The organism is Oscillatoria sp. CS-180, from assembly GCF_028330965.1.
Taxonomy (GTDB): Bacteria; Cyanobacteriota; Cyanobacteriia; order Phormidesmidales; family Phormidesmidaceae; genus Halomicronema.
Window position 1 is genome coordinate 1 of the sequence record NZ_JAQMUB010000070.1, and the last position, 55,165, is coordinate 55,165.

The window sequence follows — 55,165 nt, forward strand, 5'->3', positions numbered from 1 at the left end:
GATACGGAAAGCTTTCGTAAATCGCTTGGCGAAATTGGCGCAGCGGTTCAAGATAGGTTGACATCAGTGGTAGGGCTTAGAGTTTCCAATCCTCTACCACTTTCCTGCTCTTCAGTCACCCTGATTGTCCAAAGTCCAGTTAGTCGTGATTAGAGTAGGCGATCGCTCCAAATCACCCCGATAATTCTCAACATTTGGGAGGGTGATTATACTGAACAAGTCTACCTAACCATAAATAAGTGTGGAATCACAACTCTCATTTTCATAACTATCTGCTTTGCCAGTTACCTGACAAGATCAATCACGCTTTGGATGTAGGTTGTGGACTAGGCGCTTTCACATTGAAACTTTCTGGGAGGTCGGAGTTCGTTGATGCTCTTGATGTTGATGCTGAGACTTTAAAGGAAGCATCAAGGCAGCATGATGCTTCTAATATTTCTTACCAATACACTGATTTCTTGAAGGCTAACTTACCTCAAAATTTTTACGATGCGATCGTGTCAATTGCTGCGTTACATCATATGGATTTAGAAGCGGCACTATGCAAAATGAAGGCTCTTCTGCAGCCATCTGGAAAGTTACTTATTCTTGGGCTTTATCGGGAGGTGACTGTTATGGATTACATGTATAGTTTTATCTCTGTTCCCCTCAATTTCGTCTATTTAATCTGGCATTGTGGATCAACTGCAACACCACAGAAAATTGCTCCAACACGTTCTGCTCAATTGTCACTTGAACAAATCAAGGCAGTAAGCAATCGTGTAATACCTGGTTTTCGCCTTCAAAGACACCCATTTTGGCGTTATTCTCTAGTCTGGCAAAAACGTTAAGTCAGTTTTGAATTAAGTGCTGAGATCGTGAGTCTACCAGGGCTTTTGAAACAGACAGCCATAGAATGGAAAGATTCCCAAATCTATTCCCTATGAGTGAAACTGTCTACATCGAAACGAGTCTTTTGGGCTATCTCACAGCTAGATCAACTAAAAATCTGATATTAGCTGCAAATATGGAAATCACCAAGGATTGGTGGGAATTACGTCGAAACACTTTCACTCTCTACACATCAGAGGCTGTTTTGGACGAGGTGACGCGGGGAGATCCTGAAATTGCAGCTCAACGTTTAGAAATACTGCGTAATCTTCCCCTGCTGGCTTTGAACCAGGCTGTGCAAGGTTTGGCAGCGCAGTTTCTAGCCCGAAGCAATTTGCCTCCCAAAGCTGAGGTAGATGCCATCCACATTGCTGCTGCAACGGTTCACGGCATGGATTATTTGCTAACGTGGAATTGTAGGCATATTGCAAATGCTCAAATTCAAGGAAAATTAGCAGAAATCAGCCTCGATTGTGGTTATGTGCTTCCAGTCCTCTGCACACCAAATGAATTGATGGGAGATTAGGCTATGTGGAAAGATGAAATTGTTGAAGAAATTCATCGTATTCGCGAAGAATATGCCAAATCTTTTAACTACGACTTGAATGCAATATTTGCAGACCTACGTAAAAAGCAAGAAGAAAGCGGAAGAGAGATTGTAACCTTATCGCGTGAGCCGGGTCTAGCAACACGTTGGAGCGGGCGGGCGAGAGAAGTAAGTCGGTGATGAAGCAAAAGAATCTAGCCGCCGCTCAACTTAGCCGTTGGAGAATGGAATTTATTACTGGGTACGATAGGCTTTCGGTGTGATGCCTGTCAGTTGCCGAAATTTTTGCCCTAATTGACTGGGTCTATTGAACTCGCACTTAAGGGCGATCGCGATCGTGCCCTTTGGCAACGCCGCTGAAGGCATGAATTTGCTAAATCCGTACATCTTAACAACGACGCAGTTGAGTCCAATTCAACTCTCCGTCGCAGTTTTCGATTGGGGTGTCCATCCCCGCTTTAATCGACTCGCGCATACCAGGAACTGATAGTAGATAAAGCGTCTCTTGAATGCTGGACCAATCTTCTTCAGACAAAAGCACGGCGTTGCCACTAGCGCCTGTGATGATCACTGGTTGATGTGACTGACTCACAGCATCAATTAGCCGCTGCAGTTGGGTCTGTGCCTCATCAATTGGGAATGAAGCCATCGCACTTTCTACCAGCTCAAGTGCTCCCATTGTAATGTTTACCGCCAAGAATCCAGTAGCGATCGCAGCCTGCGGTTAATTGACCTGCGTTGGCTTTAGCCACTCCTCACAGCAATCCCCATAAAACTCACCGGTCAATCCCCACATCTAATCCTCACATCTGGGGACTACGACTCCCCGCATCCGCTTGTAATTTTGGGTTGTTGATGTAACGAAGGTGAACAACCATGAATTTGCAGAAGCGCATGTTGGCAATGGAAACCAGGGCCAAGCTATCCACCCTGTGGATATTTTTTCTACTCAACATGATATTTCGTGATCTGCATGAATTGGCTAAGCCGGAATATCTGGAAGCGTTAATGAACGGACAGGTATCAGAACTCATGCTGCTGTTGGCCGGCTTCGTGATCGAGGTACCGATCGCGATGGTGCTCCTGTCTCGACTATTGCCCTACGGTGCTAATCGCTGGGCCAACATCATTGCCGCCGCGATCATCCTCTCCCTTGCGATCGCCTATGGCACAACCGATCTAGACGATATCTTTTTCTTGATTGTTGAAAGTGCGGCGCTGTCCGTCATCATGTGGTCGGCTTGGCGATGGCGAAATCCGGTTCTCAGGCAACCCGCGATCGCTCAGGAAGTGTCGTCATAAAATTTGTTGGCCAAACACTTAACCCATCTGATAGGAGAACATCACCATGACTGATGAACAACATTCTCTGCTGAAAGCATCAGATATCCATTCAATGGAGGCGTTTGAGTTTCATCATCCGCTCAATCCCAATTCGGAAATTTATTTACGGTTTCTTGGCCGTGCCGTTGGTCTCAAACGCATTGGTGTGACGATCGCTCGTGTACCGCCGGGTAAGGAATCTTTCATTTACCACGCCCACCAAAATGAAGAAGAATGGGTTTACATCTTGTCAGGTCGAGGGATTGTAGAAATCGGCGATCAGGAATACGAAGTTGAGCCAGGAGACTTTATGGGATTTGGCCTGCCTCAACAACCCCATCATCTTCGTAATCCGTTCAGCGAAGACCTTGTATATCTGATTGGTGGAGAAGCAGGACGCTTAGATATTGGCGTTTTTCCTCGGCTTGGTAAACGAGTGATTCAGGATGGTGAGTCAGCTTACATATTTGATGAGTCAGCGCTTCAGCTTTTTTGGAGCAGTGAGCAATCTACTGAGGATTGATAGCTGCTACTGAGTAAGTTTCTGGCTGCTGTCGATTTGAGCCTTTAAAGAGAGGAAAACTGATGAATAAAGTCGCTGTATTTGGGAATGCAGGCGGTGGCAAATCCACCCTTAGTAAACGTCTGGCAGAGATAACGGGACTCCCTTGGGTTCCCCTCGATTCCATCCAGTACCAACCGGGTGGCGATAAAGTCCCTCACACTGAGTTCAAAGCCACTCACGATGCGCTGCTGCAACAGGATCAATGGATCGTCGATGGTTTTGGCTCTATAGATACCGTGTGGGAACGACTGAAAGTGGCCGATACCCTGGTTTATCTCGATATGCCCGTATGGTGGCACTACTGGTGGGTGACGAAGCGATTTCTACAAGGGGCTTGGGTGCCGCCCGCTGGTTGGCCGGAGGGCAGTCCACTGCTCAAAGGGACGCTAAATTCCTACACCACTGTCTGGTTGTGCCATACCAAATTGACGCCAAAGTATCGGGACTATGTGGCGCAAGCTGAGGCAACCCAGCAGGTTTATCACTTGAGATCGCGCCAAGACATCACCCAGTTCTACCAGACCGTCGCAGCGCAAACTGATGCTACCTTACCCAGGATTTAAATCATGGCTCAATCAAACCAATTTTGGGACAAAATCGCTGAAAAATACTCAAAACAGCCGATCGCCGATGAAGCCGCCTACCAGAAAAAGCTGACGATCACCCGCGACTACTTTCACCCCGACATGGACGTGCTGGAGTTTGGCTGTGGAACCGGATCGACGGCCATCCTCCATGCGCCCTATGTAAAGCACATCCGCGCCATTGACTTCTCAAAGAACATGATTGCGATCGCTCAGGGCAAAGCCGAGGCTGAGCACATCAATAACGTAACCTTTGAACAGGCCACCATTGAAGATCTCGACATTCCTAATCAGAGCTTAGATGCGGTGCTGGGACTCAGCATTTTGCATTTGTTGAAAGACAAGGAGAGGGCGATCGCTCAGGTCTATCAAATGCTCAAACCGGGAGGCGTCTTCGTGACCAGTACTGCCTGCATAGGCGACATGATGATCTGGTTTAAGCTGATCGCGCCCATTGGCCGATTCCTCGGATTTTTTCCTTTCGTCGCTGTCTTCACCACCCAAGAACTGGAAACTAGCCTGACCAGTGCTGGATTTGAGTTGGACTACCAATGGCAACCGAGCAAGGGCAAAGCCATGTTCATCGTGGCCCAAAAGCCTGCATAAACGACCATGAATCTGAAGCTAGATCACGTCTTTATTCTGGTTGAGCCGACAGCGCAGGTGGCCGATCGCCTGCTAGAACACGGCTTTCGAGAAGGACCGAGCAATACCCATCCCGGACAAGGTACTGCCAACCGTCGGTTTTACTTTGCCAACGGCATGCTGGAGCTGATCTGGGTGCAGGATGCCGATGAAGCGAGAAATGGGCCGGGTCGAAATCTACACTTTTCTGAGCGGGCTGACAATTTCACCGCTTCGCCGTTTGGCGCCATTTTTGTGCCCCATAAAGACAATGCCAGTTCCGATATGCCCTTCCCTGGCTGGCATTATCAACCTGACTACTTCCCACCGCCAAAAGGGTTCCATGTGGGTGCCAATTCTCAGAACTTGAGGGAACCGCTCTGTTTCTACTTCCCGTTCCATGATCCAGGCGTACCTCGACCACAACCTGAACGCAATTCCCAGAGGATTACGGAGGTGGTTATTTCTACACCCTCGACTGATACTCACGGGGTGTTGGCATTGGTATCAAAATGTGATCGCCTATCCATCCAATCAGCTCGTGAACATCTGATGGAAATCACGTTGGATCATCATGCCCTGAAGCACACTCAAGATTTTCGACCGGCAATGCCACTCATTTTGCACTGGTAACCGTAGTAGAGTATCCAACTCATTCACGATTTTTTCTCGAACGCCACGAGGCAGGTAAGCTCTCAATCAGGAAGCGACATGGTTGTTTTAGTTGTACTACTCAGCGTATTTACTGTGACTTGGGGACTATTAGCGATCGCCCAACGCCCTCAACGAATTCGTACCGCTGGCTGTATTGCCTTTGCGGCTTTGTTCATCTTCACAGGTATCAGTCATTGTGCTTTGGCCAAGGGCATGGTGCAGATGCTGCCCGCATGGGTGCCGGGGCGCTATCCAATCCTTTACATCACCGGGATTATAGAAATTGTTCTGGGACTGGGCTTTTTACGGCCTTCTGTCCGCCGTCTGAGTGGTTTGCTGACCTTAGCTTTTTTGATTGCCGTATTCCCATCTAATATCTATGCGGCTTTAAACTCCGTTGATTTTGGTGGCAACGTTAACGGCCCTGATTATCTGTTTTTTCGTGTTCCCCTACAACTTTTCTTGCTGTGGTGGGTCTGGTTTATGGCGGTACGTCGTGCTTGACCAGTCAACCAACTCAGAAACATTGGGGTTAGCTCCGGTTCGACCACATCGTCTCACCTAACGGGCTGATTCCACTCCTGGCTCCTGGCGAGTCATAGCTTTCTCACAGCCAAATCTACAAAGCGTATAGCCCTCTATAACCAGAGGGTCGATTTGACCATGCTATTAAACACCATCCCCACATTAGACCATTGGGAAACTGCTCCCAGCATTGATACCCTACGATCGCGCTACGATGCATCGGCCCCCCAATGGCATGACAACTTGGCCCGTCTGGGTCAGCTCCACGATTACCAGCTGCTATTTGAAAGTCAGGCCGTGCGCGATCGCTTGCAGCATCTCAATCAGACCTCTCACATGCTCGACTGTGGGATAGGCACAGGAGCCTTCAGCCTCGCACTTTTAGATAGTATCGATCAGCCAGTACAGGTCTCCGGCGTCGATATTTCCTACCCCATGTTGACTCATGCTCACCAAAGGCTGAAAAATTACTGCAAGTCTCTCGATTTACGATGGGGAGATATCAGCCATCTGCCCTTTGCCGATGAAACCTTCGACGCAGTCATCTTTGCCCATGTTTTGGAGCACATGGCCAACCCCGTGGAAACGTTACGGGAGATGGTCCGCGTTCTAAAACCGGGTGCCCCGCTGATTGGCTCAGTCACACGCAAAGGGTTAGGTCAGCTCCTGCTGTCTCTGCGCTGGCATAATCGGGGCTATGCTTCCGACCAGCTAAACGTTTGCCTGCAAGCCGCTGGACTAGAAGCTGTGAAATCGTTTGACTATGGTACTGGCTGGTCAAAGTGGATGTGCATCGCCGCGATCGCAATAAAGCCAGGGTAAGAAGCTTGATGTCTATGGACTTGTAACGATGGCGCTATGGTCGTCGCCAATTCCGCTGAGACAAGACAGCGAGCCATCGGCTATGCCTTCAACTGAGAGAGCAAAACAATCAGCAACGCCGATACCAGGCTGGCAAAAGGGGTTCTCACTAGGTTCCATAGATTCCAACGGGGTTCGAAGTCCATCCGAGCCACCTTCAGTGCCGTTTCATCCATGACATCGACGTCCAGCGCTTGGAGTTGATTGTTGAGTGGTACGTTGATTGTGAAGGTCGACAATTGCACTCCCAGGATGTAGACGAGAGGAGCGGAGACCAACAGCAGACGTTGAGCGCCATCCAGTTGTCCGAAGCCTAGCCCAACCGCAGCCACCAATGCCACCACGGAACCCATCCACACAGCCACGAATAGCGGCTGATTATTCTGAATGACACCATCAATCACCTGAAATGCTCGAATAAAGTCGCGGTCATTCAACGTTTTGATACCAGGCATCACAACTGTGGCAAAAGCAAACAAGAAGCCGGCCACAAGGGAACACAGCAAGGTCGCTACAACTAGAACAAATTGAAAGATGGCTTCAGTAGACATAGGTCAAGTTCCTTAATTTGAAAAGTCAGCAGTTGAAGAAGATGACGAAGTATTGGGTTGACTAGCAAAGAGCGTTGGGAGGGAACCAGGCGATCGCGCAGACTACTCGGCTAATTCCCCCTGAGATGTTGCTTTTCAAAAATGAGCAATTCAGTATGACAAACTGGGCGTCTGGTGCAGGGATGACCGATCAGAGAGTTGCTTCAGGATGAAATCCGCGACGTCCGCCCGAGAAATCTGGAGGGTAATGTTTCTATCAGTGCTGGAGAAATTATGGCGATAATGACCAGTGTGTGGCCCATTGGTAAAAGCTCCTGGACGCACAATGGTCCAATCCAAGCGACTGTTCTTTACTAGGGCTTCCTGCCGTTCGTGATCGGCAAACACCTGGCGTAAAATAAAGCCAAACATGACATACTTCCAGTAAAAATCCAGATTGCTCCAGCTATCGCCAGTGCCCAGAGTCGACTGACAAATTAATCGGCGCACCCCCACCTTTTCCATCGCTTGGATAATTTGTTGGGTGCCTTCTGAGCGAATGGTGCTCTTTAACTTTTTTCCAGAACCCAGTACGCAAACCACAGCATCTTTTCCTAAAATGGCCTGCTCCACCGCCGAGGAATCCATGACATCCCCTTGAGCGAAGTTGAGTTGAGGATGTTGAACATCAAGTTTGCTGAGATTGCGAGCAAAGGCAGTGACTATGTGGCCTTGTTCTAAGGCTTGTTGGACTACCTGACGGCCAACGGTTCCGGTTGCACCAAAGATTACGAGTTGCATGGATAATTCCTCAATAAAGACATTCTTAGCCTATGGAGGATGCCGGAGTGGTGCTTGTCATTTTTTGCCGGGCTGTCACTTTCTTGCGGTGACTTGTGAGACCAGGGAGTAACCCTTAAGATTGACTCACATTTCAATGTGTAGCAACAAATCCGAGATGGGCCTGTAATGTGCAGCCAGTATCTCGCTATCAGCAACATGACTGTGGCCTTGAACCGATGGCTCCTGCTCAATCCCAAGCATCCGATTCCTTTCCTGACGACTCGCTTGAATACGAGTCAGCTCTAGTCCTGAAAACAGAGACCATTCAGATCGAGCATCTGCAATTTCCTCCAGGCGAAGGAGATTTTCAGGCCGAAGCCCACACGCTGTTTGTAAATCTGACGCCGCGCCCTCTGCATTACCTACAGAAACAGGATGGGAAAACCCACACCGGGCTGTATTGCCATGGCGATATGCTGCTCACCCCTGCCAATACACCGCTATTTGTGCGATGGGAGAGGGACGAAAATTGCTTACAAATTCAGCTACCAGAACTGTTCCTGAAGCGGGTTTCGGAGGAAACCTTGGGAAAAGACGGCGATCGCCTCACGCTAGTGCCAACCTTTCAAAGTCGAAATCAGCCACTGGAAGCGATCGCCACCCTCCTGATTTCGGAGATGCAGCAACGTCAACCCAATGGTGTGCTGTATCTAGACTCACTCGCCAATGTGCTGGCGGTGCAGATGCTGCGTTACTACGGGACAACCACGGCCCAGTTATCAAGTTATGAAGGCGGGTTACTGACCTATCAGCTCAATCAAGTCCTAGACTACATTGATGCTGAATTAGCCCAAGACATGAAGCTAGCTGACCTAGCTGGATTACTTGATATGAGCCCGTTCCATTTCGGACGCCTGTTCAAGCAATCCATGGGAATTTCGCCTCATCAATATGTCATTCAACAGCGGATAGAACGCGCTAAACACCTACTGAAAAAAAGCGATCGCGCCATCATCGATATTGCTCTGGAATGCGGATTCACTAGTCACAGTCACCTCAGCAAGCAATTTCGTAAAGTCGTGGGGACAACGCCTAGAAACTTTAGAGTTCAGAAGCTGTAAGCATGAGGGGCTAGAGCGACCTACAGTAAGTTTGCGCTTGCTGGTTTGTGGTGAAACTCAATAGCGATCGCGTGGATACAGCGGGCCTGTCGAACATGACTAACCCTCCGCAGAATGCCTAGTCGAAGCCACCCTTTCAGCTCTCTGGCAAGCGTGAGTCTAAGCGAAAAGTTTGTTTCGCTACGGTTATGACATTCTGCGGCGCACCTTCTCCTGCTTCTCCCTGCGGCGCTTTGAATTTAATCGTGCTCTAAAACTTTTGTCCTTGTACTGAGAGTATCCGGATACTATTGGGTGCACAAGCCTAGATGGTTAAAGCTGCATATTTGTGCGATCGCCAGTACCACGATCTGAACAGTGTAAAAACCCTGAGAGGGTTGCTCTCAGGATTTTCTAGACGAAGTTTAGCCGTCATGGGAAGGCTCTCATATAAGGTCAATAACCCTGTATGATTTTGTCTTTACCCAGTAGGGGCTTGATAAAGAGTAGCTTCGTCCGTCTCACCAGAGTTGCTGCCGCGAGCATTGTTGGGTTCGTAATTGGCAGCGGTGTTGTTGCGGGCATGACTGGGTTCATAAACCACTGCATCTAGGGGTTGGGAAGAATCAAGTTCATCAGTTAGTGGCTGAGGCTGTTCATAAAACCGCTCTGCTGATCGCATGCCACCCCCTTTAAACCGCATCTTGGCATCTTTGAGAGCAGAAGATTGGTAAAAGGTGTCCCCAGTAGAATTCATAGGAGATTGGCTGCGACCGTAGCCTGGTTCATCAACTGTATTCAGGGGTTCAGGGAAAACGAGTTCCTCTCCTACTCGAATTGATTGTTCATAAAGCCACTCTGGCGATCGCGTATTGTGATCAAACCTCGCTTTGACATCTTCGAGCGCAGAGGGTTGGTAAAACGTGTCTTTTTCAAGGTGGTAATCGATTTGATAAAGCGTTTTGTGCACCCCATTGATAGTTGTTAAATCGGGTAGCTTGATGCCTTGAGAGCGACAGTAGACGTAATCTTCAAATGGCTGCTCTCTTTTTAGCAATGGCTGGGGTTCGGCGTCAGGGGCTCCATATTGCACTTCAGACAGTAGCTTAGGCTGGTTCTGAAAAGCATCTTGATAAACCAAGCTAGGGTTATCGCTGGTTTCCTCAATTCTCTGCTGCCAGTTTTTCAGGACTTCGTCGAAGTCCAACCCAAGGGACCGTTGAAAATGCCAGAGAGAACCCTGTAAAACGAAAAAGGCTAGATAAAAGTGGGTATTAGCTAACCAGGTGCGCGATGTATACCCCTGTTCCAATGTTGCATTAGGGTCAAAGTAGTAGGGCAGCAGGGAAGACTTCAGTTCCAGTGTCGGTCCATAAAACTCTACCGGATAGGCCAGTGTATTGAATCCACAGTAATACGATGCAGCGAATCCAGCTAAGGCAAGCCCTAGCAGCGAATACGACAAAATGCCGTCTGCAGAAAACTGAAATAGCTCCCTGACCCATTTGAAGGGAGGCACTAAGATGTGCCAAGTTCCCCCTAAGATCAGCAGCAACGCCACAAGAATGTGCCCACCCACTAGATCTTCTAAAGTACTCACGTCAAACAGATGAGTGCGGTAGTCCCAGAGGATGCCAATGTTTAAGGTGGGTGCTGTTACCAGCCGCACATCCTCAATATTGGCATCATAGAGTCCCCCAAAAAATAGAGCTTTAGCGACCAGCAGCAGTGCTCCTATTCCCAGAATGACGAGGTGATGCCCTAAAATTAAGCCAAGTTTTTGAGCATCATCCCATTCGAAATGAAATTTAGTTGGGTTTCCAGACTCAGACTTCAGGCTTGGAGATAGACGACTGCGATGGAAATAAGCCCCACCGGCCAAAACCCCAGCTGCCACGATGTGAATCACCCCGATCGCAAAGATAGGAGAGGTATTAACAATGGCTCCGCCAGAACCGACACCCCAGCCTTCGGTTGCTAGGTGGGGCAGCAGAATCAACCCTTGAGCGTATAAAGGGTCTTTGGGCGAATAGACAGCGAGTTCAAACAGTGTAAAGGCACCAGCCCACAGCATGATAAGTGCCGCCTGGGCCGCATGAGCCACGATAAACGTGTTGGATAGGTTAATAAATCGGGCATTGCCAGCCCACCAGGGATATTGCTCCTGGATTTTGCTTGAAGCGTGCATGGTGATAGGTTGACTGCAATAGCGGTTTTCAGCAAGGGCCTGCCTTAGGCAGACAGGCCCTTTAGTCCACGTGCCGGAGGCTAGCTGAGGCCGGCAACGATGTGGTCAAGATAGATACCCATTTCTTGACCCGCTTCTGCCCCAACCCGTTCGGTGACGACTTCTTTCATAGCTTGAACTGCCTGAATAGTGGGTTCAATTGGAACTCCCAATGAGAGATAGGTTTCTCGCAAACCGTTGAGTACCCGCTCATCCAGAATGGAGACATCGGCAGCCAGCATGGCATAGGTGGCATAGCGCAGGAAATAAGTTAAATCTCGCAAACAAGCCGCATAACGCCGACAGGGATACATATTGCCGCCTGGACAGGTGATGCTTCCATAGAGCAAGCTTTTCCTGACTGCATCGCCAATAATGCTGGCGGTGTTAGCCCCGATTTGAGTCGCTGCTTTGACCCGTAATGCGCCACTCTGGTAGTAGTTCTTGAGCGTATCCAGTCTAGAACCCTCCAGGTATGCACATTCCTCATCAGCAGGGTTAATAACAGCCGTAATAGTGTCTTGCATGATCAAAACTCGAATACAACAGTAAACAATCAAAAGCCGTAGTGAAGAGCGTCGGTGTTTTAGAGTTTCAGACCCTAAAATGCACGAATCAGTTGATCAAAGTAAGGAGCTGCTAAAGCGCCTTCCTCAGCAGTCAAAAGACCCATGGCAACCTCTTTGATGCAGCGGTAAGCCGTTCTGTGATACGAAAGCGGAAGAACCCCTAGCGATACATACATTTCACGCGCCCCTTCGATGCCGATATCTTCCATAGGCTTAGAATTACCTGCCAGAATGCAGTAGCTCACCACCCGGATGTACCATCCCTGATCGCGCTGGCAATTAGCTGTTTTTTTCGGATCGCCGCTGTTACTGGGGCAGTTTGGACATTGAGCCCAGTAACGCTTGCTACCTTCGTCAACAATTTTTTGCTGATTTTCGGCTAGCTTCTGCGCTGCGCTAATACGCGCCGTTCCATCATTGAAAAAATCTTGAAGTTGGTTGAGTTCAGCACTGCTCAAAAAACGATTGGCGCGATCGGATTGGGCAATGACCTTAGCTACAATGCTCATGATTTGAAACTTTCCTCCACTGAAAAATTTCCGAATTTTAAAGTCCATTAGTTCAAAACAGCAAAATCTACAGCATCGCCGACGTGATGCTTAAACAAAGACTTGGTGTATCAAGTCTCAATATTTCTGTTTCCAGGCAAATTCAGATTTGGAAGCAATTCTCAAGTAAAGTCTTTCCAACTTCTAGCGCATTGCTATAAAAGCAGGAAAAGACTTCACTAAATCTACTCGACTCAAAATTTACTTGACAGTCAACTAACCCTGGTGGCTAGCGATCGCATCAAGAAAACCTTTGAATTTGCGCAAATTCAGATCAACGTCATGAATTTTTAGTTAAGATGCATTTTTTCCTAGGGCTAAAAGCTTTTCGCCCTGACTTTTTTGACATCTCACGTAAACCGGAAAAGCTCCCTCTCATTGGCCGACAGAAGACAAGCACTAGCTCTCCTACAAGTTAGCTAAAAGCCCTACCACATTAAAACTTTGAACTTACTCGGCTTTACGGTGCTGAGAAACTTGATCAATTCAGGATTCTCAGGGGTATATCACCTGCTAACTATCTAGTACTTAGAGAAACAAAATTTCGATTTTGCTACTTCCACATATAGATTCAAGCGCTACCCGTTAACGACTTCACTAAAGAAATCACATATAAGTTAAAGGAAATTTACCTGCGAGAAAAGGATTTTGCTCTATTCAATTCTTTGGATAGGAAATATCTAATCATCCTGAGAAATATAGGCTGATTTTGAAGTACCAAGAGGCTGTTTTTTTGTTGAGTATTGTATAGCTGGCCATCTTTCAGTGGCTGAGTTCTGAGAGGTTTCTGCGAAAGACTATTGCTTAATGTTGAAAGTGTGTCCTGTTTGCAAGTTCTAAGCAATACAGACTATGTACAGACACTGCTTATAGTGCCTGTACATAGTCTAGGTAAAATATATTCGATTTACTAAAGCGGGTAACGCGATTCGAACGCGCGACATTCACCTTGGCAAGGTGACGCTCTACCACTGAGCTATACCCGCAAGCGCCATTTCAGGCGTTTATTCAATATCTCAAACGATGATGCGATTGTCAACGTTTGCCGATTAAATTTCCAGGGAAGCTTGCTCTCCATTTTCTCTAGCTAGAGGTCTGCGCTGGAGAGGTTTCTACCACCGCTGAGGGCAATGATGGCGATGAACTGCCCATCAGTCCGTTGGGATTTTCCAAAGGTAAGCTGTGGATTTGTCCCATTAGGCTGGACATCTCAAGCGCGCTCATAGCGTAGTTCCAGCCAAGGTTGCTTTTAATGCCCGCTCGCTCTAGAGCCTGCTGCATGGTGTCGGTCGTCAACACACCAAAGACAACGGGAACTCCTGTTTGGAAACTTGTCGCGGCAATCCCCTTAGAGACTTCGGCTGCTACATAGTCAAAGTGGGGAGTATGCCCTTTGATGACTGCTCCCAAACAAATAATGGCGCTGTATCGGCCTGTCAAAGCAAGTTGACGAGCCACCATTGGGATTTCAAAGCTTCCTGGCACCCAGGCGTAATCCACTTGATCGCCGTGGGGATCAATGTCCACACCATGACGTTTCAAACAGTCTTGACAGCCTGCGAGTAGCTTTTCTGTAACCAGGTCGTTAAAGCGACCAATCACAAGAGCAAACCGACGAGGTTCACTCTCGTGAAAATTTCCTTCAAAAACAGCCATAAACCCTGCTGAATATCGAACGGTTAAACCACAAGATAGTTGAGGCCACCGACAACTACAACTAGGATACCCCAGGCAACCGAACCCAGCAGGATTAGACGCTTAGACTGCTCCCAGTTTTGGGGGGATGCGTAGGCTACGGGGACACCAACAACCATTGCGAAAGACAATAGAACCAGTGCAAAAAGTGCTAGCTGGAAAATAATTACCATTTTGGTTAAATCTCTTCTCTTAACACAGCGATGAAGAACGGTGCAGCAGACAATCTGCCTATCACCACCATTACTTTAGTAAGCTATCAGAAATATGAGTGCGACGGAAGTCTTAATGCGAAGCATGTTAGAGAATTTCCACTGAAGTATTAGGTCCCAAATCGATAGCGTGCTCTCAGTAATTGAGGTGATTTTGATGAACCATAACTTCAGCCATTTAAGCTTATGCACCCAATCGTGTCCGAATGCTGAGTGGATGGCCAGATGGCTTGCCGTTTTGTTCTAACGGAATCAACGACGGCTATAGCTTAGCGATCGCCTAGATCGCCCCATCATATAGGGCTACTCACGCATGACCCTCACAAATCAGCCTCTCATAACCTGTCCTCTCGCAAACCATCCCCTCGACTCAATCGCCTATGGATTTGGTGCTATGCCATACCACTGCTGACTTTGACACTCTAGGCGCAGCCGTCGCAGTAACCCTGCTAAATCCTGCTGCCCAAATTGTGTTAGCCGGAGGAGCGCATCCAACAGTACAGCGATTTCTCGCCTTACATCGGGACGAATACTCGCTAGTGGAGCGCCGGGCTGTCGATGTAAACGGTGTCGAATCCATCACCATTGTTGATACTCAGTTTGTGGAGCGGTTGGGTCCGCTCGCGCCTTGGATTGCCACGGTGACAGATCGAGGCGGCAGAATTGCGGTTTATGACCATCACCCAGCTGCGAACGGCACAATTCCGGCAACAGAGACGGTGATTGAATCCGTAGGGGCAGCGACGACTCTGTTGGTGGAACGCTTGCAGGCTGAGGTGGTGTCTATCACAGTGGCCCAGGCGACCGTGATGGCATTAGGTATTCACGTGGATACTGGATCGCTAACCTTTACGTCAGCAACAGCGAGAGATGCGCTAGCGCTGGCCTGGCTGATGGAGCAAGGGGCGAGCCAGAGCGCGATCGCGGAGTTTGTCGAACCGAATCTGTCCTCCACGCTGCAAGATCTGTTGGAAACGGCACTTGCTACGTATCAGCAGATTCGACATCAAGGCAGTTCTCTCGGTTGGGTTTTGTTAGAAACAAAATGGTACGTCCCTGGATTATCGAGTTTGGCTGAGCGGCTAATTTCTCTGATCAATGTGGACAGCTTCCTGCTGGGAGCTTGGTTTTTAACGAAGGGCGGTGTCAAGAAGCTGACGTTGATTGGCCGAGCGCAGAGTCGTGTGATGAGACGAGGCGATCGCGCTGGGGTCGATTTTAACGAGCTGTTTTCGCCCTGGGGGGGCGGTGGACATCCAGCAGCAGCGGCAGTGACGCGGACAACAGACGATCCTGAAGCGGATTTTCAGGTCGTCTTGTCTGATTTACGAAGCCAAATTCCAGCGGCTCCCACGGCTCAAGATTTGATGTCGTCTCCTGTTAGAACCATTCTGCCCAAGACGACTGTTGCAGAGGCCCAGCGAATTCTCCTGCGATACGGCCACTCTGGTCTATCTGTGGTTGACAATGCGGGCCAGCTAGTGGGGGTCATTTCCCGCCGAGATGTTGACTTGGCGCTGCATCACGGTTTTGGACATGCGCCTGTGAAAGGCTACATGAGCACCGAGGTCAAGACGATTTCGCCTAAAACGACACTGCCCGAAATTGAGTCAATGATGGTGACCTATGACGTTGGACGACTCCCGGTTTTGGACTCAGAAAAACTCGTCGGCATTGTCACCCGGACAGATTTGCTGCGACAACTCCATGATGACCAGCAGCAGGAAGCAGATTTCGAGATGACCGAAGCAGCGACTTCGTCCACCCGCCGTCCACCCGCAGCCTCGCAGCTGTGGCATAGCCTCAAGCAGCGGTTGGATAGCGAACTTTGGGAAATGTTAGAAATTATGGCTGCTGCCGCTGTGGATCGGGGATGGCAGCTGTATTTGGTGGGAGGGGGGGTACGAGACCTGTTCCTAACGCCGACCTCAGAACCCCTGAAATTGCAGGACGTTGACCTTGTGGTTGATAGCGCCTATCAGACTTTGGAGATGGGCGCAGGTGTGGTGCTGGCGGAGACAATCAAAGCCCAGCATCCAGAGGCTGAGCTACAGGTGTATGGACGATTTCAAACCGCAGCACTGGTTTGGCATGGAGACGCCGCGCAAAACCGAGATCCGTTGATGGTGGATATTGCCACGGCCCGAACGGAGTTTTATCCCTATCCTGCGGCTAATCCAGAAGTCGAGGCGAGTTCTATTCGCCAGGACCTATATCGTCGGGACTTTACCATCAATGCGTTGGCCGTTCGCCTAACACCACCCCATCGTGGCAAGCTGCTAGATTTCTTCGGTGGGCTGGATGATCTGCAACGTCAGCAAATCCGAGTTCTGCATGCCAATAGCTTTATTGAAGATCCCACCCGCATTTATCGGGCGGTGCGGTTTGCGGTACGTTTGGGATTCACTCTGGAACCGCAAACGGAGGGCTTCATTCGCTATGCCATCAAGAGTGAGGTTTATCAGCGGCTGCAGAAAGAGATGACCAAGCTGCCAGCCTTACAAACTCGGCTGAAAGCGGAACTGAACTACATCTTAGAAGCTGCCTACTGGGAACCCGCGCTCTCTCTGCTGGACTCTCTGGAAGCTTTGGTGTGTCTGCATCCTAGTTTGGCGATGACGAACGACCTCTGGCGGCAAATGCGGCTTCTGAGTCGCTGGCTATCACAGGTGGAATTGCTGTCGTCTTTGGTTCCCTGGCAGATGCGGTTGGAACTTTTAATTGCAGCGGTGCCCTCGGACGATCGCCAGCGAGTTGCCCGTCATTTACAGTTGCCTCAGGCCAGTATTGATCGATTAGCCTATCTGATGGAGTCGGAAGCAACGTTGCTGGCGGCGCTGCCCCAGTGCGATCGCCCCAGTCAGTTCGCACAGTGCCTAAAGCCTTATGACACAGAGACTTTGCTGTTAGTCAGCGCCCGGCATTTTCGGCCACTGGGCTCGACTATTTGGCGATACTTAACCCAATGGTCTCAGGTGAAACCACTATTGAACGGTAATGATCTGAAGCAGCTGGGCTATCAGCCTGGTCCTCAATATCGAGAGATGCTGGATACCCTATTGTCAGCTACTTTGGATGGCACTATTGCGAATCGAGAAGCGGCGATCGTGCTTTTAAGACAGCACTATCCGGAGATGCCTAAGCGGAGCTAGAAGATGCAAGGGACAGGGTTCCTACTTGCCCACTACCTCTACAGGTACTTGTCAACTCTCATGCGCCAGGAGAAACACGACAGGGTAAATTTAAGAAAGTCTAAAATTACCGTTGTTCCCGCTATCGCTTCTAAACCTATGCCGCTTGCCCCAGGGACTGCCCTTCAGAACGGTCACTACGTTATCGATGCCCTCTTAGATGCAGCCCCCAATGGCGATCTGTATTGGGGAACTCACGTCGTTTCTGGAATGCGGGTCTTTATCCAAATTTTTCCGCTCCCGCCTGAGGATAGCTGTGGCGACTTGTCAGCCCTTATTGCTCGTTTAGAGGGCATTGCATTTTCTCCCCAGTCACCCCTGCCAAATCCGTTTCAGCTATTTCGCGAGGGCGATCGCACGCTGTGTTTAACGATGGGAACCACCATTGGTCTGCCCTGGTCTTCGCTTCGTAAGTCCTCTGCACCCCTATCACCCAAGCAAGCACTAGAAACCATTCGTCACGTTGCCAATCACATTACCTGGTTGGCTGGACAGGGCATCTCTAGCATCGACCTTTCCCCCAACCGAATTTGGTTGACCCAAGACTACGCCGTAACACTGACGGGGTTGCCATTAGCCTATCTCAATCAGTTTGCCGGTCGTCCGATGTCTGTTGGCAGTCCTGATGGGATGGTGCCGTTCTTGTCTCGGCTGCTCTATAGCTTTTTGACAGGCGAAATCCTAGAGTCTGCTCAGATGATGGACAGTGTCGGTACACACCTGAGTCAAAAGCAGCCGTCCCTAAGCCCACTTATTGTCCAGGCGATTAGTCAGGGCATTCAGCCAGAGGACGGTGGCAGCGAGTCGCGATCGCTGCGTCAATGGCTAGATCAGTTACCTGATGCCGATGCCCCTCATCAGATTAGTTCTCCTAGAAATCAGTTAATGACTCGACCGGCTCAGCCTGCAGACACTCGACCGGCTCAGCCTACATCTCCTCAAAAGGTGAAAAAACGGCTTTATCCTGCTCTGCTGGGAACGGCTTTTTTGGCCGCGATTGGAGGCGTTACTTTGGGCACTGTCTGGCGGCTGAGTGCCAAGAACCTGCCCGGCGCTATCCAGTTTGACCCCAATCAATCGTTTCCTGAGCAAACTGAATGGTCTGGTGATGACCCGGAGGCAGCCTTTGACTCACCCTATATTCCTGCTCGTGAACAAGAGGACTGGTTTGATTCTGACATGGATGCTCCGCCTCAGGAGCCGATTTGGGAAGCCCCTGCAAATGCGGCTGACTGGCCTGATGAAGTTCCGCCTGCCTATGTTGAGCCCGAGGTGAATGAGGATACCTTTGCCGACGAAGAACCGGTAGAACCCGACACGTTTATCGAAGAGACGCCTATCGAAGCTCCCCGCGAAGCTGAGCGTATGCCTCCGGTCGAGAGAGTCCCACAGGATTTTTCTGTGCCGCCTATTCGAACTCCGGTGGAAGAGGGTCCGGCTAATTTTTCCGATGCAGCTGAAACTTTTCCACAGAATTTTTCTGAAACAGAACCTAAAGCTGCCCCAGCTTCCGAAGCAACTTCTGAGGGCTAAGCTTAGGCAGGAGGCGCTTTTCAAGAGGTGTACCCACTTTCATGGCCCTCACCCTCAAATCCCTCTACCGAGCTTAGGACTTTGCATCTCGCTTCCCTTGCCCTGATTTTGGAGAAGGGGCTAGGGGATGAGGGGCATTTGCAAAACAGGGATGAACTCCGTTTCAATTCACTAATTTTCCCTAGATAAAGACAGAGGACTTTTTGGCAAGAACGTTATAATCTGAACGTGAGGTGTAACAAAGTGTGACATTATGAGCAGTCCTGTTGTCCATGCCTTCTTTATGGGACGGGCGTTAGCGTCCGCGATCGGTGAACAGGTTGAGCAATCTATGACTGAAGCTCTCAGCAACCTGGGTCGTTTTGACGCTGAACAGCGAGAAAATTTGCGGCAGTTTACTGAAGAAGTCATGGCTCGTGTCCAGCAGCAAGAGTCACAAGTCTCTCAAGAAATGCCAGTTGACGGCGTTGTAGGCGTCTCCACTGCTGCTGGCTCTCAAGATTTGCAAGCCACTATCGATAATTTACGTGCTGAGATTGCTCAGGTCCGCGCAACTCTGCAACAGTATCGGGCATCTTTGAACTAGTGCGCGATCGCATCAATTATTGGTCATTGTTGTTGTTCTCTAGCTACTTTTCGGGAGTTTGAGTGTCTGCTGCCTACGATTCCGTTTCCTCTTCTAAGACGTTGCCTGATGAAGATTCTGGCAATGGTTTCGTGTCATCTGAGCACCAGGCTGTGAAAGACACCTCGATTACAGAGGAACACCTACAGCCGGATGCTCAGGCTAGCGTTTTGCCACCGGCTGTCAATATTCAGCCCGAAATTACCTCTACTCCAAACGTCGTCCCAAATGTGGTGTCGGCTGAACGCGGCAAATCCTATCGCTGGAACCGCAAGCGGTATTCTCGGACGAAGCGCACAGTCGATATTTGGTCGTTTGTGTTCCGATTTCTGGGTGCTCGATGGCTTTACAAAAAGCCCTGGAGCTATACCGGGAAAATGACGCCCGAGAAGCTGGCGATTCGGCGACGCAGGCAGGCTGTCTGGATTCGAGAAACATTTCTTGAGCTAGGTCCTACGTTCATCAAGCTGGGTCAGCTCTTCTCAACCCGAGCAGACCTATTTCCCTCTGAGTACGTTGAGGAACTTTCGAAACTACAGGACCGGGTTCCTGCTTTTAGTTACGAACTTGTCGAAGAAATCATTACCTCAGATTTCGGTAAAACCATACCTCAGCTGTTCAAAAGCTTTGATCCCATTCCTTTGGCGGCAGCTAGTTTAGGCCAGGTTCACCGGGCGCAGCTTCATACCGGAGAAGAAGTCGTCGTCAAAGTTCAACGTCCGGGCCTCGTTCGCCTGTTCAAAATTGATTTGTCGATCCTCAAGGGAATTGCTCTCTATTTTCAGGGTCATCCTTATTGGGGTAAGGGCCGCGATTGGGTTGGCATTTATGAGGAATGCTGTCGGATTCTCTGGGAAGAAATTGACTACCTGAATGAAGGCCGCAATGCTGATACCTTCCGCCGAAACTTTCGCCAGCATGACTGGGCACAGGTTCCCCGGGTGTTCTGGCGGTATGCCTCTCCCCGAGTGCTGACACTGGAATATATGCCAGGCATTAAGATCAGCCATTATGATGCGCTCGAAGCGGCGGGCCTAGATCGCAAGAATCTGGCTCATCTGGGTGCTAGAGCTTACCTTCATCAGCTGCTGGATGATGGTTTCTTTCATGCTGATCCTCATCCGGGCAATATTGCTGTAAGCCCTGATGGGGCACTGATCTTTTATGACTTTGGCATGATGGGTCAGGTTCAGCCTGTGACTCGTGAACGACTTATGGTAACGTTCATAGGCATTGCCCAGCGAGATGCCGACCTCGTTGTTTCTTCTTTGGTCGATTTGGGTGCTTTAGAAGAAGCTGAAGATATGGGGCCTGTTCGTCGATCAGTCCAATATATCTTGGATAATCTGATGGATAAGCCCTTCGAAGAGCAGTCCATTACTGAGATCAGTGATGACTTGTATGAGATTGCTTACGATCAGCCTTTCCGTTTTCCAGCCACGTTCACGTTTGTCATGCGAGCGTTTTCCACGTTGGAAGGGGTTGGAAAGGGTCTCGATCCAGAATTCAACTTTATGGAAGCGGCCAAGCCGTTTGCCGCCAAGCTTATGAGCAATAACGATTTGTCTAACTCAACAGAATCTTTGTTTGGCGAACTAGGGCGTCAGGCTGCTCAAGTAGGTTCTACGGCGTTTGGTTTGCCTCGCCGATTAGAAGACACCCTTGACAAGTTAGAGCGAGGGGATATTCGAGTGCGGGTTCGGTCCATTGAGACAGACCGTATCTTAAGGCGGGTGAGTAGCGTTAATATGGCAACCAACTACACGCTATTGGTGGGGGCCTTTGTTCTATCGGCCACCATCTTGCTGGTTTACGGGTTCTTGTGGTTAGCGATCGCCGCCTTCATTGTCGCCGGAGTTGCCGGAACTGCCCTTCTAAGGCTGATGATACAAATGGGACGCGCCGATCGGCTACCTTAACGAGGAAAGGACAGGCCGATGCTCAAGTTAATCTTCTCTGGAATGACCGATCCGGGTCTTTTGCGTTCTAGCAATCAAGATGCTTACTTTATAGACCCCCAGGGACGGTTCTTCATTGTGGCTGATGGTATGGGGGGGCATGCAGGTGGACAAGAAGCAAGTAGCATTGCTACTCGCACTATCCGCTCATTTATTGAGCAAAATTGGGAGTCTTCTTTAGAGACCTCAGACCTGCTGTGTCAAGCATTAAGACTTGCAAACAAAGCCATTTTGAGCGACCAAAAGAGTCATCCTGAGCGGGGTGACATGGGAACCACGGTCGTTGTGCTGGTTTTTAGGGAACAGAACGATAGTGAACCTTGGTGTGCTCACGTCGGAGATTCTCGACTCTATCGGCTAAGGGAATCTGATATTTCACAAATCACGGAAGACCATACCTGGATTGCCCGTGCTGTGCGGGAAGGGGAACTGACGATTGAGCAGTCCCGTAGTCATCCCTGGCGGCATGTCCTTTCTCAATGCCTGGGCCGAGAAGATCTCAGTCGGATTGATGTTCGGCCTATTGAAGCCAAACCGGGCGATCGCTTCCTACTGTGCACGGACGGTTTAACTGAAGAATTACCCGATGGCATCATCGCAACTCATCTGAAATCTATTCGAGCGGTCGAGAGTGCAGCTCAAGCGCTGGTTGACTCTGCTAAAAAACAGGGAGGACGCGACAACATTACGGTTGTCTTGGTGACTTTGCTCATGGACGAAGAATCCCAGAAAGAGGGTGAGTCTGAAACGGGTTTTATCAAGCCTTAGCAGACTGGTGCGCAATTACTTTGGGTATTCTGGGCTGTGGGAAGTCAAGGTATTATCGCTAAAGCACTGAGAGCTGTTCACCTTCGCGCTCTTGCATGACCCGTTCGACATCTCCTCTTCGATATAAGGGTCGATTTCGGCGCTTAGAGAAGCGGCTGTCAATACCTGCCTCATTCAACAGTTCCTGGGCGAGTTTAGCAGGGCACTTCAAGATAGCAGCGGCATCCTGCAAACGAATCCACTGACGGCCAAATCGTTTAAGCAGCTCTGCTTCAGGTTCTGTCTGAATCTGTTTCAGTAGCATTTCCGCCAGGAGCCAGCAGGCTCGGGTATCTGCCCCAGCGCGATGAGAGGGACCCACGTCAAACTTAAACCGCTTAACCAGATCAGGCAGGCTGCGAGAGGGCAGGTCTGCTAGCAATAAGCGCGACAGCAAGACGGTACAGAGCTGTTCTTCAACAGGACGAACAAAGGTGTGATCGAGGTGCTGATACTCTGATTTCAAAAACCGATAGTCAAATTCCAGATTGTGAGCCGTCAGGACTCCCTTTTCTAAAAGCTCTAAACAGTCGGGCCACACCTCTTCAGGAAACACCCCCTGCGACACCATCGACTGAGTAATTCCGGTGACGCGGGTAATCATGGCTGGCACGCGCACTCCTGGATTGATCAGGTGAGTCTCTTGGTGCAAAACGCCTTCCGACAAGCTGGCTTGCAGGACAGAGACCTCAATGACGCGAGCGCCTTGATAGGGCAGCGATCCAGTTGTTTCGACATCTACCACAGTTAAGCGTGACTGACTGACCTTGCGGTAATAGGCTAATAAATCCTGGGAAAGAGGAGCTGATTGCCCCTTCATTTTTTTGAGTTTTGCCATGTCAGCCTACGATCGCTTAATGAATACCGTTTCGCTTTTTGGCTACGGATATTGGGGCTAAAAATCTGGAATGCTGATAGCCTCCAGGCCAAAGACGAAAAACCAAAACCACGAAGGGGTATTACCCACAATACAGGTATACTCCCAGCTCTGGTCAAGGAAGTTGTAAGGGTATGTTGACGGCATACTTTGGTACCCTCGCCTAAGACAAACGGCTGACGCAAATAAACGATGGAAAAGGGATAAAAAGCTGGACAGTGTGACGGTGGTCACAGAGAATACTTTTCAAGGTTTGGTCCCTCGCTTAGAATGCGCCCTAGGCGTCAACGCTATCAAGCCGTTTCAAGATGTCTAACTGAACTTTTTGGAGACCGGATGGCTGCGATCGCTGCTCGGCTGCTTCAACGGTTCCGTCAGATCAACAACATCTGCCAAACGCATCACCCTCTATCTCTCGTTATGTCACTCACAACAGATTCCCCATCCAGTCTTGGCAACAAAACAGAAGATTTTCCTCTCAGTCCTGTGCCGACCACGGCCCGCAAATCAATCATTTCCCTCGCGCCCATCCTGGCCGGATTCACCCTTTATTCCGGGACCTTATTTGCCGGAGGGCTTGTAGGACCATCCTTCCAGTTTTGGCCAGACCTGATTGGCATCATCTTGCTAGGCAACCTGATTCTAGGGATTTATGCCGCTCTGCTAGGGTTCATTGCGGGCGAAACGGGATTGACAACCGTACTCATGGCGCGGTTTAGCTTTGGCGATGTGGGATCGCGTTGGGTTGATTTCATTTTAGGCTTTACTCAAATCGGCTGGTATGCCTGGGGGTCTGCCCTCATGGCTCAATTGCTGAATAGTTTGGCGGGTATTCCAGAGTCTTGGAACTGGCTGATTATTCTGTTCTTTACCTATGCGTTTTGCTCCACCGCTTACTTTGGCTACAAAGCAATGGACTGGTTAAGTCGGATTGCTGTTCCAGCTATGGTGCTACTGATGGGCCTGAGCTTGTCTGTCGCTGCAGGGGACGTCGGCGGTTTCTCAGGGCTCCAGGCACAATCCGTTGCTGAGTCGTTGCCTCTGGGGGCAGCCATTACTATTATCGTTGGCACGTTTGTTTCCGGTGGCACTCAGGCGACCAATTGGAGCCGATTTGCTCAATCTGGGAAGGTGGGCTTTATCGCAACGTTGATTGCTTTCTTCTTGGGCAATGGCTTTCTGATTTTCAGCGGTGCATTTTGCGCCAAAGTCTATGGCGAACCCGACATTGTCAAAGTCATGGCTACTCAAGGGCTAGTGGTTTGGGGGCTGATCCTGTTTTTCCTAAATATGTGGACTACGCAGGACAACACCATTTACGCCTTTTCGATCGCGGGTTCCAATATGTTCAGAACCAGCAAACGGACTCTTTTGGTTTTGGGTGGAGCCACCTTTGCGCTGATCTTGGCCTGGGGCGGCATCTACGAAATGCTCGTGCAATACCTAATTCTGCTGGGCACGTTTATTCCACCCATTGGCGGCATTATCATGGCAGATTACTGGATTCATCGTCGCGGTCAGTTTCCTGCGTTGGATACCCCCCAGCCTGCTTTCAATTGGGCTGGCGTCATTGCCTATGTTGCAGCATCTGCGATCGCCTATTTCACCAGCCAAGCGGGCTGGGGCATTGTGCCGATTAACGGCATTGTGTCGGCCCTAGTCATCTATGTTGTGTTGTCCAAACTCTTCTCAACCCGATAATTCAACCCAGCGTTCTTATAGCCCTGTGCAGCTTGGTCAAGTCCATCTCAGTGTCTTAAGGGAACAGCGAATAGGAAATGGGGTGTGCTTGACTCAATGCATGCCGCCATAGTTCTGTCCTTATGTCGGCCCTGGGTGGTCCACATGAGCAAGGCTGTACCTACATTCTGCTCAGCGATCAAGATTGATTGGTAATCAGATGCCAATTCTCGGCTTTGCCCAACTCGGTCAGCGGCACTGAGTTGGCTTGAAAAGGGGCAGGATCTTCCACCAGAAGATAGATGGGCTGAGATTGCTGCCATTCGGCCAGCAACGTTTCAAGCGGTTGAGCGACGACCCGACGATCGCTATAAAAATCCAATGACGGGCGATCGTAACCATAGGCGATATACACGGGCTGCTTGGGGGCTATCTGTTCGTGAACTAGATCTGCTACAGGCAAGACAGGAAAGGATTCTCCCAACTCCCAAACCCAGTGATCCGACATCACTAATCCAACCAGTGCAATATACAGCCCTACCAGCAGAGTTGGCACAAATCGAGTTTGTTGGCGCAGAATAAATAGGGCTGCAAGTCCTGTTGCAATCGCCACCGTCAAAAATGTGAACTGTAGGGCGATGGAGGGTTCTCCTCCCCAAGGACTGGCATAGATCAGTCCCGCTACTCCTGCAAAACTAAAGAGGGCTAACAAAAAGCTCCAAACTCTGGGCAATCGCTTGAGTGAAAGACCGCGACCATTCCAGTGCCTATACATATTCCAAGCGGCACTGAGGGCAATGCCGGCGGTCAAGGCGATCGCTGGATAGATGGGAAAGAGATACCATGGCAGCTTTGTGCCCATTATGGAAATCGCTGTGAGGTAGACCACCGTCCATACCAGCAGCAGCTTAGCCCAGGATTGATGACGAGACTTCCAAGTCAGCCGTAGACCAACAGGCCAAAAGATGAGCCACGGCCAGCTATATTTCAGTAATTCCAGCAAGTAGTACCAGGGTGGACCTTGATGGTTGTCAACAGAATTCCAGATACGCTCTAGATTTTGGTTGAACAGTGTTACATCCAGGAACTGCTGTCCGTAGTACTGCCACTGCAACAAATACCATCCGATGACAGGCAGGGTGCCAATCAAAAGACTCCCCCATAGCCAGGGCGATCGCAGCTCTTTGGGGGCATCCCACGCTAAAAACAGCAGCGCGATTGCCAACAGCAGCACCCCTAACATCCCTTTGGTTAGGCACATAAGTGCAAAGCAAACGCCGACTCCTACATACCAGCGGGGATGACGGCGCGATCGCATCAGCATCCACAGCAGCGCGATGAAAAAACACACAACCGCACCGTCCAGCATTGCTAAACGACCATGGCGCACCACAGGCAAAAAGGTTAGATAAACGCCTGTCCCCATCAGGGCACAAAGCCGAGTCGGTAGAAGCTCACGTCCTAATCCCAATAGCAAGGGAACTGAGGTTGCGGTAAGGACGGCCCCTGGCAAGCGAGCAGCCCAAGTATGAACCCCAAACAGGTCAAAGGCGACTGCAACGAGACCGTGTAGCAGTGGAGGTTTGTTGAGATAAGGCTGTCCCCACAGCTGAGGATGTAGCCAAGCAGTCCACGTCTCTCCCAAACTGATTTCACGAGCGACCTGGGCAACTGTTCCTTCATCCCAGTCCCTGAGGGGAACGCCCCCCAAATCAATGCAAAACAGCAATAGGGCTGCCAACCCTAGGAGGAGGAACCAAATGCGATCGCGCGGTTGCTGTTTTGTCTCCTGTGAAGTCATTCGCTCAGTCCACTCCTACACTTAGAATAGGCCCAGAGTGTTGTGCCAACACGATTGCTCTCATTACCTCGACGCCCATTGCCTTGCTTTACGGCCCTTTCACGCTGTCTTGTTCCTCAACGACTGCGCTGTTAGCTCAGTCGTTCACGAGAGGCTTCGACTGAGCCAATTCCTGGATGAAGCTGTTCCAGCGTGTGCAAAATGGATTCAAGCTTTTCTTTTTGCTGACTCACAGATAATCCAACGCTGTCTACAATTTGCTGAATAAAGGTATAGGTTTGATCCAGAGAACTGAGGAGTTGTTCGCGATCGCTACTGTCTGTCCGCTCGCCTGAGCGCTGTGCTGACAATGGCAATGGACTGGAATGACCTTGGTGTTGATGCAATGAATGCTTAGACAGTGGCTTTTGGCTCGAAACCGGGGACGGTGTCTGTTGGCCCTGCATTTGTTGAAGAGTTTGCTGTAAATTCTCAATGACTCCGTACATCTCAACGGGGTCAAATACTTTCAGTAGGCTTGTTTGCGTGACAAGGCCTAAACCCTGTCCCCAATTCCAGGAGACGACTAGTCGTCCAACTCTGCGCTTTTGCATCTCTTGATGAGCTACCCAAAGAGAGTCTTCAGGACTCAGCAAGAAAAGCGGAGCACTCATCACTGTTCGAGCTAGAGTTTTATGTAGGTCAATTTGAAGTGCTTGAAACTGAACAATATCGCGCTCAGTGACAATTCCCACTGGATTCTCAATGCCCTCTCGGTTGGGATGGGTAATCACAACACAACTCACTCGATGCATTGCCATCAGCTGCGCGAGTTGGATAATAGGTGTCTTTAGGTGAGCACAGATCACGGTGCGCGTCATGACGTCGGCAGTACGGCGAGACCGAAGCAAGTTAGCTGGGCGCAAAACTCGCCGAATGCTTTCATGGGAAACGACGCCAACTAGCTGGTTTTCGTCATCCACAACGGGAACATGTCGAATGCCATAGCGACGAAACAGAAATAGGGCTGCAAAGACGTCTTGGATAGAGCTTTCTGGTAGTGTAATGACCGGTGACACCATTACATCTGCCACTTTGACTAACTTGAGGTCTAATGCCTGTGCCGTCAGCCGCACAACATCCCGCTCCGTCAAAATGCCTAAGATCGTTTTCCCCTTCATAACCAAGACACAGCTATTGCGTGCGGTTTTATGAAAAGGACTCAAATCTGAAGGCGTTATGTCGTCATTCAGCGAACAGGTGTGATATTGAGCTTTGCTGATAAGAGCTATCGCGTCTATTAGCAAAGTATCAGGAGAAACGACTAACGGATGACGTGCGATCGCCTCTTTTGGGTCTGGAACCCAGGACAGCGAGGTCTCAAGTTGCATAGTTGTTGTTGGCAAACGTCATGGCAAATAGAACAGCACAGAACTTTCTAACAGGTAGCCTTCGCCATCCTAATACTCCTACCTCGCAGCAAACCGTAGAATAACGAACCGCTTAGTCCAGGGATGTAACACTCGAAGGGTCACAAGACTTTTCGGACATTGGTTTTAGTGTTATTTAGGTGTATTATAGACAGATGTTACAAATAAACGCTTGAGATCTATTTAGGGCTAAGTTTTCAGGTGTTTTTGGTTATTCGATGGACTGATGTTTAGAACTTTGAAAATGTCCTTTTCAGGGTTCATGTGTTTCTGGATGGGTTTGTGAAAACATTCCACGGCGTCTAGGGGACTTGCCATAGAGTCGATCCAATACACGTTTAACAGAGATCCGCTGCCATGACTGACCTCGCTTAGTAGTGTAGCCTCGCTCGTTAAGCCAATCTGCAATCTTTTGCAAAGACTTGCCAGATTTGTGATGACGACGAATAAGTTCGATAATTTCGCATTCTGCAGGATTGTCAACTAATTGCCCATCTATCACCTTTTGACCAAAAGCAGGCGAGCCATAGCCCGCATAGCCTCCATTTTGAGCTTTGACTTGGCGACCTCGATCAAGTCTTTCCCAAACCTCACGAGGCTGTAAGTTTTCGGCACTCATAGCGACTGTCATTCGTAACCTTGCTTCTAGTTTATAGGTGGATTGCCACAAACAGGTCAATAGGATTGGCAAAGTAAGGGATTAAGGTATGCCGCTTTTAGGCATCATCCCAAGCCTTTTCTAAGCGGTGCTTAGGCAACCTACTTATCGGCGAGTGAGCTTGTCTAAGATCTCTAATTTTTCGTCGAATTAGCCATTTGAAACAGCTTGTAGAACATTCTCATTTTGGAGATGCAGTAATGGGTACAGCAACTTTTGTGGAGAACGAAACAGCATTTGATGCGCTGCTAGCGAGTGAACCTTTAGTCGTCGTGGACTGTACTGCAACCTGGTGTGGTCCGTGCAAATTAGTTGCTCCTTTGATGGATCAGCTGGCGGATGAATATGGCGATCGCGCCAAAGTCTTTAAGCTAGACTTAGATGCCAATAGCGCTGTTGCTAAGCGTTTTGGCATTAAAAGTATTCCCGCCGTTATGTTCTTCAAAGAAGGTGAATTAGTAGAGACTTTGATAGGTGTAAAACCTTATGAGGTTTTCAGCGATACCTTAGGCAAGCTTCTTTAGGCATCCCTTGTTTAAGTACTTCAAGCAGTTGGCTTCAAATCTTATTCTTAATGATTGGGAGGTCTGGAATGACAACTATTCAGATGGTACGCTGCCCAAACTGTGGGAGCTTTGCAGAACGCCAACTGTTAAGCGGACAAGGCGATTTAGAAAGCGAGACAATTCTTCGAACAGCCTGCCCAATTTGTGATTACGTAATGGTGATGACTTTACCAACTGGTAGAGTAATAGAGACCTATATTTCCTTAGGAGAAAAGAGGTTATTGACTTGTGTCAATGACCACACTAGATCGGTAAAACAGGTTCAGACGAACTTTCAAAGCTCAGCCTCTACTCATAAAAAAGATTCATTTTTTAGTAGGGCTATTTGACCGTGTGTATTAGCTGATTTACCTGCTTTTGTTCTGGGGAAGAGGGTACGATTTTACTAGCCTTTTCATCCTAACTGACTCGTTTTTCTTACATAGGTATCTCCATGCTAAAAGCATCCGACATCATGACTAAAGAAGTCATCACGGTTCGTGGTTCTGATACGGTCGCGGCGGCTGTGCAGCTCATGAAGGATAAAAGCTTGCGAGCTTTGATTGTGGAGCCACGCTATGAAAACGACCCTTATGGCATGGTGACTGAGACAGACATCATCTACAAAGTCGCTGCTTTTGGTCATGACCCCAAGCAAATGCGGGTGTATGAAATCATGACCAAGCCGTGTGTTGTGGTGAATCCAGACCTCGGAGTTGAGTATGTTGCGCGTCTTTTTGCTCAAACCCGTATTCGTCGTGCTCCGGTCATTCAGGGCGGGCTGTTAGGTGTTGTCTCCATCAGCGACATCCTAAACAAGAGCGACTTTGTGGAGAGACCCAAGCCTCTCTTTATCGAAGACCGAATTGAGGTTGCCCGCGAGGAGGCTAGAGCGATTTGCAAGGAGCAAGGTGATACGTCACCAGCTTGTGCGGCTGCTTGGGATGTTGTTGAAGAGTTGCAAATGGCGGCAGCGGATCAGCGCAGGAAAGAGCAAACTGCTTCCGAAGATTCCTATGAGGACCACCCCGATGAGGAGGAATATCGGATTTACGAAGACTGATTGCAGCTCTTTCAGGACGCCTTTACCGATGAATCTGTTGAGCTACAAATTGGTCTTTAAACCAACCTTGAAAGGTACAGGAAGCGTTCAATCTATGTGAACTTGCGAGAAAAAGGAAGGAGCTACTCCCATGATGAAAGCTGAGCAAATTATGACCCGAGACGTGGTCACTATTAAAGGATCTGCGACCGTTGCGGATGCTGTGAAGCTAATGAAAGAAAAGGGCTTGCGAGCACTCATTGTCGAACCTCGACATGAATTGGATCCTTATGGGATGGTAACTGAGACCGATATCATCTACAAAGTTGCTGCCTTTGGACATGACCCGAAACAAATGCGGGTCTACGAAATTATGACAAAGCCCTGCATTGTGGTAAATCCAGAATTAGGCGTTGAATATGTGGCCAGGCTTTTTGCCCAAACCCGCATTCGTCGTGCTCCAGTTATCAAAGGTGGACTTCTAGGCATTATTTCTATTAGCGATATTCTCAAGAAGAGTGATTTCGTTGAGAAGCCTAAAAGTAGCTTTGAACTGTATTGCGAAGAAAATCCCAGTGCACTAGAAGCTCGAATTTATGACGATTAATTCGAGTCAGTATAGGTAGCCGATCGCGGACTATCAGTTCAGCTATGACGCGGCGAATCGGCTCACCACCTTCGTCGCGCCCGACGGCACCGCCACCTACACCTATGACGCCAAAGGCAACCGCACCAATGCAGGTTATCAAATGCCCCCCAACAACCAGCTCGCCAGCGATGGGGTATTCACTTACGAATATGACAACGAGGGTAACCGTATTCGGCGCACGCGCATCAGCGGTGGCGCAGTCACGACTTATGAAGGGGTCATCGCCAGCGACTCGTCGCGGTGACTGAAGGCAATGGCACCACGGCCACTCAGCGCGTTGTCTACTGACCGTCGCCTCAGCCAGTCGGTAGACGCCGATGGCGATGGCCCCGCCGTGGCCACCACAGAGCATTTTGTTTATGACGGCGACCACATTGCCCTGATATTTAACGAGGCGCTACTACGACCCGGCGGTGGGGCGCTTCCTCTCAGAAGACCCCATCGGCTTCGATGCGGGCGATGCCAACCTCTATCGTTACGTCTTCAATAGTCCAACGAACTATACCGATCCGACGGGTGAAGCCGTTGCGTTAGGTGCTGCTGCCGGGATCGCCGCATTGCCTGTTGTTCTGATCGGGGCAGGGCTTATCCTCCTGAACAACCAATTGCAACCCGAGGAGGACCGCTTACGATGATCTTGAAGGTATTGCCCAGTGGTGTTGGGAAACTGTCACTGGGGGCTACAATCCCGACCTCACCTCCTGGAAATATTCGTCTAGCAATTCCCCAATCTTCCCCTTTACAATGTATTTTCATCGTTGTGGTGTAGCACTCGTTTCTTCTGGAAAGGAGTGCTATTGGAGTGGATCAAGTGGTCGTTCCCCCTATGTTTTTGGCAATAGGGGTAGTTTTGGCATTGCTAGAGGCTTAGGATGACATTTTCTTCTGTAATACGGGCATTGGGGCGATCGCCGCTCACGTCAGAGCTGTTAACCAAATTGAAGCAGCAAGGCAAGGTGAAGCTCAGCGGTGCGCCTCGTCTGCCCAAAGGCTTAATTGCCTCGACTTTGGCTCAGGAATCGGACGCCCCCCTGCTGGTCATCACCGCCACCCTGGAAGAAGCTAGTCGCTGGGCGATTCAGCTGGAAGCGATGGGCTGGAGTACGATTCACTTCTACCCCACCTCTGAAGCTTCTCCCTATGACCCCTTCGACCAAGAATCTGAAATGACCTGGGGACAGCTTCAAGCCTTAGCAGATTTGACCAACGGGCAGGACCTTGAAAGGACGGCAATTATCGCCACCGAACGCGCCCTCCAGCCCCACCTGCCACCCGTTACGGTCCTCAAAGACTACTGTTTGGCCGTCAGCAAAGGACTCGAAATTAACCTCAAGGAGCTAGCGCTGCGTCTTGCCAAGCTGGGCTACGAGAAAGTGCCCCTAGTCGAAACAGAAGGGCAATGGGCACAGCGGGGAGACATCATCGATGTTTTTCCGGTCTCCTCCGAGCTACCCATTCGTCTAGAGCTATTTGGTGACGAGCTAGAGCGGATTCGAGAATTTGATCCCGCTTCTCAGCGATCGCTCGACACCCTGGAGCGACTCGTCCTGACCCCCACCGACTACAGTCCCCTCATCCTGGATGCTCTGAGAGATCAGGGACAACTCGACCCAATTTTTCCTGACGAAGCCTTGGAAGCCCTTGATGATGGCATCTTCCCCGAAGGCATTCGTCGCTGGCTCGGTCTCGCCTTTGACGCCCCCGCCTCCCTGCTCGACTATCTGCCCGAAAACACCGTCATCGCGCTAGACGAGCCAGACCAGTGCCATGCCCACAGCGATCGCTGGGTCGAGCATATCGAAGACCACTGGCAAGACGTACAAGCCTCAGACGTCGAAGCGTCAGACCACAAACCAGACGACTCCGAAACTCAAAATTCAAAACCTAAAGTTCAAAACTCAGAACCCCCTCCCCTGCCCAAAATTCACCGCCCGTTCACCGATGCCCTCGAAGAACTGTCTCTCTTCCCCACCGTTCACCTCACCGAATTGGCCGAAGAAAACGGCGGATTGAATCTATCAAGTCGCCCGGTTCCAGCCATTCCCCATCAGTTTGGTAAGTTGGCGGAAACCATTCGCGGAGAGCGCGATCGCAAGTTTGCCATTTGGCTGATTTCAGCCCAGCCCTCCCGCTCCGTGGCGCTGCTGCAAGAACACGACTGTCCAGCTCAATTTATTCCCAACCCCAGGGATTATCCGGCGATCGAGAAATTGCAAACCCAACATACGCCAGTTGCCCTGAAGTATTCGGGTCTGGCGGAGTTGGAAGGCTTTGTGCTACCAACCTTTCGCCTTGCCATCGTTACGGACCGCGAATTCTTTGGGCAGCAGAGTTTGGCGACGCCAGGCTATGTGCGGAAGCGGCGACGGGCGACCTCCAAACAGGTTGATCCGAACAAGATGAAGCCAGGGGACTTCGTCGTTCACCGCAATCACGGCATTGGACGCTTTTTGAAACTGGAGAGCTTAACGGTCGATCGCGAGACGCGAGAATACCTGGTTATTCAGTATGAAGATGGACTGCTGCGGGTTGCGGCGGATCAGGTAGGTTCCCTCTCCCGCTATCGCGCCACGACGGATCGTCCGCCCACGCTGAATAAAATGACCGGCAAGGCTTGGGAGAAAACCAAAGGCCGCGCCCGTAAAGCCGTTCAAAAGGTGGCGGTAGACTTGCTGAAGCTCTATGCTCAACGGGCCAAGCTGGAAGGCTTTACGTTCCCCATTGATACGCCCTGGCAGCAAGAGTTAGAGGATTCATTTCCCTATCAGCCCACCCCCGATCAGCTCAAGGCCGTGCAGGATGTGAAGCTGGATATGGAGAGCGATCGCCCGATGGATCGCCTGGTTTGTGGCGACGTCGGCTTTGGCAAAACAGAGGTTGCCGTCCGGGCCATCTTCAAGGCCATCAACGCTCACAAGCAAGTAGCCCTCCTGGCCCCCACGACCATTCTCACGCAGCAGCACTACCATACGCTGAAAGAGCGCTTTGCACCTTACCCGATTCAAGTGGGGCTGCTGAACCGTTTCCGAACGGCCCAAGAGAAGAAAGACATTCTCCAACGGCTTAAAACAGGGGAGCTAGATGTGGTGGTTGGCACCCATCAGCTTTTGGGCAAGTCAGTCAAGTTCAAGGACCTGGGGTTGCTCGTAGTGGATGAGGAACAGCGCTTCGGGGTGAACCAAAAGGAGAAAATCAAAGCGCTGAAAACGGAAGTAGATGTCCTGACGCTCAGCGCCACGCCGATTCCGCGAACGCTCTACATGGCTTTGTCTGGCGTGCGGGAGATGAGCCTGATTACGACTCCACCGCCCTCTCGTCGTCCCATCAAGACTCACTTGTCTCCCTACGATCCAGAGGCAATTCGCAGTGCTGCCCGTCAGGAACTCGATCGCGGCGGCCAGATCTTTTACGTGGTTCCCCGGGTAGAGGGCATTGAGGAAGTCTCTGCCCGGCTGAGGGAATGGATTCCCGGTGCCCGCATCATGATCGCTCACGGTCAGATGCAGGAGGGTGAATTGGAATCGACGATGCTGGCCTTCAGTAGCGGTGAAGCCGATATTTTGGTCTGCACCACCATCATTGAGTCGGGACTCGATATTCCCCGCGTGAACACCATCCTGATTGAGGACGCCCAGAAGTTCGGACTGTCCCAGCTCTATCAGCTCAGAGGCCGAGTGGGGCGATCCGGGATTCAGGCCCATGCCTGGCTATTCTATCCGCGACAGCAAAGCCTTACCCCCAAAGCCCGTCAGCGTCTCCGGGCCATTCAAGAATTTGCTCAGTTGGGATCGGGCTATCAACTTGCCATGCGCGACATGGAAATTCGCGGCGTGGGTAATCTGCTCGGCGTGCAGCAGTCAGGACAAATGGATGCCGTTGGTTTTGACCTGTATATGGACATGCTGGAAGAAGAGATTGCCGAAATTCGCGGTCAAGAGATTCCTAAGGTGGACGACACTCAGGTGGATCTCAAAGTCACCGCCTTTATTCCCAATGACTACATAGACGATGTGGAGCAAAAGATGAGTGTTTATCGGGCGCTGGCAGCCGCCGACAGCAAACGAGAACTGGCTCAAATTGCGGCTGACCTGAACGATCGCTACGGCAGCATTCCGTTTGCCACCGAACAGCTCATTCGCGTCCTCGAACTCAAGCAGTTGGCAAAACAGCTCGGCTTCTCCCGCATCAAGCCGGAGAGCAAGCAGCACATCATTTTGGAAACCCCAATGGAAGAACCCGCTTGGAAATTGCTGTTTGACAAGATTCCCGGCCACCTCAAATCCCGCTTCGTCTACGCGGGTGGCAAAGTGATGGTGCGGGGGTTAGGCGTATTGAAGCCAGAGAAGCAGGTCGAGAACTTAGTGGAATGGTTCCAGCTGATGAGAGCGGGACTGAGCGATCGCACAGAAGCCTTGGTGTAATGTCCAAATCACAACCAGCCCCGCAAACGATAAACCACAAGGCCGATATATTCCTTCATAGCTCGGCTAACGTTGTCCAGGTTGCTGGCATTGGGCAGCAGGCTCAGCAAAACGGCCTGACGAGTACCGCCAATTTCCGCGACTGATCGCTCAGACACCAGAAAATCGGTGGGTGCCGCGATCGCGTTCATGCCCTGCTTCTTGAAAATCGCCAGCGATCGCGGCATGTGCATGGCTGACGTGACCAGCAAAATCGTGTCAATGTTTTCCTGCTGCAAAATCGCCTTAACGTTGACTGCATTTTGGTACGTATTCAGCGACGTTGGGTCTTCCAAAATATCGGCCTCAGGCACACCCATCGCTACGGCAATTTGAGCCATATCATCGGATTCCGGAGGACCGCTGCCCTTCCAAGCGATCCGTCCACCGCTGAGGATGAGCTTGGGGGCCTTACCCGCTTTATACAACTGAGCACCATGCAGAACACGATCGCCCGACTCCATCATGTCCACCCAAGGACGGGGATAATCCGCAGGTCGGGTGCTGCCCCCCAACACCACAATAGCCGCCGCATTGGGAAGCGTTTCGGGAGGCAAATTGCGCCACTCCAAAGACTGCACCAGGCGCGTCGCCACCCAAGTGTTACTGCTGACTAAAAGAACAAGCAGGGCGATCGTCGTACTCCACAACGCCAATCGCCGCCGTCGTCGCCAAATCCACCAGAGCGTCAGCAGCATCAACAAAGAAGCCAGCCCCAAAGGATAGATCAGCAGCGGCAATAGCTTAGAGAGAAATAGAAACATATTGAAGAAAGATAGAATCCTTTCACGGCTCTACCGTTTGTGATTTTTGATAATCCTTTTTGAATAACTTGCGGCCTCTGATTTGACGGTCCGCATTGACCTGTTCAGCTGTATAAAAGTTAAATCGTCGATCGCCTTTATGCTGCTGCCATTCCTGCTGAATGATTTCGTCTGGAAAGGTTCCTTCATCGAGCTGCGCCATCATCTTGGGCCAGCGAGACTTGAGATGACTGACTTCACCAACATACAGTTGGACGCTGCCGAAATTCGCGATCGCGTAAATTCCAGAGGCCATAACCCCGATTTATCCCTCACGTTGTCCCCAAGCGTGCCTCAAAACGGTCAATATCGCCACCCTTTAAGAGATTACAGCTTAATTTGCACCCAGTGCTATTTTTGCATTGGAGGGGACCACAGCCCTCCTATGGAAGGAATGACACCATCGTTGGAAGACGGTTGCATAGAGCTGCGAACCAAGGCATTGGCGATCGCGCAGCCCACGAAGGCCACCGCAGCAGGCAGCAACGGCAACCAGCCATTGGCGACAAAGGCAACAGCAGGAATACCAATCATCACGAGGCTACCGCCAACGAGACCTAAAAACAGTACCCAGGACTGTCTGACTCTCCAACCGATTAGGCTGCCGCTACCTGCCGCTAGCACAATCCAAGCCAGCTCAGCCGCTTCAGGCAAGGCCCAAGGCAACGTTTCCTCCTCGAAAGCTACTCTCAAAATCTGGCTGACCGCATGAGCATGGAGGATAACCCCTGGCATTAAAAAATCCTCTTGAGCCGCTTCACTGTAAGGCGTATAGAAGAGATCCTTAGCCGAGGGGGCCGTTGTCCCAATGATGACGAGGCGATCGCGAATCATATCTTCAGTAAATTGCCCAGCCAGCAATTCACTCAGGCTTAAACGCGGCAACGCATTTTGAGGTGAGCGATATTGCAGCATGAGTTGATACCCCGCATCATCCGCCCTGTGATAGCCACCAAAATTCGCGTTGAGGGGAACAAGGGTGGTATCGTTCAACGCCAGGTAATCTGGATTGAGATCACTTTGAAGCGGCAGGATATCCTGCGGTTCCAGATAGGCCAGCGCCAACCGCAGGCCGAAGGAGTAAAAAACCTCCCCATCGGGCCGATCGTCGGTCGAAGCAAATAGGAGATTGCGTCGCACTACGCCATCAGAATCAATGGGAAAATCGTTGAATCCCACTTGATCTGGCGGCATCACTTTAGGAGCCGGAATTGCTTCCGAAGGGCGCATTCCCAACTTGCGAATGGTGACGACATTGTCAGCCTTGAGCGTTTCCAAAAGCTCTGCGTGACCCTCACCTTGAGGAATGTCGCGATACAAATCCAGACCAATGACTCTGGGGTCATGAGCCTGCAACGTTTGAATCGCCTGGCTCAGGACAGCATCGCTGGGAGTCGATCGCTGGAGTGCTCGCAAGTCAGCTTCAGTGATTTCGACCAGCAGCAGGCGCTCATCAGGTCCCAAATCGGCCTGCCGCTGTATCCACTCGTCATAGACCAGCAGTTCAAACGGCATCCATCCGCCGACCTGCCGAATGGACAAGACGATAAGCGTCACTAGCGACGGCGCGATCGCACCCCTCAGCCATCGCCAGGGTGACTTCGTTGCGCCTTTGCTCTCAGGCACTGGAGTAGGCAAGTGCAACGTCGTTTGAGGAAAATCAGCTTTGTGAGCCGCTGATAATGTCTCCAAATTGTTCAGATCCTCAAGCGCCGCTGTTGCCGATGCATAGCGCTGGTAGATCGAAGCGTGGGTTAATCGTCGCAAGAAGAGTTTTAACCCTGGACTGACATCGGGCACTTCTGTTTCCCAAAGCAGTTCTCCCGTCTGCGGGTTTTCAGCAAGTTCCGTCGGCGATCGCCCCGTTAGGCCCCGCACTACCGTCATTCCCAGCGAATAGAGATCACTGCTATAGCGGGGACGACCCGCAAGCTGCTCTGGTGCAGAATAGCCCTGAGTTCCTACGCTGACCGTGAAGCGATCGCTGCCATCTGGATTGACCTGGGTGGTGATTTCTTTAACAGCTCCAAAGTCAATCAGCATCAGCTTGCCATCCGTACGACGGCGCATCAAATTGCTGGGTTTGACGTCGCGGTGAATAACATGTTGCACATGGATGAATGCCAAGATGGGCAGAACCTCTTGCAGCAACTCCACGACTTGTGATTCTTGCCAAAGGGGCTGTCGCTGAAAGACCTCACTAAGGGACTCCCCATCAATATATTCCTGCACCAGATAAAACTCACCTTGGCTCTCAAAGGCATCCAGCAATTTTGGAATGCGATCGTGGGTTCCCAACTGGCGAAGTGCAGCCGCCTCAGCTTTGAAGAGGCGGCGAGCCGTTTCCAAAAAAGGCGGCGATGAATTGGCGAGTGTCAGTGGTGTAGAGGAGCCTGGCAACGTTAGATGCTTGATCACACACAGGACATCTTTTTCCTGACCATCTTGTGCCAAATACGTTTTTGCAAAACCGCCTTCGCCCAGAGGCCGAACCAGCTGATAGCGCTCAAATAGCAAATTCTCTGTCATGGCACGAGCAACGATCAGGATGCCATATTATAAACTCCCTGACTTCGCCCCTTGCGCAACCCTTTCTCATCAAATTCCATCTCAAGGTTCCTACGGGGGATCAGTAGATGATTTATCCTATGAAAGACTGACGAAGTTATCCACGTCTAGTAACTACAAGACGATGGCTACCTTCAACTTACAATTTGCCCTAGTAGAAAATCTAGTCTCGTTTCTACTGAAACTGATATCAATCGAATGCTGGATCGCTTACTCGACATTTCCACCAACCTCGGGGTCGATACCCTTTTGTTGCTGCCTGTACTGATTGCTTTGGAAGCTGTTTTATCGGCAGACAACGCGATCGCTTTGGCCGCGATCGCCCAGGGTCTGCAATCTGAAAAACAGCAGCAGGATGCTCTCAACGTGGGACTTGTCGCTGCGTTTGGCCTCCGCGTGTTGCTGATTCTAACCGCATCGTGGGTCTTGCGATTTTGGCAATTCGAAGTCGCTGGGGCCGTTTATCTGCTGTGGTTGGTTTACCAACACTTCACCTCCAACGTTGACGAGGACGAGCATCATCACGGACCCCGCTTTGCCTCGCTTTGGCAAGCGATTCCCACAATTGCGCTGACTGATTTGGCGTTTTCTCTCGACAGTGTTACCACGGCGATCGCCCTCTCCCGCGACATTTGGGTCGTCTTACTGGGCGGCACCATCGGCGTCATCACGCTGCGGTTCATGGCTCAACTCTTTATCCGCTGGCTGGAAGAATACGAATATCTAGAGGATGCGGGGTTCATCACAGTGGCTCTAGTCGGCATTCGCTTGTTAATTCGAGTTGCCAACGAGGAGTGGGTTCCACCCCAATGGCTCATGGTGGGACTCATTGCAGCTATCTTCGCCTGGGGCTTCTCAAAGAAGACGGCCCATGCCGACGCCGATGGCGATGTAGCCCATTTGCAGCAGTCTGACACCTCTCCTCTAGGCGTCGAGAATACTCATACCGAAGGTACCAGCGTTGAAACCTCAGAAGAATCTCGTCAACCAGCCGGCGTGTCTGGCTTAAAGTCAGAGCCAGAGGGAAACGAGGATTAACCGGACTAAAGGGGAACGAGTGGATATCTCAACGGGCGATAGCTCTCGTTTTGCTTAGCGCCAGCATTCTGTCATCCTTCTGCCTTTCACCGCTCACCGATGGACAGGATGCTGTCCATAAAAGGGCAAAACGGTTTCCCAGCTAGGGCGATCGCTCCCTTGCCATTGCGAATGGGCTAGCGCTAATACTCCGGTCACCGTATGGGCTAGCCCGTCTTCAGCTTGAATGAGATCGTAGGGCGTGGACCATGTACGGAGCTTGCTGTCCCAATCCGCCTGAGAATATACGGCATCGGCAAGAGCGACCTGAACAACGGCAGCTTGACGCTGATAGATAGCACCAAACACATCGCCTCGCTGAGCCTGCATAGAGACTGCGATATGAGAGGGTTGAGTCGATTGGTCTGACAGGGTTTGCTGATGCTGCTGAGCGATCGCGGCCAAGCTTGATATCCCAAACAGGGGCACCGAAAGCTGTTGCGCCAGCGTGCGAGCCACCACGACGCCGATGCGAGTGCCCGTAAAGCCGCCGGGACCTTTGGCAACAGCCAGGTAAGCAATGTCCCGCCATTGATAGGGTTGCACAAAGTCTTGCAGGCAGGTATGGAGATATTGAGTCAAATCGCGACCCAACGGCCAGACGCGCGATCGCGTTGTCTCCTCTTCTAGATGAATCAGCGCAAGACCCAGTTCAGGACTGCTCGTATGAATGGCTAACCCGATCATGACTCACTGCGAACCGTTCCGTCAGGCATCACGGTTTCATTGAAAGTCGCCCCTTCCAACACGGCCCCTTCCAAATCGGCATCCTGAAAAACGGTTTGGGTCAGATCAGCACCGCTTAGGTTCACGTTAGAGAGTTGAGCATTGGCGAAGGATGCCGACTTGAGGTTCGCTCCTAAAAGATTGGCCTCCTTGAGATTGGCATTGGCAAACTCTGCACCCGCCAAGTTAGCCCGGTTCAGACGTGCTCCGTGTAGGTTCGTCTCTTCCAACGTTGCCTCACTCAAATCGGCACTGAGTAAACGAGCATCTTCCAAATTGGCATCAGACAAATTGGCCTTCGACAGTTTTGCCCGCTGGAGTTCTGCCCGTTTGAGGTTGGCTCCCCTCAAATCAGCTGCCATCAGGTTTGCCCGACTCATCTCGACCCCAATCAGGCTCGCTTTGCTGAGATCGCACTCGCTTAAGTTGACGCTAGATAAATCGGAACGGTTCAGGTTGACGCCGGACAAAATCGCTTTACTCAGAACCGTTCCCGCCAGGTCAGCGCCTAGCAGATTGGCTCCGGTCAGCGTTGCCCCAGTGAGGTCAGCCTTGTTGACATCGGCACCGCTCAAGTCCGCACGAGACAGATTGGCACTCGATAAATCAGCTTCTGAGAGGGAAGCGCCGATAAAATTCACACGGGATAGATCCGCTTTGCTGAGGTTAGCGTGGTTTAGCTCAGCATTGCTGAGATTGGCTCGACTCAAGTCAATTTCAACACCACCATTCTCTTCACGCCATTGATTCCAACCGTCAATACCTGCGCGAAGCTTTGCAAGCTGCTCTTCATTTGCCATCTTGCCGTCTCGCCCTCCCTGTGTGTGTTTGACAGGCCAACCCCATCTAGACTGTACGCAGAGCTTCCGTCGTAGACCAAGCTAGCTAGACCATGCGTAATGCCTAGATTAGAACAGAACGCTGGATCAGCCTCATCATATTTGTACTAAGACAACTATTCGACCGCTGTAGCGCTTTTCAGCGATATTCTACACAACTTCTGATGACAGCCGTTATGAAGGATAGACGAAGGTGGACCAAATTTTGACCAATCCAGTTGCTGTGGCACTGAACAACTGGGATGAGGCGTCTACATCAGCCGATAAAGTCCGCAGGGCTAGAATAGGTGCGGATTGCTGCGGTGCGATCGCTACCCTTTCGATATTGCTGCCAATCCCCTGCTGTTGATTGAGCCGCCAACACTGCATATGCCCATCTTGAGTCCCGATGATGATATCGGGCTGAGTGGGATGCGATAAGAGCGATCGCACGGGCAAATAAAACCCCTCTGCCTTGACCGATTTCAAAATGCCTCCCGTCTCAGGATCGCGCCAATGCACCGCAACATCCCATCCAGCAGTCACCAAGGCTTGGTCGTTCGCCAGCCAAGCCAATGCAGTAATCGCTCCCGGCTGACGACTGAGCGTTCTCAAACAGTCGCCAGTCGGCAAATGCCAGATTTTAATCTGCCCTTCTGTATCGCCACTGGCCAGCAAAGTACCCGAGTGACTGATAGCTAAGCTCGCAATACTGGCTCGATGTGTTGGTTTGAGAACTTGACTTGTTCTTGCCTGCCAGTTCCATCGGTGAATGCTGCCTTGCTCATCTGTGACCAGCAGCTCTTGCCCATCCGCCGTAAACAGAAGCTGGGTGATGGGCTGAGAGAGTCTCAGCAGGGCCTGACCTTGCCACTCGTCTTCAGACCAACTCCACTTTTCCACAGTGCCCTGGCGTGTGCCTAGCAAAAAGATCGGTTCAGCGGGATGAAGGACCACAGCAGACGGAGCCTGTTCGAGTCGAAGCGTAGACAAGCAATTTGCGGGATCGGTAAGCGATCGCACCTCGATCTCAGGGGTGTCTTTCAACAACAGCAGATGATCTACAGACGGAACAGGTACGGCATCCACTATCGTCATCTTCAAGTCGATTTCTCGCTGGGACATCCATCGGCTGTTGGGAACGGCAGCCATCACAGGCGAAGAAAGTGTTGACACCGTCATAGTGTCCATCCCCAAAGCAGACATCACCGCCTCAACGGTAGCGATACGATCACGCAGGGCAGGCTGCACCATTTGATCAATCAGGTTTGCCAAATCGGGCTGCACGTCGGGCACAATGCTGCGCCACTGCCACCAGCCATTGAGGCTATCAAATAGATCAAAGGGCGGCAGTCCGGTAAGCAGATGCAGGCAAACGACCCCCAAACTATAGACATCGCTCGCATAGGTCGCCTCACCGCGTAGCTGTTCAGGAGACACGTAATCAGCGCTGCCGACAACGGTGCCGGGTCGAGCCATGCGGGTCGCCGTCATGGGTTTAATGACACCCAAATCGACGAGCCACCAATGGCTCTGTCCAGGAGGACAGCGAAAGTTGGTGGGCTTAATATCGCGATGGATAATGCGGTTTCTATGCAAATAGTGCAGCACGGGTAAGACGTCCTTCAGAAAAGTCCGCACCTCTTTGCTACTAAATGGACCCCGCTTTTCCTGCAAACGCTGGTCAAGATGAGGCCCTTGCAAAAACTGCTGCACTAAGAACTGGTGCTTGTCTCGCTCAAAAGAGGCCAACAGGTCGGGCAGTTGTGAATGTTGGCTAGCAATAGTGAGGTGATCGACATCTTTGCGAAAGCGTTCTGCTGAGGCTTCTTGCTCTAAAAGAGTATTGCCAAAGGGGGTGAACTGTTTGATCAAACACTGAGAATCGACAAGCGTCGCGCGATCGCGTCCAATATAGGTCCGACTATTCTGTCCAGGCCCCACCGGGTAAGCAGCTTCGTAGCGATCGCCCAACTGCAGCCGCCAGCCACACTGCTGACAAAAACGATGGCTGTCAGGATTACGAGGTTTGGCACAGTCCGGATTGAGGCAGTGGATCATCGTAGCCGTAGTCGCATGAGCACCGGGAGATGATCCGAGGCTTGGGCAGTGGTTTGAGGAATATCGACGTCCACCAACTCAATGCTGTCAGGCGTATAGAAAATGTAGTCCAGTTTGTATTGAGGCGAGTCAGACGGAAAGGTGAACTGCTCCGACTGAGTCCAACTTTCAGCAGAAACTGCTGGGGTAAACGTAGACGACTCCAGGACAGTTTGAATAGAGCGTGGCTCTCCCTCGTCATCACGATTAAGGGCGCTATTGAAATCGCCCACAAGAAGTACCGGATGCTGTTCCGCATACTGCTCGGCCAATGCTAGAACAAACTCGGTTTGATTTTGACGGGTAGGTCGATCAAAGGCTTCCAAATGCAGATTAATCACAATTAGGGTCTGATCGCCAATCTGCACATCAGCGACCTGAGCCAAGCGATCCAAATACAGAGCGTTGAAATAGAAGGGATTGGTTGCCACCTTTTCCAGGACGAATCGTTCATGGCGCGTGATTGGAAAACGGCTCAGAATAGCTTGCCCGGAAAGAATTTCTCCAAAATGGGCTGTAGGAGACCAAGAGGGAAAGGGCACATAGCGCTTGTCCCAGTTGATGGCGATCGCCTGCTGGGGATATTCAAAAACAGTGTTGAGCGCCTTCACCTGATCAACTCGAAACGACCGCCTGGAGTCAAAATCGATCTCTTGTAACGCCAGAATATCTGGGTTCAAAGGCTTGAGCGCCTTGATAACCGTATCCAAATTGTCGTCGTACAAGTCTTGAGTACGATTAACGGCCTGATTGTTCGTTAGCCCTGATAGGTAACCAATGTTGAAGGACAGTACCGTAATCTCGTTCGTCGTCGTTTTGAGCGGATACTCATCGGATGTTTCTAGCCGGGCGTAGTCCTCTTCAGAATATCGGCTGGAGCTAGCCCAAAGGAAAAATACGCCAACGAACAGCAAGCCTGCTCCCAATAGGATTAGGAGACCTGTCAAAATCTGTACACCCAGTCGAAGAGATGAATTCACAATTCTATGTGCTTTGAAACGTAGATCGTAAAAGGATGTCGTGCACTTGAACGTACTCTGGCTGCTCTAAAACATAGGCCACCGCATTCGCAATATCTTTGGACTGCAACACTGGAAAGCGGGAATAGATTTCCTCAGCTATGGAAGCATCGCCGTGATACTTCTCAGCAAATTCAGTCTCAGTGAAGCCAGGACTAATGGATGAGATGCGGATTTGGCTATCAGCCATGCGGAGTTCTTGTCGTAGAGCTTCCGTCAGTGCTCGAACGGCGTACTTGGTAGCCGCATAGACACCACTCGCTCCTGGAACGCGGTGTCCCGACAGAGAACTGATATGAATAATGTGGCCGCGATCGCCTCGTCGCTGCATGTCCTTCACCGCCTCCCGGGTACAGACACAAAGCGCAAGTATATTCACATCCAACATTTCGCGCCAGGCTTCCGTTTCACCCGACATCAGCGGTGCTTTGTGGCCCAAACCCGCATTATTAATCAACACGTCAACGCCGCCCCACTGCTGCCGTACCCTCTCAAACAGCGAGAGAATATCAGACTCCTGACGCAGATCGGTAGCCTGGATAAGAACCTCAACTCCGGCAGCAGTTAGCTTCTCCTTGAGCAGTTCCAGGCGATCGCGCCTGCGGGCACAAAGCGCCACCCGATATCCCTTATTCGTCAAGGTTTGAGCCACTTCAGCACCAATGCCGCTAGAGGCTCCCGTGATGAGTGCCACGGAGGAAGGGCGATCTTGATTAGGAGAAAGGGAGGTCATTGCCAATAGCCCACGGATGTCTCACACCTGGCAAAGTTGTAGCATAGAAATGTACTAATGAAGTTACAAGCCCCAGTTTTTATGAAATAGCTCTTATTATTTGGCTGTAGGTGTTTTGCAGCAAGATGACTTACTCGCAAATGATTCGTATCGGCATTGGTGTTGTGCTGGGAACCAGCATCCTAACGGGCTGTGGGCCAGGAGAGACCCCTGTCACAGAGGACCCCTCTCCAGAGTCAGAGGCAGTAGCGCCCGATGCCAGTGCTCCTGATTCTGCCGTTTCTGACCCGGCTGATTCCCCAGACGATGCCGCTTCCGAGGAGACCTCGCCATCTGAAGCCAACACTCCCGAGCCATCGACTCCTCAGACAGACGTATCCGACTCCTCAGCCACTGCCGAGGGGGAAACGCTGATCAATCCTCCGCAAGCCGCAACATTGACAGCGCGACAAGCAGGGTCACGGATTAATTTGCGATCGCAGCCCACAACCGATTCCGAGCGTCAAGGCTATGGCCTAGTAGGAGACGATGTTGAACTCTTGAGGGCAGCTGAAGGCTCCGATGAATTGACGTGGTACTACGTGAAATTCGACGAATCAGGTGCCGAAGGATGGATTCGCGGCGACTTCATCGACACTGCTGAAGTCACTGCCAGCGCAACTACAGCGAGCAACAGCACGAGTGCCGCTGGCAATAACAGTGCTGAGGTCAGCATTGACAGCTTCACTACTGATGAAATCTTTGCGGTAGGCAGTGGTGGATGCGGCATGACCCTCTGGCCGTCTAACACCAATGAGTTCATTTTCTTCAATGGGCTAGACAATACCGGCATGTGGATGAAACTGGATGGTGATATGATCCAGTTTCGTCGCACGGCTGCATCAGGTCCTGAGTTCTATGGACAGTCAGGTTCTCAAAGCTTTGTTAGCTTGGATGGAGCCTACGAAGTAGACGTAACAACGACTGCCGGCTCAGACAAAGGCTACGAAGCCATCAATATTGATTCGGGCACATTGACGCTGAAAACAGCCGGAGATGCCACCGACATTGCAGTGGAAGGAGACGCTGGGTGCTGATCCCCTTTCGTCTGCTGCCCTCCGCTCTCTATTCCCACAGTCGCCGCCGTTCAGGTCCATTAAGGCGCTGATGAGCATCGCGCAGTAGATTAGGAATGTCCAGCTTGCTGGGACAGCGGGGTAAGCAATCTCCACAATCCGTGCAGCGATTGCCTTTACGGCCTGGAAACCAATGTCCGGCATTCTCGAACATACGATAGCGATACTGACCATAGTCGGTCATATCGTAAGCGATCGCCAAATTTCGCAATCTCAGGACCTCGGGAATGTTAATGGTTTCAGGACAGGGCAAACAAGCATAGCATTGATGGCAGCGGTCTGCTGCTAGGGAAACTTGAAGGGCTGCTTCCAGTCGTCCAAAGGCTGCTTGTTCCTCAGCCGTTAGGGGACCGGCGCGATCGCAGACCTGTAGCGGCAACATCAGTTCTTTGGGCACAGCAGGCCCCATGCTCAAAGTTGTTATTTCGGGTTGGCTCAGCAGCCATCGATAGGTCAGATGCAGTGGCTCAAACGGTGTACAGAGATGCCGCAGCTTGTCGGGCGGCGTATACAGCAAACCTCCCTTGTCAGCAGGGGAAATGATGAAAACCCCCATGTCGTGTTTGTGAGCAAGCTTCACGACGGACTGATGTCGAGGAAAGAACGTGTAATAGTGCAGGTTAACGAAAGCAAATAAGTTTGTCTTGATCGCAGTGGTGATGAGGTCTTGACTGCCGTGGGTTGAAAATCCAATGTGCCGTATTTTGCCAGCCGCCTGAGCTTCTTTAAGTGCTGCCATACAGCCGCTAGGATCTTGCACCCAAGCCAAATGCTGAGGGGTATTAAGGCCATGAACCGCGAGACAATCAATTGTGTCTACCTGGAGGCGAGCTAGGGACTCCTCTAGGTGAGCTGTCATTGTTGCGGCATCAGGCGTAGGCGAAATTTTGGTTGTGATAGTGAGGTGCGATCGCGCTTCATGGCCTAGTTCTTGAAGCACTTGTCCTAAGAGCGTCTCGCTCTCTCCATAGCCTCGGGCCGTTTCGATATGGTTAATACCCCGCCCAAGAGCTGCCTTGACTGTCGCTGTGAAGACTTCAGCCGAGGAAAGCGATCGCATTGTTCCCAAAGAGAAAACGGACAGTTCAAGTTCCGTTTTTCCAAACCGGCGATACTTCATGGGGGAATAGGACAAATAACAGTTAGGCTAGTCAAGATAAAAAGCCGTTCAATTGCGGCCAGCGCAACATGCCTTACTGCTTTGCCAAAGCTAAAATTGGAACACTTGTAGATAGTCTGCTATTTGGCGCTGCTCAAAAAGATCCTATCGCTTTACCCGTCCACTCATCTATTGCTCAAAGGTATCGTTACTGATGCCACCACGCTGAGTAAAGTCTGAAGGACTCAGGTTGGAAATAAACTCGCGAAAGGCCTGTTTTTCGGCTTCATCGGCAGCCCGATCAACTGGAATGGAAGCATCAGCGATCACTTCTTCCATGACCCAAATGGGTGCATCCATGCGAAGAGCGATCGCGATGGCATCGCTGGGACGGGCATCTAGTTCTTTCCGGGTTTCGCCTGCACTGAGGGTGAGCAATGCATAGAAGGTATTGTCTTTCAGAGCATGAATGACGATACGTTCTAGAGCCATATCCCAATCGTCCAGCATATTGACGAACAAGTCATGGGTGAGTGGGCGAGGAGTTTGCTGATTTTCTAGAGCATTGATAATTGATTTGGCCTGGTCCTGTCCGATATAAATGGGAAGCGCACGGCGGTCTTCGGTATCTCGCAAGAGCACCACTGGATTGCGAGAAATCGCATCGAGTGCAATACCAGCGACTTTCATCTCAATCATTAGCTTGGCCTCGGGGTCTAGCTGAACTAGGTTGGCAGTGGGAAAACTCCATACTGGATGTGATTTTAAGTGACGGCAACGATTTATTTAGCTTTCACTCCGTAACAAAATTTAGGCCGAGGTCAGAGGAGTAAACTGTCCCTAGCTCGTAGCTCACCCACTTATTCATGCTATCGAGCACCTCAGTTGATGTTAGGGAAGAGAAAAATCGGTATCGTCTTTAAGTATGCCCTTATCTTCTCCTGTATGGGGCTAGATATCGTGATTATTTTGGGTAAAGGATTGTGTTCACAGGCTTAATACAATCGCTGGGAAACTTAACACGTCTTGATACAAGTCATCTCAAAATCGAGTGTCATGCAGAGACCCGCGATCGCATTCTTCAGGACATGGAAATCGGTGACAGTATTGCAGTTGATGGAGTTTGTCTGACTGTCGAAACAGGTTTGCCTAATGGGTTTATTGCTACGGCCTCTCCAGAGACGCTGGCTCGTTCTACGCTGGGTGAATTGGCAGAGAACGCAGTGGTGAATTTAGAAAGCTCTCTACGAGTGGGCAGCAAAATTGGCGGTCACTTTGTTACGGGCCACGTAGATGGGTTTGGCACTTTAGAGGCGGTGACGGACACTGAGACATCTTGGGAATTGCGTTTTCGGGTGCCCTCCCCCCAGGTTGCTCGTTACATCGTTCCTAAAGGCAGCATTGCCGTTAATGGCATTAGCCTCACGGTGGCAGACTGTAGCGCCAGTGGCGACTGGTTTATGATCGCAGTTATTCCTGTGACCTATGCAGAAACCAATCTGCACTATCTGCGGCTGAACCAGTCTGTCAATTTGGAGGGAGATGTCTTAGGTAAGTATGCCGAGAAGTTCCTGAATTTAGGGCCTTCGTCCATCATGCAGCCTGAAATCTCTCTAGAATTCCTGACAGAGCATGGATATACGTGAAGTGACTTAGCAAGAGTTGTCGCCGTAGGGTCGCGAGCGATCCTTAAGGCCTGTCATCATTAGATCTGCAATGCTTCAGCAATGAGGGCTTCAGCCCCTAGTTTGTGAATCTGAGGCGGGCGCGGAATGCTTATCCTACAAGGCTCTTAGCACTAATCAATGACGCGACCTAAGGGTAAGCATGCGATCGCAAATGATTGACAAGCGCCTGTAAGCCCAATCGATAGCTCTCAGCCCCAAAGCCAGAAATCTGTCCAATAGCAACAGGCGCAATATATGAGTGATGTCGAAAAGGTTCCCGCTGATGAATATTACTGAGGTGAACTTCAACGGTGGGAATGGCAACGGCGGCGATCGCATCACGAATCGCTACGCTGGTGTGGGTATAGGCTCCAGGATTAATAAGCAACCCGTTAAATACATCAAAGGCACCCTGAATTAAATCAACCAGGATGCCTTCATGATTGGATTGCTCAATGGATACAGTCACAGAAAGCCTTTCAGCTTCTGAATTCAGCGATGCGTTAATATCATCCAGCGTTTTCAAACCATAGATATTAGGTTCACGCTTGCCCAACATATTTAAGTTTGGACCGTGAAGCACCAGTATTTGGGATTGAATCTCTTTCACGCTAGCTAAAAACTTTAGCGGATGCAACGGTCGTCTACTGGAATTGGTATAGGCTCATGTTCAGGCTGCGTCTGAGGCCCAAAGAGCGCATCAGCCAAACGGTTTAACCACTCTTTCAGCTTATCTAAAATCTTTTCAATATCCATGAAAGCGTTCTCCTTTCAGTGACAGATGCGTCTCTAAGCACAGGTTTCCCCTGCAAGAAACAAACCTGCCCAACGCATTGGGGCAAAATAGCATCTTTCATCCGATCATAACGAATCTGGAAAAATGATCAAGGTTAAATGAAGATTATTCTGTCTTCAGTAAGAGGCGCAAAAGATCTAAGGCAGAACAGCAGCTTAGGTGGCGGATCCAATCTCGACCCCGCAAATTGCCAAAACGGTAGCAACGACTTTCGACCCAACCTTTAGGTCCTGCAACCCCGATATAGACTAGCCCAACGGGTTTCTCCTCAGTTCCACCACCGGGTCCTGCAATCCCGGTAATACTCAATCCCCAATCTGTACCCAAGCGCGATCGCACACCCTTAGCCATCTGACAAGCAACAGGATCACTAACAGCCCCTTCAGATTCCAGCACGGCAGGTTGGACGCCAAGCAAACCAATCTTCACCGCATTGTCGTAAGAAATAATACCGCCCATAAAGTAATCGGAACTACCGGAAACCGCCGTAAGCATGCGTCCCAAGCCTCCACCTGTACAGGATTCCGCCACCGAAAGCGTTTGTCCTTTTTCTCGCAAGCGTTCGCCAACTACGGATTCAAGGGTATCCTCATCTGTTCCGTAGTAGTGATTTCCGGCAATCTTCATAATTTCTTCGGAAATCGGTTTGATTAGCGAGTTGGCCTCTGCCTCAGTAGCAGCCTTAGCAGACACCCGAAGTTTGACGGTACCCTGACTGGCATAGGGTGCCACAGTTGGGTTCTCTAGCTGTAAAAGGTGAGCCACTCGTTCTGCCAGCGTTGATTCCCCAATTCCCCAAAACTTAAGGGTGCGGCTGTAAATGGGAGCAGATGACCAGCCGTGTATTTTCAGGTAGGGCACCGCTGTTTCCTGCCACATGATGTGCATTTCTTTGGGCACTCCCGGAAATGTCATCAGTACTAAGCCTGGGCAGGGTTCCCAAATGATGCCGGGGGCACTCCCTGCCGGATTTGGCAACACATCAGCTCCTTTGGGAATTAGCGCTTGTTTGCGATTGCTGGGGGTCATCTCGCGTCCGCGACGAGCGAATTTTTGCTGGATATCCTCCAAGACATCTGATCGCTCCTCCAGCGGCGCATCAAAAAAATCGGCTAGGGTCTCAACGGTGAGATCGTCAGGGGTAGGACCCAGGCCCCCCGTGAAGAAGAGGAGGCGCGATCGCTCACACGCCACTTTCACAACCTGCTGAATTCGCTGAGGATTGTCTCCCACAACGGTTTGGTAATAATGAGGAATGCCCAGCTGAGCGAGTTCCTTAGCCAAAAACTGAGCGTTTGTATTGAGAATATCACCGAGCAAAAGCTCGCTACCGACACAGATAACTTCTGCACTTCCCTTCATGATCTCCGCTGTCCCAACTGCAGATTAAGCCTTTGCACTATAGAGCTTTCTCATCGTGGCATGATTAAGGGCAATAAGCTGTTTGCTGATTCGCGATCGCTCACCCAACATCCTTTTTCAATGCCCCTACGGTAGCGGTCTCTAATGATTCTGTCTCCTTCTATGAAAATTTTCTTGCCCCAAATGTCCCCAGTCGTTGGATGGTGGTTAGGAGGGGGACTTGCCTTTCGGATAATCGTCGCTGGGCTGCTGCCAATAGGGTTCGACGAAGCTTATTACTATCTCTACAGCCGCCATCTCGCTTGGAGCTACTTCGACCATCCAATTATGGTGGCGCTAACAACAGGTCTAGGCTGGTGGCCTACTGGCATTATCACTCCGCTCACCATTCGCCTGGGTGCATTAGGGCTTCACACCCTGAGCTTGCTATTGCTATACCTCGTCGCCCGGCATCTATTCAATGAAAAGACAGGCGTTTTAACGATCGCGATCGCGTCTATCGCCCCTATCTTATGGATTGCTTTCGGCGTTCTCACGTCTCCCGACAACGGTCTAATCTTTTTCTGGACGCTGACGCTACTGATTGCCGCTTGGGAGTTCATCCCCTATCAGATGTCAAACTCTACAGCACTAAGACCATCGGCTTATAAACCGTCTTACCGCATCGCTCTGATTGGGTTGACCTTGGGTTTGACCTGTCTCAGTAAATATCACGGGTTTGTGTTGGGTGCTGGACTGGTCGGGTTTTGTCTCGCCAGCGATCGCGCTCGTAAGGCCCTGAGGTCGCCGTGGATTGCCCTGTCGCTACTCATTTTTCTGCTCACACTGACGCCTCTTTGGCTGTGGAATAGTCAAAACGAGTGGTTTTCCTTTCGCTTTCACTTATTTATGCGATTCGAGGGAGACGGAGACCCTAACCCCTATCGCGTTTTGGATGCGTTCGGTACCTGGCTGCTCGGAATACTCTACCTATCGCCCACGATTGGCTTTCCGCTGTGGTGGAGCACAGGGCGATCACTAGTGCAGTCTTTACACGATCGCTTTACCCACCCCCTCTCTGAGGGCGAAAAAGCCGCTCGCGATCGCACAGCCCTAATTTTGTGGACTTCTTTACCCCTTGCCTTAGGCTTCACGCTTTTGGGAGGCAAGCAGGCAATTTATCCAGCTTGGCCTGCTCCAGGCTTTTGGGGACTAACATTGCTGCTAGCTCACAGCGCGGTGAATTGGCGATCGCGTACGCTTCGTCGTTGGCTAGGCGGGACCGCTGCATTTTTAGGAACGCTGGTGCTGATAGCATTGCTACATCTATCGCTGGGAGTGTTGCAAAAACCAGGTCATTTCAGTCCTCTAGGCGGTTTGGTACCAGTGGAACAGGATGGCTCAACCACTTTGTTGGATGTGCTGCAAATGCGATCGCGCTTCTCTCAGACGCCAAAACTGACCCAAGCACTAGAGAACGCAGACTTTGTTTTCACCGATGAGTTCTATCTCTCTGGATACGTTGATATGGCTTTGTACCCGCTAGCGAGCAAATCCATAACTTGCTTTAGCCAAGATCCTCGTGGGTTTGCGTTTTGGCATGATCCCCAACGGTGGTTAGGACAAGATGCCCTTTATATAACGCTGGACAGTCTGCATCGCGATCGCAATGCCCTGACTGCTGAGTTCCAGCCTTATTTTCAAACCCTAGAGCTGGTGGAAGAGCTACAGCTTACTCGCGGCGGCGCTATTACAGAAACAGTTTTGATCTATCGTGCTTTGAATATGCAACAGGCGTATTCCTATCCTTACCCGTAACACATTCAACTTCGACTTGAGTGTCCGAAATTGAGACGCTCTGGCACCTTTAGATCGATGAAGAATCAGTATAGAACTTGCGATCAACCCAACGCTTGGCTCGTTGAATAGCATCTGCCCTCGTCCAAGCTCGGGGCACAGCTACTGCACAGCCTGTTTCATAGTTCACCCAAGCAGCATAAGTGGTGAGGTTGTCCGATGAACCTTGCTCAATTTCGATAGTTAGTCCTCGATAGGGAAACGCTAAAACAATGTCAGGATAGTGGGGATCGATAATCATGGATGCTAAAGGCAATCAGAGTGATAAAGCCAACGCGGCTCAAGGATCTGTAGAGCAGTTGGCTTCAAGATTCACTCAAATTATGACGGGTTAGGAATTCTTTCTGTTGCAGCGAATGCCTTAGACACTATTTTGTGAATAACGCTCAAGCTCTCAAATTTTTATTGGGGAGTCCAAACGTATCGGACACAGCCGAGCAACTGGGGAGCCGAGCGCTGCAATGTTCATCCCGTGAAGGAAGGATATAGCCATCGCCAGTGCCGTTAAGACAAAACAGCAAACCTCTGGCTATGCGCTGAGGGCCCAGAGGCTACTGGATGCACAAGCCTAGATGGCCCTCTGCTTCGAGAGCTGCAACGTCTCCAAGGTGAACTGAGCAAAGGCATACAGCATTAGGGTTTCGCCAAGCAGCTCGGCAAATTCTTCTACCGTGATCCGGAGATGTTCCGAGAGAAATACGACTTTGTCAGAAGAGTGAGCTGATAGTCCAGAGGCGATCACTCCCTTTAACATTTCAGCTCCAAACCCGCCCATCAAGAATACGCCCAACCCCATGCCTACCCAAAGCACCGTAGTTCGGTGGTGCAGCCATGCCCAAACCAAATCCCGCCAGCCTAATAGAGGAATCCCGATTAATAGCCCCAGATAGATCAGCTTCCAATTAAACTGGTCAAGCATGATATGCAGTTTGGTCAACTCATCCAAACAAGCATAGAAGCACAACGTTGCAACTGCCGATGGCAAGAACCACGAGCACGGACGCACCATTTGTCGACGCAAGACCAGCAACAGCAGGCACAGTCCGCCAATTGTAAACAGATGGGCTGCTTGCAGCAGAGAGGGCAGCGATCGCAATCCATCAAAATCAAAGAGGGCAGCAACTTCACCCTGCCTAAAGATCATGGTTAGGTAGGCCAAGGCCAAACCCAACTCGACACAAATGAGGGCGATCGTACTTTTCCATAAAACTTTTTGTAGGGTCATTAACTCTATTCCGGTGACTCAATCCAGCTTGCCCGTAGACGAAGATGAACTGCTGTCGGATTTCGTCGGATTTTGTCCGCAAGAAAACAGCCTGTCAGAATCTCAAGCTTTGAATTTTGACTTAAGCTGATGCAGGCTGATTTCTAGTAACCCACTGTGACTGATGCGCTAATTTCCCCAGCTATTCCTAAGCCTCTACCTCAATCTGAGTCTCCTGCCAAATTAGCGATCTTGGCTTCCGGCAACGGCAGTAATCTAGAAGCGATCGCCGCTGCAATCGACAGGGAAGACCTCAACGCAACGATTCAGGTCGTTATCTACAACAATCCCGATGCTCAGGTGGCGAATCGAGCAAGCGATCGCGGATTGCCGGCTGTGCTGCTTAACCATCGCGAATTCGATAGCAGGGAGGCCCTCGACAGAGCCATCATCAATGCTGTAAAAGATCACGATGCGGAATGGGTCATCATGGCCGGATGGATGCGTCGAGTTACGGAGGTGCTGATTAACGCTTTTTCCAAACGTATCCTGAATATTCACCCCAGTCTGCTACCCAGTTTTCCTGGCATTCGGGCAGTAGAGCAAGCCCTAACGGCGGGCGTCAAAGTTACCGGCTGTACGGTTCACTATGTAGAACTCGTCATTGATAGCGGTCCTATCATCATGCAAGCAGTCGTTCCCGTGCAGCCAGATGACACACTCCAATCTCTGCAAACACGGATTCAGACCCAAGAACATCGAATCTATCCAGCCGCGATCGCGATCGCGA

General features: G+C 50.6%; 56 protein-coding genes, 1 tRNA gene and 1 pseudogene. 28 read left to right on the plus strand and 30 right to left on the minus strand.

All coding sequences use genetic code 11. The annotated features are described in order from the left end of the window. The first annotated feature begins 239 nt into the window (after positions 1 to 239). From PN498_RS16790 to PN498_RS16800, 3 genes are all read left to right on the plus strand, one after another. Complete coding sequence (locus tag PN498_RS16790) at positions 240 to 830, plus strand: class I SAM-dependent methyltransferase (protein ID WP_272064111.1); 591 nt, start codon at positions 240 to 242, stop codon at positions 828 to 830. Between the two features lie 92 nt (positions 831 to 922). Beyond that, the gene (locus tag PN498_RS16795; RefSeq protein ID WP_272064113.1) at positions 923 to 1,396 is read left to right on the plus strand and encodes a type II toxin-antitoxin system VapC family toxin; all 474 of its coding nucleotides are present in this window, start codon (positions 923 to 925) and stop codon (positions 1,394 to 1,396) included. A 3-nt stretch (positions 1,397 to 1,399) separates the two neighbouring features. After that, positions 1,400 to 1,597 (plus strand): hypothetical protein, encoded by a 198-nt coding sequence (locus PN498_RS16800; protein WP_272064114.1) that lies wholly within the window; start codon positions 1,400 to 1,402, stop codon positions 1,595 to 1,597. A gap of 54 nt (positions 1,598 to 1,651) precedes the next feature. Here PN498_RS16800 and PN498_RS16805 read toward each other — a convergent pair whose 3' ends face one another. Then, positions 1,652 to 1,783 carry a hypothetical protein gene (locus PN498_RS16805; RefSeq protein WP_272064116.1) on the minus strand — a complete coding sequence of 44 codons (132 nt, stop codon included), beginning with the start codon at positions 1,781 to 1,783 and terminating at the stop codon, positions 1,652 to 1,654. Between the two features lie 22 nt (positions 1,784 to 1,805). After that, positions 1,806 to 2,066, minus strand: a complete 261-nt coding sequence (locus PN498_RS16810; protein WP_272064118.1) for a type II toxin-antitoxin system Phd/YefM family antitoxin — start codon at positions 2,064 to 2,066, stop codon at positions 1,806 to 1,808. 227 nt (positions 2,067 to 2,293) lie between these two features. On the opposite strand from PN498_RS16810, the gene PN498_RS16815 reads away from it, so the two are divergent. The 7 genes from PN498_RS16815 to PN498_RS16845 all read left to right on the plus strand — a co-directional run bounded on the left by PN498_RS16815 (position 2,294) and on the right by PN498_RS16845 (position 6,514). Continuing rightward, positions 2,294 to 2,719 (plus strand): DUF6326 family protein, encoded by a 426-nt coding sequence (locus PN498_RS16815; protein WP_272064120.1) that lies wholly within the window; start codon positions 2,294 to 2,296, stop codon positions 2,717 to 2,719. 46 nt (positions 2,720 to 2,765) lie between these two features. After that, entirely contained in the window at positions 2,766 to 3,263 is a 498-nt protein-coding gene (locus tag PN498_RS16820; RefSeq protein ID WP_272064121.1) for a cupin domain-containing protein, read from the plus strand. 62 nt (positions 3,264 to 3,325) lie between these two features. Next, positions 3,326 to 3,868 (plus strand): adenylate kinase, encoded by a 543-nt coding sequence (locus PN498_RS16825; protein WP_272064123.1) that lies wholly within the window; start codon positions 3,326 to 3,328, stop codon positions 3,866 to 3,868. A gap of 3 nt (positions 3,869 to 3,871) precedes the next feature. Then, positions 3,872 to 4,495, plus strand: a complete 624-nt coding sequence (locus tag PN498_RS16830) for a class I SAM-dependent methyltransferase (protein ID WP_272064125.1) — start codon at positions 3,872 to 3,874, stop codon at positions 4,493 to 4,495. Between the two features lie 6 nt (positions 4,496 to 4,501). Then, complete coding sequence (locus PN498_RS16835) at positions 4,502 to 5,146, plus strand: VOC family protein (protein WP_272064126.1); 645 nt, start codon at positions 4,502 to 4,504, stop codon at positions 5,144 to 5,146. 78 nt (positions 5,147 to 5,224) lie between these two features. After that, entirely contained in the window at positions 5,225 to 5,671 is a 447-nt protein-coding gene (locus PN498_RS16840; protein ID WP_272064127.1) for a DoxX family protein, read from the plus strand. A gap of 159 nt (positions 5,672 to 5,830) precedes the next feature. Beyond that, the gene (locus PN498_RS16845; protein WP_272064128.1) at positions 5,831 to 6,514 is read left to right on the plus strand and encodes a class I SAM-dependent methyltransferase; all 684 of its coding nucleotides are present in this window, start codon (positions 5,831 to 5,833) and stop codon (positions 6,512 to 6,514) included. A gap of 80 nt (positions 6,515 to 6,594) precedes the next feature. Here the strand turns inward: PN498_RS16845 and PN498_RS16850 are convergent, their stop codons facing one another. Together PN498_RS16850 and PN498_RS16855 are read right to left on the minus strand one after the other, a co-directional pair. Next, entirely contained in the window at positions 6,595 to 7,104 is a 510-nt protein-coding gene (locus PN498_RS16850) for an anthrone oxygenase family protein (protein WP_272064130.1), read from the minus strand. A gap of 150 nt (positions 7,105 to 7,254) precedes the next feature. Further along, positions 7,255 to 7,884: an NAD(P)-dependent oxidoreductase gene (locus tag PN498_RS16855; RefSeq protein WP_272064132.1), complete on the minus strand. Its 630-nt coding sequence runs from the start codon at positions 7,882 to 7,884 to the stop codon at positions 7,255 to 7,257. 170 nt (positions 7,885 to 8,054) lie between these two features. On the opposite strand from PN498_RS16855, the gene PN498_RS16860 reads away from it, so the two are divergent. After that, positions 8,055 to 8,987 carry a helix-turn-helix domain-containing protein gene (locus PN498_RS16860; RefSeq protein ID WP_272064134.1) on the plus strand — a complete coding sequence of 311 codons (933 nt, stop codon included), beginning with the start codon at positions 8,055 to 8,057 and terminating at the stop codon, positions 8,985 to 8,987. A gap of 460 nt (positions 8,988 to 9,447) precedes the next feature. Here PN498_RS16860 and PN498_RS16865 read toward each other — a convergent pair whose 3' ends face one another. The 6 genes from PN498_RS16865 to psbZ all read right to left on the minus strand — a co-directional run bounded on the left by PN498_RS16865 (position 9,448) and on the right by psbZ (position 14,178). Next, complete coding sequence (locus tag PN498_RS16865; RefSeq protein ID WP_272064135.1) at positions 9,448 to 11,154, minus strand: chlorophyll a/b binding light-harvesting protein; 1,707 nt, start codon at positions 11,152 to 11,154, stop codon at positions 9,448 to 9,450. Between the two features lie 80 nt (positions 11,155 to 11,234). Continuing rightward, the gene (locus PN498_RS16870; RefSeq protein WP_272064137.1) at positions 11,235 to 11,720 is read right to left on the minus strand and encodes an allophycocyanin subunit beta; all 486 of its coding nucleotides are present in this window, start codon (positions 11,718 to 11,720) and stop codon (positions 11,235 to 11,237) included. A 74-nt stretch (positions 11,721 to 11,794) separates the two neighbouring features. Continuing rightward, positions 11,795 to 12,271 carry an allophycocyanin gene (locus PN498_RS16875; protein ID WP_272064139.1) on the minus strand — a complete coding sequence of 159 codons (477 nt, stop codon included), beginning with the start codon at positions 12,269 to 12,271 and terminating at the stop codon, positions 11,795 to 11,797. A gap of 953 nt (positions 12,272 to 13,224) precedes the next feature. Further along, positions 13,225 to 13,296 (minus strand) — tRNA-Gly (locus tag PN498_RS16880). A gap of 97 nt (positions 13,297 to 13,393) precedes the next feature. Further along, complete coding sequence (gene ribH, locus PN498_RS16885) at positions 13,394 to 13,966, minus strand: 6,7-dimethyl-8-ribityllumazine synthase (protein ID WP_272064141.1); 573 nt, start codon at positions 13,964 to 13,966, stop codon at positions 13,394 to 13,396. A gap of 23 nt (positions 13,967 to 13,989) precedes the next feature. Further along, complete coding sequence (gene psbZ, locus PN498_RS16890) at positions 13,990 to 14,178, minus strand: photosystem II reaction center protein PsbZ (protein WP_272064143.1); 189 nt, start codon at positions 14,176 to 14,178, stop codon at positions 13,990 to 13,992. Between the two features lie 419 nt (positions 14,179 to 14,597). Between psbZ and PN498_RS16895 the strand changes: the two genes are divergently transcribed. The 5 genes from PN498_RS16895 to PN498_RS16915 all read left to right on the plus strand — a co-directional run bounded on the left by PN498_RS16895 (position 14,598) and on the right by PN498_RS16915 (position 22,292). Further along, positions 14,598 to 17,369, plus strand: a complete 2,772-nt coding sequence (locus PN498_RS16895) for a CBS domain-containing protein (protein ID WP_272064145.1) — start codon at positions 14,598 to 14,600, stop codon at positions 17,367 to 17,369. Positions 17,370 to 17,507: 138 nt separating this feature from the next. Then, positions 17,508 to 18,941, plus strand: a complete 1,434-nt coding sequence (locus tag PN498_RS16900; protein WP_272064146.1) for a hypothetical protein — start codon at positions 17,508 to 17,510, stop codon at positions 18,939 to 18,941. 253 nt (positions 18,942 to 19,194) lie between these two features. After that, positions 19,195 to 19,527 carry a DUF6825 family protein gene (locus PN498_RS16905; RefSeq protein ID WP_272064147.1) on the plus strand — a complete coding sequence of 111 codons (333 nt, stop codon included), beginning with the start codon at positions 19,195 to 19,197 and terminating at the stop codon, positions 19,525 to 19,527. Between the two features lie 239 nt (positions 19,528 to 19,766). Continuing rightward, entirely contained in the window at positions 19,767 to 21,485 is a 1,719-nt protein-coding gene (locus PN498_RS16910; protein WP_272064196.1) for an ABC1 kinase family protein, read from the plus strand. 18 nt (positions 21,486 to 21,503) lie between these two features. Continuing rightward, on the plus strand, positions 21,504 to 22,292 hold the full coding sequence (locus tag PN498_RS16915) for a PP2C family protein-serine/threonine phosphatase (protein WP_272064148.1): 789 nt from the start codon (positions 21,504 to 21,506) through the stop codon (positions 22,290 to 22,292). Positions 22,293 to 22,350: 58 nt separating this feature from the next. Here the strand turns inward: PN498_RS16915 and PN498_RS16920 are convergent, their stop codons facing one another. Then, positions 22,351 to 23,169 (minus strand): 3'-5' exonuclease, encoded by an 819-nt coding sequence (locus tag PN498_RS16920; RefSeq protein ID WP_272064149.1) that lies wholly within the window; start codon positions 23,167 to 23,169, stop codon positions 22,351 to 22,353. A 57-nt stretch (positions 23,170 to 23,226) separates the two neighbouring features. Then, positions 23,227 to 23,355, minus strand: a complete 129-nt coding sequence (locus PN498_RS16925) for a hypothetical protein (protein ID WP_272064151.1) — start codon at positions 23,353 to 23,355, stop codon at positions 23,227 to 23,229. A 189-nt stretch (positions 23,356 to 23,544) separates the two neighbouring features. Here PN498_RS16925 and codB point away from each other — a divergent pair, with 189 nt between their 5' ends. Beyond that, positions 23,545 to 24,909 carry a cytosine permease gene (gene codB / locus PN498_RS16930; RefSeq protein WP_272064152.1) on the plus strand — a complete coding sequence of 455 codons (1,365 nt, stop codon included), beginning with the start codon at positions 23,545 to 23,547 and terminating at the stop codon, positions 24,907 to 24,909. Positions 24,910 to 25,087: 178 nt separating this feature from the next. Here codB and PN498_RS16935 read toward each other — a convergent pair whose 3' ends face one another. The 3 genes from PN498_RS16935 to PN498_RS16945 form a co-directional block, all read right to left on the minus strand. Further along, positions 25,088 to 26,689, minus strand: a complete 1,602-nt coding sequence (locus tag PN498_RS16935; protein ID WP_272064153.1) for an ArnT family glycosyltransferase — start codon at positions 26,687 to 26,689, stop codon at positions 25,088 to 25,090. 131 nt (positions 26,690 to 26,820) lie between these two features. Further along, positions 26,821 to 28,059 (minus strand): CBS domain-containing protein, encoded by a 1,239-nt coding sequence (locus PN498_RS16940; protein WP_272064155.1) that lies wholly within the window; start codon positions 28,057 to 28,059, stop codon positions 26,821 to 26,823. A 292-nt stretch (positions 28,060 to 28,351) separates the two neighbouring features. Beyond that, complete coding sequence (locus tag PN498_RS16945) at positions 28,352 to 28,729, minus strand: recombinase family protein (RefSeq protein WP_272064158.1); 378 nt, start codon at positions 28,727 to 28,729, stop codon at positions 28,352 to 28,354. A 227-nt stretch (positions 28,730 to 28,956) separates the two neighbouring features. Here PN498_RS16945 and trxA point away from each other — a divergent pair, with 227 nt between their 5' ends. The 6 genes and pseudogenes from trxA (at position 28,957) to mfd (ending at position 35,413) form a co-directional block, all read left to right on the plus strand. Next, a complete protein-coding gene (trxA, locus tag PN498_RS16950; protein ID WP_272064160.1) occupies positions 28,957 to 29,280 on the plus strand; it encodes a thioredoxin in 324 nt (107 codons plus the stop codon). A 475-nt stretch (positions 29,281 to 29,755) separates the two neighbouring features. Next, positions 29,756 to 30,364, plus strand: a complete 609-nt coding sequence (locus tag PN498_RS16955; protein WP_272064161.1) for a CBS domain-containing protein — start codon at positions 29,756 to 29,758, stop codon at positions 30,362 to 30,364. 130 nt (positions 30,365 to 30,494) lie between these two features. After that, positions 30,495 to 30,950: a CBS domain-containing protein gene (locus PN498_RS16960; RefSeq protein WP_272064163.1), complete on the plus strand. Its 456-nt coding sequence runs from the start codon at positions 30,495 to 30,497 to the stop codon at positions 30,948 to 30,950. Positions 30,951 to 31,092: 142 nt separating this feature from the next. Continuing rightward, positions 31,093 to 31,236, plus strand: coding sequence for a hypothetical protein (locus tag PN498_RS16965; RefSeq protein WP_272064164.1), 144 nt, complete (start codon positions 31,093 to 31,095; stop codon positions 31,234 to 31,236). A 151-nt stretch (positions 31,237 to 31,387) separates the two neighbouring features. Further along, positions 31,388 to 31,627: pseudogene (locus PN498_RS16970) on the plus strand (RHS repeat-associated core domain-containing protein); the annotation flags it as partial. Between the two features lie 237 nt (positions 31,628 to 31,864). After that, positions 31,865 to 35,413, plus strand: coding sequence for a transcription-repair coupling factor (mfd, locus tag PN498_RS16975; RefSeq protein ID WP_272064165.1), 3,549 nt, complete (start codon positions 31,865 to 31,867; stop codon positions 35,411 to 35,413). Between the two features lie 8 nt (positions 35,414 to 35,421). On the opposite strand, the gene PN498_RS16980 is transcribed toward mfd, so the two are convergent. From PN498_RS16980 to PN498_RS16990, 3 genes are all read right to left on the minus strand, one after another. Then, a complete protein-coding gene (locus tag PN498_RS16980; RefSeq protein ID WP_272064167.1) occupies positions 35,422 to 36,216 on the minus strand; it encodes a YdcF family protein in 795 nt (264 codons plus the stop codon). Between the two features lie 22 nt (positions 36,217 to 36,238). Further along, a complete protein-coding gene (locus PN498_RS16985) occupies positions 36,239 to 36,511 on the minus strand; it encodes a hypothetical protein (protein WP_272064168.1) in 273 nt (90 codons plus the stop codon). 95 nt (positions 36,512 to 36,606) lie between these two features. After that, positions 36,607 to 38,784: a CHASE2 domain-containing protein gene (locus PN498_RS16990; protein WP_272064169.1), complete on the minus strand. Its 2,178-nt coding sequence runs from the start codon at positions 38,782 to 38,784 to the stop codon at positions 36,607 to 36,609. A gap of 237 nt (positions 38,785 to 39,021) precedes the next feature. Here PN498_RS16990 and PN498_RS16995 point away from each other — a divergent pair, with 237 nt between their 5' ends. Continuing rightward, positions 39,022 to 39,861, plus strand: a complete 840-nt coding sequence (locus tag PN498_RS16995) for a TerC family protein (protein WP_272064170.1) — start codon at positions 39,022 to 39,024, stop codon at positions 39,859 to 39,861. A 93-nt stretch (positions 39,862 to 39,954) separates the two neighbouring features. On the opposite strand, the gene tsaB is transcribed toward PN498_RS16995, so the two are convergent. From tsaB to PN498_RS17020, 5 genes are all read right to left on the minus strand, one after another. Further along, positions 39,955 to 40,587: a tRNA (adenosine(37)-N6)-threonylcarbamoyltransferase complex dimerization subunit type 1 TsaB gene (gene tsaB / locus PN498_RS17000; protein ID WP_272064171.1), complete on the minus strand. Its 633-nt coding sequence runs from the start codon at positions 40,585 to 40,587 to the stop codon at positions 39,955 to 39,957. Beyond that, complete coding sequence (locus PN498_RS17005; RefSeq protein ID WP_272064172.1) at positions 40,584 to 41,426, minus strand: pentapeptide repeat-containing protein; 843 nt, start codon at positions 41,424 to 41,426, stop codon at positions 40,584 to 40,586. The genes tsaB and PN498_RS17005 overlap by 4 nt, the downstream gene beginning before the upstream one ends. A gap of 213 nt (positions 41,427 to 41,639) precedes the next feature. Beyond that, positions 41,640 to 43,505 (minus strand): serine/threonine-protein kinase, encoded by a 1,866-nt coding sequence (locus PN498_RS17010; RefSeq protein WP_272064173.1) that lies wholly within the window; start codon positions 43,503 to 43,505, stop codon positions 41,640 to 41,642. Continuing rightward, positions 43,502 to 44,524, minus strand: a complete 1,023-nt coding sequence (locus PN498_RS17015) for an endonuclease/exonuclease/phosphatase family protein (RefSeq protein WP_272064174.1) — start codon at positions 44,522 to 44,524, stop codon at positions 43,502 to 43,504. Before PN498_RS17015 ends, PN498_RS17010 begins: the two co-directional genes overlap by 4 nt. Before the next feature lie 4 nt (positions 44,525 to 44,528). Continuing rightward, positions 44,529 to 45,296: an SDR family NAD(P)-dependent oxidoreductase gene (locus PN498_RS17020; protein ID WP_272064175.1), complete on the minus strand. Its 768-nt coding sequence runs from the start codon at positions 45,294 to 45,296 to the stop codon at positions 44,529 to 44,531. Between the two features lie 125 nt (positions 45,297 to 45,421). On the opposite strand from PN498_RS17020, the gene PN498_RS17025 reads away from it, so the two are divergent. Further along, positions 45,422 to 46,372 carry an SH3 domain-containing protein gene (locus PN498_RS17025; RefSeq protein ID WP_272064177.1) on the plus strand — a complete coding sequence of 317 codons (951 nt, stop codon included), beginning with the start codon at positions 45,422 to 45,424 and terminating at the stop codon, positions 46,370 to 46,372. Positions 46,373 to 46,400: 28 nt separating this feature from the next. On the opposite strand, the gene PN498_RS17030 is transcribed toward PN498_RS17025, so the two are convergent. Both PN498_RS17030 and PN498_RS17035 read right to left on the minus strand, forming a co-directional pair. Further along, positions 46,401 to 47,531, minus strand: coding sequence for an aldo/keto reductase (locus PN498_RS17030; RefSeq protein ID WP_272064179.1), 1,131 nt, complete (start codon positions 47,529 to 47,531; stop codon positions 46,401 to 46,403). 168 nt (positions 47,532 to 47,699) lie between these two features. Then, entirely contained in the window at positions 47,700 to 48,209 is a 510-nt protein-coding gene (locus tag PN498_RS17035) for a bifunctional nuclease family protein (protein ID WP_272064181.1), read from the minus strand. Between the two features lie 284 nt (positions 48,210 to 48,493). Here PN498_RS17035 and PN498_RS17040 point away from each other — a divergent pair, with 284 nt between their 5' ends. Continuing rightward, positions 48,494 to 49,156: a riboflavin synthase gene (locus PN498_RS17040; protein ID WP_272064183.1), complete on the plus strand. Its 663-nt coding sequence runs from the start codon at positions 48,494 to 48,496 to the stop codon at positions 49,154 to 49,156. Between the two features lie 169 nt (positions 49,157 to 49,325). Here the strand turns inward: PN498_RS17040 and aroQ are convergent, their stop codons facing one another. From aroQ to PN498_RS17055, 3 genes are all read right to left on the minus strand, one after another. Then, positions 49,326 to 49,787, minus strand: a complete 462-nt coding sequence (gene aroQ / locus PN498_RS17045; protein WP_272064185.1) for a type II 3-dehydroquinate dehydratase — start codon at positions 49,785 to 49,787, stop codon at positions 49,326 to 49,328. 14 nt (positions 49,788 to 49,801) lie between these two features. Beyond that, complete coding sequence (locus PN498_RS17050) at positions 49,802 to 49,933, minus strand: hypothetical protein (protein WP_272064187.1); 132 nt, start codon at positions 49,931 to 49,933, stop codon at positions 49,802 to 49,804. 145 nt (positions 49,934 to 50,078) lie between these two features. Then, positions 50,079 to 51,335, minus strand: coding sequence for a competence/damage-inducible protein A (locus PN498_RS17055; RefSeq protein WP_272064189.1), 1,257 nt, complete (start codon positions 51,333 to 51,335; stop codon positions 50,079 to 50,081). A 183-nt stretch (positions 51,336 to 51,518) separates the two neighbouring features. On the opposite strand from PN498_RS17055, the gene PN498_RS17060 reads away from it, so the two are divergent. Next, the gene (locus PN498_RS17060) at positions 51,519 to 53,132 is read left to right on the plus strand and encodes an ArnT family glycosyltransferase (RefSeq protein ID WP_272064191.1); all 1,614 of its coding nucleotides are present in this window, start codon (positions 51,519 to 51,521) and stop codon (positions 53,130 to 53,132) included. A gap of 49 nt (positions 53,133 to 53,181) precedes the next feature. On the opposite strand, the gene PN498_RS17065 is transcribed toward PN498_RS17060, so the two are convergent. Further along, positions 53,182 to 53,412: a hypothetical protein gene (locus PN498_RS17065; RefSeq protein ID WP_272064192.1), complete on the minus strand. Its 231-nt coding sequence runs from the start codon at positions 53,410 to 53,412 to the stop codon at positions 53,182 to 53,184. Between the two features lie 327 nt (positions 53,413 to 53,739). Then, positions 53,740 to 54,396: a hypothetical protein gene (locus tag PN498_RS17070; RefSeq protein WP_272064193.1), complete on the minus strand. Its 657-nt coding sequence runs from the start codon at positions 54,394 to 54,396 to the stop codon at positions 53,740 to 53,742. Between the two features lie 156 nt (positions 54,397 to 54,552). Between PN498_RS17070 and purN the strand changes: the two genes are divergently transcribed. After that, positions 54,553 to 55,165: phosphoribosylglycinamide formyltransferase (purN, locus tag PN498_RS17075; protein WP_272064195.1), on the plus strand; the 613-nt coding region annotated here is incomplete at its 3' end.

Bases quoted from the DNA above. Each gene is read 5' to 3' on its own strand.
- PN498_RS16795 (WP_272064113.1), top strand. From the start codon at position 923: ATGAGTGAAACTGTCTACATCGAAACGAGTCTTTTGGGCTATCTCACA.
- PN498_RS16800 (WP_272064114.1), top strand. From the start codon at position 1,400: ATGTGGAAAGATGAAATTGTTGAAGAAATTCATCGTATTCGCGAAGAA.
- PN498_RS16805 (WP_272064116.1), bottom strand. From the start codon at position 1,783: ATGCCTTCAGCGGCGTTGCCAAAGGGCACGATCGCGATCGCCCTTAAG.
- PN498_RS16810 (WP_272064118.1), bottom strand. From the start codon at position 2,066: ATGGCTTCATTCCCAATTGATGAGGCACAGACCCAACTGCAGCGGCTA.
- PN498_RS16815 (WP_272064120.1), top strand. From the start codon at position 2,294: ATGAATTTGCAGAAGCGCATGTTGGCAATGGAAACCAGGGCCAAGCTA.
- PN498_RS16820 (WP_272064121.1), top strand. From the start codon at position 2,766: ATGACTGATGAACAACATTCTCTGCTGAAAGCATCAGATATCCATTCA.
- PN498_RS16825 (WP_272064123.1), top strand. From the start codon at position 3,326: ATGAATAAAGTCGCTGTATTTGGGAATGCAGGCGGTGGCAAATCCACC.
- PN498_RS16830 (WP_272064125.1), top strand. From the start codon at position 3,872: ATGGCTCAATCAAACCAATTTTGGGACAAAATCGCTGAAAAATACTCA.
- PN498_RS16835 (WP_272064126.1), top strand. From the start codon at position 4,502: ATGAATCTGAAGCTAGATCACGTCTTTATTCTGGTTGAGCCGACAGCG.
- PN498_RS16840 (WP_272064127.1), top strand. From the start codon at position 5,225: ATGGTTGTTTTAGTTGTACTACTCAGCGTATTTACTGTGACTTGGGGA.
- PN498_RS16845 (WP_272064128.1), top strand. From the start codon at position 5,831: ATGCTATTAAACACCATCCCCACATTAGACCATTGGGAAACTGCTCCC.
- PN498_RS16850 (WP_272064130.1), bottom strand. From the start codon at position 7,104: ATGTCTACTGAAGCCATCTTTCAATTTGTTCTAGTTGTAGCGACCTTG.
- PN498_RS16855 (WP_272064132.1), bottom strand. From the start codon at position 7,884: ATGCAACTCGTAATCTTTGGTGCAACCGGAACCGTTGGCCGTCAGGTA.
- PN498_RS16865 (WP_272064135.1), bottom strand. From the start codon at position 11,154: ATGCACGCTTCAAGCAAAATCCAGGAGCAATATCCCTGGTGGGCTGGC.
- PN498_RS16870 (WP_272064137.1), bottom strand. From the start codon at position 11,720: ATGCAAGACACTATTACGGCTGTTATTAACCCTGCTGATGAGGAATGT.
- PN498_RS16875 (WP_272064139.1), bottom strand. From the start codon at position 12,271: ATGAGCATTGTAGCTAAGGTCATTGCCCAATCCGATCGCGCCAATCGT.
- ribH (WP_272064141.1), bottom strand. From the start codon at position 13,966: ATGGCTGTTTTTGAAGGAAATTTTCACGAGAGTGAACCTCGTCGGTTT.
- psbZ (WP_272064143.1), bottom strand. From the start codon at position 14,178: ATGGTAATTATTTTCCAGCTAGCACTTTTTGCACTGGTTCTATTGTCT.
- PN498_RS16895 (WP_272064145.1), top strand. From the start codon at position 14,598: ATGGATTTGGTGCTATGCCATACCACTGCTGACTTTGACACTCTAGGC.
- PN498_RS16900 (WP_272064146.1), top strand. From the start codon at position 17,508: ATGCCGCTTGCCCCAGGGACTGCCCTTCAGAACGGTCACTACGTTATC.
- PN498_RS16905 (WP_272064147.1), top strand. From the start codon at position 19,195: ATGAGCAGTCCTGTTGTCCATGCCTTCTTTATGGGACGGGCGTTAGCG.
- PN498_RS16915 (WP_272064148.1), top strand. From the start codon at position 21,504: ATGCTCAAGTTAATCTTCTCTGGAATGACCGATCCGGGTCTTTTGCGT.
- PN498_RS16920 (WP_272064149.1), bottom strand. From the start codon at position 23,169: ATGGCAAAACTCAAAAAAATGAAGGGGCAATCAGCTCCTCTTTCCCAG.
- PN498_RS16925 (WP_272064151.1), bottom strand. From the start codon at position 23,355: ATGCCGTCAACATACCCTTACAACTTCCTTGACCAGAGCTGGGAGTAT.
- codB (WP_272064152.1), top strand. From the start codon at position 23,545: ATGGCTGCGATCGCTGCTCGGCTGCTTCAACGGTTCCGTCAGATCAAC.
- PN498_RS16935 (WP_272064153.1), bottom strand. From the start codon at position 26,689: ATGACTTCACAGGAGACAAAACAGCAACCGCGCGATCGCATTTGGTTC.
- PN498_RS16940 (WP_272064155.1), bottom strand. From the start codon at position 28,059: ATGCAACTTGAGACCTCGCTGTCCTGGGTTCCAGACCCAAAAGAGGCG.
- PN498_RS16945 (WP_272064158.1), bottom strand. From the start codon at position 28,729: ATGACAGTCGCTATGAGTGCCGAAAACTTACAGCCTCGTGAGGTTTGG.
- trxA (WP_272064160.1), top strand. From the start codon at position 28,957: ATGGGTACAGCAACTTTTGTGGAGAACGAAACAGCATTTGATGCGCTG.
- PN498_RS16955 (WP_272064161.1), top strand. From the start codon at position 29,756: ATGCTAAAAGCATCCGACATCATGACTAAAGAAGTCATCACGGTTCGT.
- PN498_RS16960 (WP_272064163.1), top strand. From the start codon at position 30,495: ATGATGAAAGCTGAGCAAATTATGACCCGAGACGTGGTCACTATTAAA.
- PN498_RS16965 (WP_272064164.1), top strand. From the start codon at position 31,093: ATGCCCCCCAACAACCAGCTCGCCAGCGATGGGGTATTCACTTACGAA.
- mfd (WP_272064165.1), top strand. From the start codon at position 31,865: ATGACATTTTCTTCTGTAATACGGGCATTGGGGCGATCGCCGCTCACG.
- PN498_RS16980 (WP_272064167.1), bottom strand. From the start codon at position 36,216: ATGTTTCTATTTCTCTCTAAGCTATTGCCGCTGCTGATCTATCCTTTG.
- PN498_RS16985 (WP_272064168.1), bottom strand. From the start codon at position 36,511: ATGGCCTCTGGAATTTACGCGATCGCGAATTTCGGCAGCGTCCAACTG.
- PN498_RS16990 (WP_272064169.1), bottom strand. From the start codon at position 38,784: ATGACAGAGAATTTGCTATTTGAGCGCTATCAGCTGGTTCGGCCTCTG.
- PN498_RS16995 (WP_272064170.1), top strand. From the start codon at position 39,022: ATGCTGGATCGCTTACTCGACATTTCCACCAACCTCGGGGTCGATACC.
- tsaB (WP_272064171.1), bottom strand. From the start codon at position 40,587: ATGATCGGGTTAGCCATTCATACGAGCAGTCCTGAACTGGGTCTTGCG.
- PN498_RS17005 (WP_272064172.1), bottom strand. From the start codon at position 41,426: ATGGCAAATGAAGAGCAGCTTGCAAAGCTTCGCGCAGGTATTGACGGT.
- PN498_RS17010 (WP_272064173.1), bottom strand. From the start codon at position 43,505: ATGATCCACTGCCTCAATCCGGACTGTGCCAAACCTCGTAATCCTGAC.
- PN498_RS17020 (WP_272064175.1), bottom strand. From the start codon at position 45,296: ATGACCTCCCTTTCTCCTAATCAAGATCGCCCTTCCTCCGTGGCACTC.
- PN498_RS17025 (WP_272064177.1), top strand. From the start codon at position 45,422: ATGACTTACTCGCAAATGATTCGTATCGGCATTGGTGTTGTGCTGGGA.
- PN498_RS17030 (WP_272064179.1), bottom strand. From the start codon at position 47,531: ATGAAGTATCGCCGGTTTGGAAAAACGGAACTTGAACTGTCCGTTTTC.
- PN498_RS17035 (WP_272064181.1), bottom strand. From the start codon at position 48,209: ATGATTGAGATGAAAGTCGCTGGTATTGCACTCGATGCGATTTCTCGC.
- PN498_RS17050 (WP_272064187.1), bottom strand. From the start codon at position 49,933: ATGGATATTGAAAAGATTTTAGATAAGCTGAAAGAGTGGTTAAACCGT.
- PN498_RS17055 (WP_272064189.1), bottom strand. From the start codon at position 51,335: ATGAAGGGAAGTGCAGAAGTTATCTGTGTCGGTAGCGAGCTTTTGCTC.
- PN498_RS17060 (WP_272064191.1), top strand. From the start codon at position 51,519: ATGTCCCCAGTCGTTGGATGGTGGTTAGGAGGGGGACTTGCCTTTCGG.
- PN498_RS17065 (WP_272064192.1), bottom strand. From the start codon at position 53,412: ATGATTATCGATCCCCACTATCCTGACATTGTTTTAGCGTTTCCCTAT.
- PN498_RS17070 (WP_272064193.1), bottom strand. From the start codon at position 54,396: ATGACCCTACAAAAAGTTTTATGGAAAAGTACGATCGCCCTCATTTGT.